Genomic DNA, 57671 nt, shown 5'->3' on the forward strand with positions numbered 1-57671 from the left:
CGGTGAAGGGCACGAGTATACCCGCGGCCGAATCCACACAAGGAGGATATCGCACAATGAACGTCTATCGCTGTCGAATCTGTGGTGACACCTACCTGGGCTCACAGGCCCCCTCGCACTGCCCCTTCTGCGGAGCGCATTGGGAACATATCGTCGAGCTTGCGCTGTACCCCGAAGACATCAATCGAGTCGCGACAACCGAAGCCGAGCGTGACGACCTAACTGTGGCCATCGAACTCGAGACAGGCAACGCAAGGTTCTACCTAGCGCTGGCTGCCCGCAAAGACCGTCCCGAACTCGCTAGTGCATACAAGCGACTCGCAAAGATCGAGATGGAGCACTGTGAACTTTTTGCCAAGTTGGCCGGAACCTCGATGCCGAGAGAAATCAAGGAAGCCGGAACCGCCGAGGGTGACTGGTGCGCTAGCATCGAAGAGTCGGAAGCCCGGGAGCTGACTGCGATGAACTTCTACGCGCAGGCAGCCTTACGAGCTACCAACGAGCGGATACGCGAGGTCTTCTCGGCAATCAGTGCGGTAGAAGCCGACCACATCGAGGTTGATCTGGTGTTGGCGAGGATCGCGGCTTGCCCGCCTGCCAAATGAACAGCCGACCGTGATGGTCGGCTGTCAGGTGACTCAGAGTCGAATGTGCTACTTGTAGCTCTCAGCCACTCTCTCGTAGGAAATGTCGCCTGATGCGATCTCAGACATAGCCGAGGAAAGAGGCTTCGTGCTTGTAAGAGCTGCGATTTGCGTCGGCGACATCGAGAGGATGGCGCGATCACGGACACCGTTGATCATGTCGTTGATTTGACGTGCCCTGCGGGCAGAGACGATGCATAGTGTGTATTTCGTATCGACCTTTGCAAGCAGGTCGTCGTATTCGGGCTCGATTACCATGTGTGATTCCGATCCTTTGCTTCTCTAGGGGACTCAGGCGTTCTTCGCCTCAGCCATGATTATACATGCCAAACGGTCGGTCGCACTATCGAGATCGTCGTTCATTACCTCATGATCATACGTGCCAGCAAGTTCCATCTCGCGGATTGCCGTGGCCATGCGGACATCTACCTCCTCCGGAGTCTCGCTACCCCTGGCCAATAGCCGATTCTTTAGCTCGTCCATGGAGGGGGCTTTGACGAAAATCAAGATCGAATCCGGCCTGACTCGTTTGACCTGTTGGGCGCCTTGCGGGTCAATCTCGAGAATCACCTGAACGTTCTGATCGATCTTCTCTTCGACGACCGACCTCAGGGTGCCGTATCGGTTTCCGTGAACCTCTGCCCACTCCAAGAATCCATCTTGGGCGATCTTGTCTTCAAAGGACTGCTCATCGAGGAAGAAGTAGTGGGTTCCCTCGATCTCCCCTGGCCGGGGCTTCCGGGTCGTTGCCGACACTGAAAGCCACAGCTCTGGCATTCTGGCCATCAAGGCGCGCACGAGTGTTCCCTTGCCAGCACCCGATGGACCCGAGACGATGAACAGGTTTCCTTTGGGGTCAATAGAAGCCTGCATCGGGGTATGGGACTCTTTACCGATGGCTCTTATTTGGCGAAGTGATTCATGAGTTGCTCACGCTGACGCGTGCCTAGCCCCTGAACACGACGATTCGCTGAGATGTCTAGCTCTTCCATGAGCTTAGTGGCCTTGGCCTTGCCGAACCCTGGTAGGCTCTCAAGAAGTGCCGAGACCTTCATCCGCGCAACGATGGGGTTGTCTGCGTCCGCCATGACCTTCGCGAACGATAGCTCGCCGCTCTTGATCTTCGTGCGGAGCTCTGCACGCTTCTGGCGGGCCTCAGCGGCCTTCACCAGTGCGGCCTTGCGGTCCGCGTCCGAAAGATTTGGAAGTGCCATAGTTCCTCCTCATCCACTATCAGGCAGGGCAAAATTTTTTGCACCGAAGCTGATTGTAGACATATTCACGTGTCGGTTACAACTAGAAAATATCCGGTCTGACGTGCGTGAATGTTCTACTTAGAAGAAATCCTACGGCTTCCTGGCGAGACAACGGGCTCTCCCTTGGCACACAAGACGCACGAATCCGGCTCCCAAGAGTCGATGTCAAGTTGAAGTATAGGGTACGAGGGTTCCCCGAACAGCTTCTCCCCGCCACGGTCGATCAGTGAAACCACGCCTACTGGCACGCCGTTGGCCTCGCGAACCAGATCGGATACCTCTTTGACGCTTCCACCTGTAGTGATGACGTCCTCCACGATAAGCACCCTAGACCCTTCCGGGACCGAGAAGCCACGCCGGAACGTCATCTTGCCAGCCTCGCGTTCACTGAATATGAAGTCGACGCCTAGGGTTTGCGCCACAGCGAAACCGAAGATGATACCTCCAACGGCAGGTGAAGCCACAAGGTCGACCTCGAGGCCGGAAAGACGCGCCGCAGCCACCTTGGCTAAACGTGTTGTGACTTCAGGATTTTCCAATATTCGGGCGCACTGGACGTAAGTGTCCGAGTGCCGACCACTAGTCAACACGAAATGTCCGTTGTGGATCGCACCCAACTCCTTGAGCGTGTGCAAGACATCCGAGTCACTCATCATCGCATCGTCCATCAAGTCGCCCTCTCTAATCTGTGAACAATCCATCGATTGCTGCAAGTGGGTCCTCGGCCATCGTGATCGGCCTACCGACCACGACATGCGACGCTCCGCTCTCCAAAGCTCGACTGGGAGTCGCCACCCGAACCTGGTCGTCCGATTCGCTTCCGCCCGATGGCCGGACCCCTGGGGTGACCACGAGCGCCTCGGGCCCGAGTATGGCTCTTGCTTGCGCGGCCTCCAGCGGGGAGCACACGATGCCCTGCACGCCGGCGCTCTTGGCGAGCTCGACCAGGAGTTCCACCTGCTGCCCAGAGCCTCTGGTGATCCCGGTCTGGGCCAAGGCTTCTTCCGAGAAACTCGTGAGGACTGACACCGCCAGAACATCTGGAGGGCTGTGACCAGCCTCTGCTGCTCCTTTCGCAGCTCCGCGCACAGCAGCCCGCATCATCTCGGCACCACCAGAGGCATGAACCGTGAACATCCTGACTCCGGTTCTAGCGATCTGGTAGGCAGCGCCTTCGACCTGATGGGGAATGTCGTAAAGCTTGAGGTCGAGAAACACCTCGTATCCCAAAGCATGAAGAGCGTCGACGATAGCGGGTCCTTCGGCGTAGTACAGCGTCATCCCGACCTTCACCCAGCGCGCCTTGGGGCGGATCGCCTCGGCGAGTCTCAGTGCCTCCATGGCGTCGGTGTCCAGGGCGACGATCAGCGAGTCCTGTGTGGATCTCATCTGCTCCCCTCTCCTTCATCACGCCTTGCGGCGGTGTCAGGCGTCCCCGGCATGAGCAGGCCGCCCGTCAGATCAGACACGCGCCCGATGCCCCGGGAAGCGCAGAAGTCTTCGAGTCCGTCGACGATGTGGACAGCCGTTTCCGGATCGACGAAGTTCGAGGTCCCTATCGCGACGGCGGTCGCACCCGCCAGCATGAACTCGACGGCATCCGTTGCCGAGGCGATGCCGCCCATCCCGATGACCGGTATCCCAACTGCCGAGGAAACCTGCCACACCATCCTAAGCGCAATCGGCTTGATGGCGGGACCGGAAAGTCCGCCGACCACGCGCGCGAGCTTGGGTTTGAAGGTACGCGTATCGATGGCCATGCCAAGCAAGGTGTTGATCAGTGAGACCGCATCCGCACCCTCGGCCTCGACCGAGCGCGCGATGGCAGCGACGTCGGTTACGTTGGGCGAGAGCTTCACGATAAGCGTCCGCGAGGTCGCCGCACGCACGGCGCGGGTCACCTCGGCAGCGGCTTCACACGTGGTCCCAAAAGCCATGCCTCCCGCATCAACGTTCGGGCATGAGATGTTGACCTCGTACGCCGAGATGCCCTCTTCCTCGTCAAGGCGACGTACCACGCTGACGTACTCGTCGATGGTGTGGCCGTTGACGTTTACCACAAGCGGCACCTGCGGGAAGCTGCGCCTGTGCCATGCGAGATCGTCGGCGATGAAGCGCTCCGCTCCGGGGTTTTGCAACCCGATGGAGTTGAGCATCCCGCTGGCTGTCTCGGCCATCCTCGGCGAGGGATTGCCCGACCACGGGGATGTCGAGACTCCCTTGGTGACTATGGCGCCGAGACGCGTCAAATCGATGAGGTCGGCGTACTCTTTGCCGCTTCCGAAGGTCCCGCTCGCCGTCATTACTGGGTTGGCCAGCACCAGGTCGCCAATCGCCACGGACATGTCGACTCGATCCATCAGCTCTCACCCCAGATCACATCTTCGGCGTTGAAGACCGGGCCATCCACGCACGCGCGGCGCTGACCTGCGGTCGTCGGCACGACGCACGAGAGGCACGCGCCGATCCCGCAAGCCATCAGACGCTCCAGTGACACCTGGCACCGCACGCCCGCATCGCGAGCCTGGGCCGCTACTGCGCGCTGCATGACCTCGGGGCCGCACGTGTACACGATGTCGACTTCGCCTTCGCCGAGAAGATCGCCCGAAGCCAGCGTCACGAGCCCTTGAGTACCTGCAGAACCGTCATCGGTGCACGACATCACCTGGCAACCGACCTCGCTGAAGAACTCGACGCCGGTCAGGCGCTCGGCGGTGGGCGCACCGTAAGCGAGGGCTACGGTCGACCCCGCGCGAGTCAGCGCTTCGGCAAGCATGCGCAAAGGTGCGACGCCGAGCCCGCCAGCGACAAGCAGTGCGCGCACTGGAGCCTCAGGGATCTCCCACCCTGTGCCGAGCGGCCCGATGATATCCATCCGGTCGCCAGGCTCGGCCAGCGAAAGCTCGCGCGTACCTCGGCCGACAAGTTGATAGATGATCTCGATGCGCTCCTCGTCGGCGGAGTAGACCGAGAGCGGGCGCCTGAGTATGAAGTCACGACCTGTGGCGATCTTGAGGTGGACGAACTGCCCCGGTGCTATCGCCGAAGCCACCTCGGGCGATTCGAAGGTCGCAAGCCACACATCGGCAGAGACGGCTTCGTTGCTCGTGACGACAGCCTCGCGCAGCATGGGCCGGGCCCGCCCGTCGAGTCGATGCTGCTCACACATCATGCATCCGATCGTTTCAAGTCCTGCAGGGCGATGACCGCGAGCCTATCCTGTGTGGCAGCTTCGATCGCGCCGACCAAAGCCTGGGCACCGGCGATCGTCGTGATATTGGTGACCCCGTGCTGGATCGCTGCGGTGCGGATATGGTATCCGTCCGAGCGGGTCTCCTGTCCGAAGGGGGTGTTCACGACTAGCTGGATCTCGTCGTTGACCAGCGCGTCGACTATGTTGGGCCGCCCTTCGTGCTTCTTGAGGACCTCGATCACGGGGACACCTGCAGCACGCAATGTCCGCGCGGTGCCTCGCGTCGACAGGATCTCGAAATCCAGCGCAGCCAGATGGCGGGCGATCGAGACGACCGCACGTTTGTCGCGGTCCGAGACGCTGATGAAGGCCTTGCCGGATGTGGGAAGCGAGTAGTCGAGCGCGAGTTGCGATTTGGCGTACGCCGAAGGGAAATCCTCGGCGATTCCCATGACTTCACCGGTGGACTTCATCTCAGGCCCCAAAACGCTGTCTGATCCGGGGAACCTGCCGAAGGGCATCACGGCTTCTTTGACGCAATAGCGGTCGAGGTCGTTGGCGTCGGCTGGTAGGTCGAGTTCTGAGAGTTTGCGACCGGCCATCACCTGAACGGCGATCTTGGCCAACGGCACGCACGTCGCCTTACTCACGAACGGCACTGTGCGACTGGCACGTGGGTTGACTTCCAGCACGAAGACCGCGGAGTCCTTCACAGCGAACTGTATGTTGATCAAACCTTTGACGCCAAGCGCCAAGGCGAGCGTCTTGGTGTGAACGCGGACCAGAGAGACGATCTCCTCGCTGAGCGAGAAAGGCGGTATACAGCATGCCGAGTCACCCGAGTGGATCCCCGCCTCCTCGATGTGCTCCATCACGCCGCCGATGAAGACGTCTTCGCCGTCACACACTGCATCGACGTCGACCTCGATCGCACCTTCAAGGAACTTGTCGAGGAGCACAGGGTGGTTTGGCGAGATGCTGGTGGCCTCATGCATGTACCGCTCCATGTAAGCCTCAGAGTATGCGATCACCATCCCTCGGCCACCCAACACGTAGCTCGGCCTGACGAGCAGCGGAAAGCCGATTGTGCGAGCGACTTCTAGGGCCTCTTCGTGAGTGCGAGCGGTGCCTGCCGCCGGATACGGGATGCCCAGCTCATCGAGTAGCTGCTGGAATCGCTTGCGGTCCTCAGCAAGATCGATGGCTTCTGGGCCCGTGCCGATCATCGGAACACCTGCTTCGGCGAGTGCGCCCGCCAGCTTCAATGGAGTCTGCCCACCGAAGGTCACGAGCACACCTGCAGGCCTTTCGACTTCGACGATGTCCATGACGTCCTCGAAGGTCAGCGGCTCAAAGTAGAGGCGGTCGCTGGTGTCGTAATCGGTGGAGACCGTCTCGGGGTTGCAGTTGACCATGATGGTCTCGTAGCCCTCCGCCGAAAAGGCGTAGGCAGCGTGGACGCAGCAGTAGTCGAACTCGATCCCCTGGCCGATGCGGTTGGGACCTGCGCCCAAAATCATTATCTTCGGGCGATCCGAAGTCTTCGGGGTCTCGTCCTCGGACTCGTACGTCTTGTAGAAGTACGGGGTGTATGCGGCGAACTCGGCTGCGCAGGTGTCGACCGCCTTGAATGTCGCCTTGACCCCAAGGTCGAGCCTGCGAGTCCTGACCTCAGCCTCAGGTTGGCCCGTAAGCCAACCAATCTGGGCATCACCGAGGCCGTGCTGCTTGGCTTTGCGCATCAGCGGCTCATCGATCACACTCACTCCACCTGCCGAGGCGACCTCACGCTCAACCTCTACCATAGCCTCGATCCTGCGCAAGAACCAAGGGTCGATCTTGGTCAGATGATGGACATCCTCGATCGTGCGGCCTCTTCGGAGTGCCTCTGCGACGTAGTAGATGCGGTCCTCGGTCGGCGTAGCGAGCATGTAGTCGAACTTGTGCTCATCGAAAGAGTCCTTCCCATCAGCACCCATGCCGTACCGGCCGTTCTCCAGAGAGCGCATAGCCTTTCCGAGGGCTTCTTCGAAGGTACGCCCTATAGCCATAGCCTCGCCAACCGACTTCATCTTCGAGGTAAGTCTGACGTCGGAACCTTCGAACTTCTCGAAGGCCCACCGTGGGACCTTCACCACCGTGTAGTCGATACTTGGCTCGAAGGATGCTGGCGTCTCCTTGGTGATGTCGTTGGATATCTCGTCGAGCGAGTATCCAACCGCAAGTTTCGCTGCGAACTTGGCAATCGGAAAACCTGTGGCCTTCGAGGCCAACGCGCTGGAGCGCGAAACCCTTGGATTCATCTCGATGACCACTAACTCGCCGTCTGCAGGGTTCACTGCGAACTGTACGTTGCTGCCTCCGGTCTCAACGCCGATCTCACGCATGATCGCTATCGAGGCATCGCGCATCGTCTGATATTCGCGATCGGTAAGCGTCTGAGCTGGAGCGACGGTGATGGAGTCGCCGGTGTGCACGCCCATCGCGTCGAAGTTCTCGATGCAGTTGCGCATCAGCGGCTCATCGATCACACTCACTCCACCTGCCGAGGCGACCTCACGCTCAACCTCTACCATAGCCTCGATCCTGCGCAAGAACCAAGGGTCGATCTTGGTCAGATGATGGACATCCTCGATCGTGCGGCCTCTTCGGAGTGCCTCTGCGACGTAGTAGATGCGGTCCTCGGTCGGCGTAGCGAGCATGTAGTCGAACTTGTGCTCATCGAAAGAGTCCTTCCCATCAGCACCCATGCCGTACCGGCCGTTCTCCAGAGAGCGCATAGCCTTTCCGAGGGCTTCTTCGAAGGTACGCCCTATAGCCATAGCCTCGCCAACCGACTTCATCTTCGAGGTAAGTCTGACGTCGGAACCTTCGAACTTCTCGAAGGCCCACCGTGGGACCTTCACCACCGTGTAGTCGATACTTGGCTCGAAGGATGCTGGCGTCTCCTTGGTGATGTCGTTGGATATCTCGTCGAGCGAGTATCCAACCGCAAGTTTCGCTGCGAACTTGGCAATCGGAAAACCTGTGGCCTTCGAGGCCAACGCGCTGGAGCGCGAAACCCTTGGATTCATCTCGATGACCACTAACTCGCCGTCTGCAGGGTTCACTGCGAACTGTACGTTGCTGCCTCCGGTCTCAACGCCGATCTCACGCATGATCGCTATCGAGGCATCGCGCATCGTCTGATATTCGCGATCGGTAAGCGTCTGAGCTGGAGCGACGGTGATGGAGTCGCCGGTGTGCACGCCCATCGCGTCGAAGTTCTCGATGCAGCAGACAATGACCACGTTATCGTTGCGATCCCTCATGACTTCCATCTCGAACTCTTTCCACCCCAACACGCTCTCCTCGACGAGCACCTCGCTCGCAGGCGACAGCGCGACGCCCCCGGCAACGATCTCGCGTAGCTCGTCGATGTTGTATGCGATCCCCCCGCCAGCACCTCCCATTGTGAACGATGGACGGATGACAACTGGCAGACCGATGTCGGTCACGATTCTCTCGGCATCGGCGATCGAGTAGGCGTAACCACTGCGAGGCACCTTCAAGCCGATCCGACGCATGGCCTCGGCGAAGAGCTTCCGGTCCTCGCCCTTCTTGATGGCGTCGAGCTTCGCGCCGATGAGCTCGACTCCGTACTTCTCGAGCACGCCGGATTCAGCAAGCGCGACAGCGCAGTTCAGGCCCGTCTGTCCACCGAGGGTCGGCAACAGGGCATCGGGGCGTTCACGTGCTATGACCTTCTCCACGAACTCGGGGGTAACCGGCTCAACGTAGGTCCGGTCGGCCAGTCCGGGGTCGGTCATAATCGTCGCCGGATTGCTGTTCACGAGGACGACCTCGAAACCTTCCTCCTTGAGCACCTTGCATGCCTGGGAGCCAGAGTAGTCGAACTCACACGCCTGACCGATAACGATCGGCCCGGCTCCGATCACGAGGATCTTGTTGATGTCTGTCCGGCGGGGCATCAGGCTCCTTCCATCATCTGCATGAACGAATCGAACAGGTAGCGGGAGTCATGCGGACCGGGCGCGGATTCGGGGTGGTATTGCACCGAGAACGCCGGGTAGTCCAGAAGACGGATCCCCTCCACAGTCATGTCGTTGAGATTGACGTGGGTAAGTTGCACGCGGCCGAACTCTTTGGACGCAACGACCGGTGCCACCCCGGAGGCCACCCAGGCACCGAGGTCCCCGGGATCGTGATCCAGACAGCCGCTGTCTTCGGCGAGCAGAGGTCCGATCGAAGAAAAGTCGACGCAAAAGCCGTGGTTCTGGCTTGTGATCTCAACCTTGCCTGTCAGAAGCTCCATGACAGGTTGATTCCCCCCTCGATGCCCGTACTTGAGCTTGTAGGTCTTGGCTCCCAGCGCCAACGAGAGCATCTGGTGCCCGAGACAGATCCCGAAGATCGGCACCTCACCGAGCAGCTCGCGCAATGTTGAGTACAGATAGTCGACCGCGGCCGGGTCACCGGGGCCATTGGCGAAGAACAGGCCTTCGGGGCCCAGCGCCATCACGTCGGAAGCCGACGTGTCCGGTGGGACAACCGTGACCTCGCATCCCACGGCCTCAAGCCTACGCAGGATGTTGTATTTGATGCCCGAGTCGAAGGCCACGACTCGCCGCCTTTGCCCGACAGGCGAACCCTCTAGCTGAACCTCACGGTCGATGTTATCCGGATGGGTTTCCCACGCAAAGGCCTTCCCTGCCGTCACCTCGGCGACAAGATCCCTGCCGACAAGCCCCGGCGACCCTTGGGCCTTTGCCACCAGAGACGCCGGATCGCTATCCAGCGTCGAAATCACCGAGCGCATCGCTCCGGCCTCGCGGATCCGCTTGGTGAGACTGCGGGTGTCGATGCCCTCCAGGGCAACGACCCCATGACGGATCAGGAAGTCGGGTAGGCTTTCCTGGGCGCGCCAGTTGCTCGGGATGTCGCACATCGAGCGGACCACAAAGCCGCTCGCGAAGACACCGCGCGACTCCATGTCCTCCGCGTTGACCCCGTAGTTGCCTATATGCGGGGAGGTCATCGTGACGATCTGACCAGCGTAGCTGGGGTCTGTCAGAACCTCCTGGTAGCCAGTGAGCGAGGTGTTGAACACAAGCTCGCCGAAAGCCTCGCCCGGTGCACCACACGAGATGCCGCGGAAGACCGTGCCATCCTCCAGCGCCAAAACAGCTTGCTCTCGACTCATAAGCTGACCACCTCTCCAGACCGCAATGCGAATCTTCCGCCGACGATGACTTCGGTGGCCCGCCCCTTCAGGGTCAGGCCGACGAACGGTGAGTTGACTGACTTGCTCTCGAACCTATCAGCCTCGACCTTGACTTCAGCCTCAGGATCGATGATGGTGATGTCCGCATCCGAGCCGGAGGCCATCTTGACTTCCACGAGGCCCAGCGCTGCCCGAGGTGCGATGGCAAGTGCGCGTGCAAACTGACTCCACGACATCTTCTCCGTGGCCACGAGGTTGGTCACCACAAGAGGCACCGCGGTCTCAAGACCTGTGATCCCGAAAGGTGCGAGCTCAAACTCGCGCTCCTTCTCGTGCAGGCCGTGCGGCGCATGGTCGGTGGCCACGCAATCGATCGTCCCATCCAGCAACGCGGCCACCAGCGCTTCTCGGTCGTTGGCAGTGCGTAGCGGCGGATTCATCTTCAGGTAGGTATCGTAGCGACCCGCAAATGCGTTCTCGTCGAGGAACAGGTGGTGCGGTGTGACCTCGGCGCTCACACGGATACCGCGAGCCTTGGCCTGCCTGACCAGCTCAGCGCTACCTGCCGAGGAAAGATGCGCAAGATGTAGCCGGCAGCCGGTGAGCTCGGCGAGCATGATGTCGCGAGCGACGATGACCTCCTCGGCGATCGCGGGCTGACCTGCGAGTCCCATCGAGGTGGAGACCGCACCCTCGTTGACGACGCCGGAGGCAGCCAGGGACTCGTCTTCGCAGTGCGAGATGATAGTCGTCTCGAAAGCCTTCGCGTAATCCATGACCCGGCGAGTCATCCCCGCGCTCTGCACTCCTCGGCCGTCATCGCTGAAAGCCACAGCGCCTTCCGCAAGCATGTCGCCGATCTCGGCGAGCGACTCCCCCTTCTGGCCGGTAGTGCACGCCCCGATCGGATGGACCCGCACGATCGCATCAGCGGCTGCGCGCTCCACGATGAAGCGGACCTTGGCCCCGGAATCGATCGGCGAGACGGTGTTGGGCATCGCGCAGACCGCCGAGAACCCGCCGCGGGCGGCCGCGCGGGCACCGGTGCGGATCGTCTCGAGGTCTTCTCGGCCGGGCTCACGCAGATGCACGTGTAGGTCAACCAGTCCGGGCACCACCACGCGGCCCGTGCAGTCGAGCACCTCGCACCCTGCGGTGTCGAGATCCACGCCGACTTCGGCGATGAGGCCATCCTTGATGAGCACGTCGGCGACCTGATCGAGCTCGACCTGAGGGTCTACCACACGTCCACCTTTAAGAAGCAGATTCAACATCTACACCTCCAAGCAGCAGATACATGACCGCCATTCGGACCGCCACACCGGCAGTGACCTGATCGAGGATCACAGCTCGCGGTGAATCCGCCACCGCCGAGGATATCTCGACACCTCGGTTGATTGGCCCGGGATGCATCACAATGGCCTCAGGTTTCATCGACGCAAGCCGTGCGGAGTTCAGCCCGTAGAATCTGGCGTACTCACGCAAGCTCGGGAATGGCATCCGATCGCTGCGCTCGCTTTGGATTCGCAACATGTACGCCACATCAAGGTCGGGCAGGACTTCATCCAGGGAGTACGAGACCTCTGCGCCGAGCACATCGGGGCGGGATGGCATCAGCGTCGGCGGCGCAACGACCACCACTGACGCTCCCATCAGCCTGAGCGCGGGTATGAGTGAGCCTGCGACCCGCGAGTGTGCGATATCCCCGATGATTCCGACCTTCAGCCCCGCAAGCCGCCCAAGATGGGTGCGCATCGTGAACAGGTCGAGCAGCGCCTGGGTCGGATGCTGATGCTTGCCGTCTCCGCCGTTGACCACGTGCGAATCCATGCACTCCGCAAGTATCTGGGCTGCCCCTGCGTACGCGTGCCTCACGACCACAAGGTCACACGCCATCGCCGAGAGGGTCTTGGCTGTGTCGCGTAGCGACTCACCTTTGACGGTCGCACTCGCAGAGCCTGTCATGTTGATCGCATCCGCGCTCAAGCGTTTCGCTGCGATCTCGAAACTGGTTCGCGTTCGAGTAGAAGGCTCGAGGAACAGATTGATAATCGTGCGACCCCGAAGCGTAGGTAACTTCTTGATCGTGCGCTCGGACACCTCGATGAATGACTCGGCTGTATCGAGGATCTTTGCGATATCCTCGGCAGTCATATCCTGGACCGTCGTGATGTGCTTGCAGCTTAGCAACTCACTGCCCTCCTTCGGCGAGTCCGAGAATCTCCACGGCATCACGTCCATCGACCTCTTCGAGGAACACCTTCACCTGCTCGAGGCTACTGGATGGGACGTTCTTGCCGACGAAATCCGCCCGAATGGGCAGCTCCCTGTGACCACGGTCCACCAACACGGCGAGCCTGATGGTTTTCGGGCGTCCGTAGTCCATGATTGCGTCCATGGCAGCCCGGATCGTCCTGCCGGTGAACAGCACATCGTCGACGAGGATGATGTCACGATCCTGGACCTGGAATGGAATCTCTGTGCGGTGGACCTCGGGGTTGAGGCGCACGCCCACATCGTCGCGGTAGAAGGAGATGTCCAGGGAACCTGTGGGCACCTTGACTCCCTCGATCTGCTCGATGCGCTCCGTCAACCTGGACGCCAGCCTCGCCCCGCGCGTCAGTATCCCCACCACACCGATGGTGCTTGCACCCTTGGTCGATTCGAGGATCTCGTGTGCAATGCGCGTAAGGGAACGGTCGATTGATTCGGAGTCGAGGACCACTGCCTTGGTCACATACTTCATAAAAACGCCTCCTTGCTCGACCGGCAAGAAGGCTCATAGTCCAAGGTCAACCCATCGGGTCGATCCACCGCTATTCTTCCCTTGCCGGCCTCACGGGACCGAACTTAAAGGTCTTTCGATAACCATAACAGCGAAGCACTTGATTGCCAATAGGCATTTGCGACGCCGCGGGATATCATCTAAAGCCGACCACCAAGAATCTGCGTCAGGAAGGCCGTGTCCGTGCAATCCACCCATTACCTTCGCAGAACAATCGCTGCGGGACTATGCCTTGCGCTGTGCTTCGGGGCGATCAACGCTGCTCCCTCGATTGGTCTGTCCGCTTCTGCGGTGCAGGAGCCACCCGGCATCATCGTAATCTACGCCGATGACCACATGTCCCTACAGGACTTCCAGGCACTCGCCGAAGACGGCATTCCCTCCGCATCAGTTGAGGTCCTCAACACCCGGCTGGCCACTGTCGAGCTACCACCTGACGCCAGGCCCAAAGAGGTAATGGAGGCCGTTCGCGACAACCCAGCAGTTCTCGAAGTGGCACGGGACCGATACGTACAGACGCTATCCTCCATGCCGAACGACCCTCGCTATCTCGCTCAACGACACTACCTCGGTCCTACGAATCTCTTCCAACACGCGATCGGAATGGAACGAGTCTGGAGCGCCACGCGAAATCCGGAGCTACCATTCTCCCTCAACCGATTCCGCGAGGGAGCGACCATGGCAGTCGTGGATACCGGAGTCTCACCCTGCTTGCTCGAAGATGCTGGCCGCTACGTTGCCGTACACAACTACATTACCGGAACCTCGGATACGACGGATGATTCACGGAACTCTCATGGCACAGCTGTGGCCAGCGTGATCTCCGCAAACACGAACAATGGATTCAATGTTGCAGGAGTCCTGCATGACTTGGATAGTAGGATCCTTGTGTACAAAGCCCTCAACGCACAAGACCAGGGCAAGGCATCCGACCTGATGGCGGCGATGATGGCAGCCAGTGATCGGGGTGCCCGAATCATCAACGCCTCCTTCGGACACCCAGCCACGATTCAGGATAGTCGCATGGCGACCGCACCTCCGGACCTTGAGATTCGAGAGATGTGGCAGCACGCTATCGACTACTGTACCGCCCGGGGAACGCTGGTAATCGCTGCTAGCGGCAACTACACGGCTCCAGACAGCCATGCCGTCTTTTATCCCGCCGCAGCCAACGGGGTCCTTGCAGTTGGATCCATCAATCCGATGATCGGCACTCGCTCCGGATTTTCCAGCTTTGGGCCAGAGGTAGACGTCGTGGCGCCGGGAGAAGCCGTCTGGGTGAGCCTGCCAAGCGGAGGGAACCGGACTGCACTAGGAACCTCATTTGCAACTCCGCTGGTTTCCGGAGCAGTGGCCTACTTATGGTCTTTGGTCCCGGGGCTCTCGGCAACACAGATGTACTCTCTGATCACGTCCAACGCAGTCGCAACGTACGGGCCGAACCCTGGCCAAGATCCAGAGACAGGGTATGGAAGATTCGATGCATACCGGATATACACCGCGATGCGCGAGACAATCGACGTCCAAGACCCCGTTACGATGGCGGTAGCCCCTGTCTCTGGTAGGCAGGTCCGCCTCACATGGAGTGCCGCCGAAGGCCGCGGGGTATTCTATCGCTTCGGCTACGAGGGTGGCTCGACCTACCAGACCACTAGCCGAGAGGGCCGTCTCGTCCTTCCCTCAGACGGCACCCACACTGTCTGGGTTCGCTCGTACGCTTCGGACCGCTGGGGAGCGGCGGCTCCGACCACCGCGACCGTGACAGTGACTTCAGGATCGCCCGCAGTCAGCGCAGCGCGATATGAAGGCAGAGATCGGTTCAGGACTGCACTCGCTATTAGCCGTGCGTCTCACCCGACGACCGCTTCGGCGATAGTCATCGCTTCAGGTGAGAACTGGCCTGATGGGCTGTCGGGAGGCGTCCTCGCTGCAGTAGCGGATGGTCCGCTTCTGCTCACTCGTTCCAACCGACTTTCTCTCGAAGTCAGAGACGAGATCCTGCGCCTCAATCCCTCCGCTGTCTATATCCTGGGGGGATCGGGAGCGGTCTCCCCCGCCGTCGCAGATGCGGTGCGCAGTCTACCCGGAACCAGAACGGTGACCCGTTTGCACGGCGTCGATCGTTATGAAACCGCCGCGCGGGTGGCTGCGCGAGTGGCTGCGTATAACTCAGGTCAACCACAATTACAGGTCATCCTCGCCTCCGGAGAGACCCACCCAGACGCACTATCTGGCTCCGCCCTAGCGGCAGCCACACGCTCCCCTATACTCTTGACCCGACGCGCGAGCCTGCCTGCTGCTACGGCATCTATCCTTTCGACCCTAAGCCCCACGCGCACCCTCGTCCTGGGCGGCACTGGAGCCATCTCCCGAGATGTGGAACTCCGACTCACCGGATCTTTCCGCCTTGCGGGGACCGATAGATACCACACCTCGCGCATAATCGCTGCGCATGGACTTGCCGGCGCACAGCCGGCCTTTCGGCAAGACGCTTTAGGCTTTAGCACCGGTCGAGCATTTCCAGACGCACTAGCCGCTGGACCTTTCATGGGCGCAAGGCGCACTCCGATACTCTTAGCCGACGGACTCACTGTCCCCCTGTCTGCCTGGTTGACGGGGAGGCCGCCCACGCCGATGAATGTCAGTTTCTTCGGAGGACCAGGGGCCTTCAGCTACTCGCTCGAGCTCGACGTTCGACAGACTCTTTCAAAGAGGTGAGCGTATCGAAGCCTAAGTGTCTTTGCGAACAATAGGCAGGTAGATCTCGAAGGTCGACCCCTTGCCTGGATTGCGAATGGCCTTGATTCTCCCGCCGTGCGCCGCGGTTAGCTCTCGGGCTATGAAGAGACCTAGACCCAAGCCTCCGACTTCGCGAGTGGATGACATATCCCCTTGCACGAAGGAATCGAACATCGATTCGAAATCGTTGGATGGTATACCCAGCCCTTCATCAGAGACCGCGATGACAGCCCATTCGCCGTCTTGACTCAGCGAGACCTCGACCTCGCTGCCGGCGGGAGAGTACTTCACGGCGTTTTCGAGAAGATTCAACAGTACGGTCTCGATCTGATCCGGATCGATGTCGATGCGCGATGGAAATACAGGAAGTGACAACTTCAGGCTATGTGTCGAGTCCTCAAAGTGACGCGTCGAAACCTCGCGGACCAATCGGACAAGATCGATGTTCCGAACTCGGATCTTCTCTTGGTCTACGCGGCGATGTACTGCCGAAAGCAGCTTGTCCACAAGTGCCTGCATCTCGGACGAATTCTGCTTCAGGGCAGCGATCGACTTTGCCCGAGAGCTTGCATCAAGTTCATCCCAGCGATCCAGCAGATCGACATAGCCAGATATCTTTGTGAGTGGGGTGCGCAATTCATGTGAGATCATTGCCGTAAAGTCGCTCTTGAGACGCTCAAAGCGCCGGGCCTCGCTGATATCGCCCTTTACTATGACTACATGTGATGCGGTGCCCGACTCGTCAAGCACTGGCGAGATAGTCACACTCTCTGGATACTCTCTTCCTTCGCGGGTGCGATTTAACACCTCTCCTTGCCATTTCCGACCTTTTCGCACCAACTCCCATGGGTCTCGAAACGCCGGTTCAGAGTACCCTCTCCCGCCAGCGAATATGTTGACCCCTACTGCATCTGCGATGTCAAATCCTGACATCTCTTCGAAAGCAGCGTTGGCCCAGGTTACAGTCCCTTGAGAATCCGTGATGACGATACCGCTGGCCGTTGCATTCAAGGCCGAGCCCTGGAGCAGCAGCATCTCCCGAATCTCGGTATAAGCCAGTGCAACCCCTAGTCGCTCTGCGACCATCTGGATACCCTGGGTAACGACAGGGCTGAAGCTTCCGCCCCGGATCGCGCATGTCACTAGGGCGCCCTTCAGGTGCTGGTCGATCACTATAGGGGCGATCATCACAACCCTGGCTTCAGGAGACAACGATGCGTCACCGTCCGGGTCGATCTCAACGATGCCGTCAGGTGAAAAGGTGACCCAGGTCGCCGAAGACATATCTGACTGATGTGCGAGATGCGCTGCCATCTCTCTCTCGAAATCACGAGCCCCCTTATTTCCAGCGGCTGCAACGATGTTGGCGGAGCCGTCTTCGATTGCAAAGACATAGGTACTAGCCAAGTCCAGCTCCGACACTGCCTGAATGCAGGCTATTCGGAGCATCTCGGGAGCCGGAAGGTTGGACAGTATCGAAAGATCGATGACCCCCATGATCCTCTCGGCTGCCAACATCTGGTTCTTGTCGGTGATGTCGACTCCGAAGCGGATGATTCCCTTGACCGCGCCTTCCTCGTCGAGCATGGGAGCAACTGAGGTTTCCAGCACCCTAATCTCGCCCGAACGCATGCGCCATCTGCTGTTGACGCGTGCGGGCTTTCCAGAGACAAACAATGCCATCTCGAAGGTTCTGGAGTTCACTTGTCTCTCATCGGGAACGAAGATATCGATAAAATCCTTGCCGATGAGTTCCTTCGACAGATAATCCGAAAGTCGCTCCGCCCCTGGGCTGAACAAGATTATGCGACCCTGTGCATCTGTTGCACAGATGAAGATCTCGGCGTTATCTAAGATGGTGTCTTTGAGATCCAAGACCCGCTGAAGCTCGATGGCCCTGTCCTCGCTCAAGCGGACCTCTGAATGCAAGCGGTCAATCAGGTGCTGTTTGGCGTCGATCTGCTCGCTAAGCTCGAGCATAGCGGTTTCAAGGACGGCATTGGATCGTTCAAGCTCTATCTGCTTGTGTTCGAGTTTCTGAACGATGCGTTCAGTGTAAGCTTTCAGCGTCTCGGAATCTTCTCTCTGGAGTGGCTCGCTAATCCGGCCAGCCTGAGCCTCAGAAATCACTGCTTCGACCAACTTCAGCAGATTCTCTGGATCCAGGGGCTTTGCGATGAATGCATCCGCTCCCATTTGGACGGCCAATCGTTCATCGGCAGGATCCAAGTACGATGCCGTTGTGAAAATAACCGGAATCATCGAGAGCGCAGGATCGCGCTTCCACTCCTGAGTCAAGCGAAATCCATCCATCCTGGGCATCAAGATGTCGGTGATGACAACATCGACGGAGTCTGAACGGGCTATGGCGAGCGCCTCAATGCCGTCCTTGGCCGAGACCGTCTGATAGCCGGCTGATTCCAAGATAGTGGCAATCAGTATCCGGCTGGGGGAATCGTCATCGACAACTAGGATCTTCATGCTTATCCTCGGCCAGGGATTCTATAAGAAGGCTTCGACTTGATTACAAAAATCTTCAACATCGATGGGCTTGGGGATATAGCCGTTGCATCCGACTTCAATGATCGACTCACGGTCACCCTTCATCGAATATGCAGTAAGAGCAACGATTGGCAGGTCGTCCCCATACTGCTCCCGGATCCTCTTGGTGGCAGTCCACCCATCCATTCTCGGCATCAGCATGTCCATGAGAATCAAGTCAGGTTGTTGGGCTGCCGCTTCGATAGCTTGGAGCCCATCAACTGCGGTAATCACCTCATAACCGTCCTGCTCAAGAAGGAATCTGGTCAAATACAGATTCTGAGCGTCATCCTCGACAACAAGGATCTTAGCCTTCACTGGATTCCTCTCCTTTGCACAGAGTGCCCCTGCCCCACATGCCAAGTTCGAATCTCATGCGCCGGGTGAACCGGCCTCGTCGCGATTAATCCTCGGAATAATCATACCACCCGATTCCGTTCTCCCCATGGATTCTTCGGCGATTCCCTCGAGTACATGGATCAGGTCTTGGGGTAGGGTGTCTTCCATGCGTATGGTTTCGGTTGTTCGAGGATGCTGAAGCTCGATACGCCAAGAATGCAGGAACTGGCGACGAAGTCCTCTGTCGGCCTTTTCCTTGCGCGAACCGTAAAGCTGGTCCCCGACCACGGGGTGATTGATGTGACTCATGTGAACACGGATCTGGTGGGTTCTTCCCGTGTAGAGCTTGCACTCCAGCAGGGTGTAACCGTCGTCGTAGTGTCCGGCCGAAAACCTCTCCAGCACTTTGAAGGTTGTGATCGCCTGTTTTGCCGACGTTGAGCCCGAGACCCCCATACGCAGCCTGTCCTTCGGGTCCCTGGCCAGTGGCGCATCGATAAGGCCGCTATCGGGTGCGATGAACCCGTGAACAAGTGCGATGTACCTTCTGTCCATGGCTCTGACCTTGATGCTCTCCGCAACTATGGCTTGAGCCGTGTCGTTCTTGGCTACTACCATCAGCCCCGTCGTGTCCTTGTCCAGGCGATGTACGATCCCCGGTCGGTCGGGGCCCTGAAGTGTTCCAAGTTCGTCGCAATGGGCCATGAGCGCATGAACCAGAGTTCCGGTCCAGTTGCCATGCGCAGGATGAACCACAAGGTCGGCTTGTTTGGAAAGGATGATGATATCGTCGTCCTCGTAACGAATGTCGAGCGGTATATCCTCGGGCTCGAGATGACACGGATCCCTCGGAGGAACGAAGACGTCAATGGTCTCTCCCTCCCTAACAAGATAGCGCTTAGAAACCACCTTGCCATCGACGGTGACGCTCCCGTCCTCAAGCAAGCGAACCGCCGCCGAGCGCGAGTATATGAACTCCATATCGCCGAGAAGGGAATCGATCCGCTGTCCGCTTTCATGGATGCGAACCACATGTGTGTAGGCGCTTCCCTTATCCGGGCTCATCCGAACCTCCATGGCCTTCAAGGGAGCTGGGTTTGGGAATGGGCATCTCGGCAGGTTCAGTCAGAATCCAGAAGAGTAGCATGGCGATGCCTGTGACGATCCCGACATCAGCAAAGTTGAAAATTGGCCAATCGATCACAGTGAAATCGATGAAATCGGTCACCTTGCCTAGCCACAGCCGATCGATGAAGTTCCCCAAAGCGCCGCTGGTGAAAAGGGCCATCGAGATAACTACCCACCTGGTGTTCGGCCTGACCTTGATCCAGTACACGATGGCTCCAACGATGACGATCAAAAAGGTGGCTATGAACAAAGGCCTAGCCCCGGGCATCAGTCCAAAAGCTGCCCCAGGGTTCCTGACATGGGTGAGATGAAGCACTCCTTCGATCAGGGGAATCGAGTCGGACGCCTGTAGATAGGCGCGAATAATCCATTTTGAGACCTGGTCTAGTGCAAGCACAGCGCAGGCGATGATGATGAACACGACGCCAGGCCTTGGCGTCGTAATCAGCGAGATTCTTCGTCTGATTTGCACTGTAGGCACAATGACGCGGTCGGGATCGCTTCAAGGCGCTCGGTGGGAATGTCGTTTCCGCAGAGTTCGCATTTGCCGTAAGTGCCCTTCGCGATTCGTTCTAGGGCGCCCTGGACTTCGAGGAGTGCGGCTCTCTGGTTGTCGTCCAACGACATGTCCAGCTCGCGGGCGAAGGCGGCAGAGCCTTGGTCGGCCATGTGGTCTCGGTAGTTGTTCTCCCCGCTCGCCTCCGACAGGGTCTCGTAACCTTCGCGGTTTATGCGCTCTACTTCGGCATCGAGGCGAACCCGCTCGATTTCCAGACGCTCTTTGAGCGCAGTCTTCAGTCTGTGGTCCATAGGGTGGATCCTGTTCGTGTGAATGTGTGCTCCCGGCTGAGTCGCATCGAAATCTCCTGATGCAAGTATATCACCTGGATATCAGCCCACCAGCGATGTCGAATGTCACGACGTCCACGGATTACCTTACTCAGCGGCGTCGATCGCCGTAAGAACGTCGGAGCATCTGGCGCAAAGCATCGCATCTCGCTCGTCGCCTGCCGGCTGACGAACATTCCAGCAGCGCGGACACTTGGTACCATCAGCAGCACTGACGGTGACGCTGGCCGTCTCGCCCGGGTGCAGGCGAACCGCAGAAACTATGAACATCTCAGCGAGTGCACTCTCGCCGCGGGCTTTCAGCACCTCGAGAACGACGGGCGTAGCGGTAACATCTATCGCCGCTTCCTGGCTCTTCCCGATGACCTTGAGCTCGCGTGCCTCCTCAAGCGATTTGGTGACGATATCGCGGATCTCGAAAACAGCCGAGTAGGCATTGCGCAAACTTGTCGCCTCTGTCGAGTGGTCCGTCTCGATTGAGTCGAGCGGCCACCCAGCAAGTTGCACGCTGACGACATCACCCCGGAGCGCGACCGGCATGAACTGCCAGACCTCCTCGGCGGTGAAGGTCAGGACCGGAGCCACCATTCTGACAAGGTCGCGAAGCATCGTGTAAAGAACCGTTTGCACGCTCCTGCGAGAGAGTGAGTCTGCAGCGTCTGAGTAGAGTCGGTCTTTGACCACGTCGAGATAGAACGAGCTTAGGTCGGTGACACAGTAGTTGAATACTGTGTGATAGACCTGGTGGAACTTCCAGTCGTCGTAAGCACGGGTTACCTTGCTCACGACATCCGAATGACGCACCAGCGCGTACCTGTCGATCTCTGGCATCGAATCCCAGGCAACGGATTCGCTGGGGTCGAAGTCCTCAAGATTCGACAGCATGAACCTGAAGGTGTTTCTGATCCTTCGATATGCGTCCGATGTGCGCGCGAGGATGTCATCGGAGATCGACACGTCTTGGCTGTAATCCGCCGAAGCAGCCCACAAGCGGATGATGTCAGCACCAGACTTCTCGATGACATCGAGCGGCGAGATCACGTTCCCGAGCGATTTACTCATCTTGCGACCCTCGCCGTCGACGATGAAGCCGTGAGTGAGCACCGCCTTGTACGGCGGGACACCATCGGCCCCCACACTGGTCAGCAAGCCCGACTGGAACCAACCCCGATGCTGATCGGTACCCTCGAGATACATCTCGGCAGGCCGACGAAGCTCAGGGCGTGCATCGAGCACGCTGGTGTGAGAGACCCCGGACTCGAACCACACATCCAGGATGTCATCCTCTGGGACGATCTCACTGGACTCACAGCGTTCGCACCTTACGGTCTCGGGTAGATACTCGGAGGGCTTTTTCGTGAACCAGGCATCGGCGCCTTCTGTTTCGAACAGCTCGATAACCGCCGAGAAGGACTCATCTGTAGCAACGGTCGAGTTGCACTGCGCACACTTGAAGACCGGGATCGGCACCCCCCATGCCCGCTGTCGAGAGATGCACCAGTCCGGACGGTCGGCGACCATGGAGCGAATGCGATTGACCGACCACCGAGGTATCCACTCCACCTCGTCGATCGCTGCCAGTGCACCATCCCTCAAGGGACGGATGCCATCGGCGGCGGCAGACATGGACACGAACCACTGCTCGGTGGCGCGGAAGATGACCGGCTTCTTGCAGCGCCAGCAGTGCGGATAGCTATGCAGCGTGTTGGCGCGATGCAGCAGCGCCCCTTCGGACTGCAGCCACTCGATGATGGCAGGGTTGGCCTTGTAGATCGTCATGCCCTCGAATCGTCCGCCACCTGGGCCGAAAACACCGTGGTCATCGACGGGCATGACTGTCTCAAGCCCATATCGCTGCCCGATCAGCCAATCCTCTTCGCCGTGACCAGGTGCTGTGTGTACGGCACCTGTCCCGACCGAAAGATCGACATGATCACCGATGATGACCACTCCGCTGCGGTCAGGATGGATGGGGTGGGCATAAGAGAGACCCTCGAGGTCGCTGCCCTTGACGGTGATGACCTGTCCATCGGGCGCCTTGACTAGATCGCTCAAGTCGAGCGCAAGGTCGTTGGAGAGTCGCTCGATCGAGTCGAGCGCAAGGATTATGACCTCGCCTTCGACCCTGACTCCAGCGTACAGAGCGTCCTGGGCAAGGGTGGCCGCCACATTAGCGGGCAGTGTCCACGGCGTGGTGGTCCAAATCAACAATGAGACCTTCTCGGCAGGTGCAGCGATCGCCGAAGGCGGATCCTGCAAGCGCAACTTGACGTATATCGAATGGCTCGTCACGTCGGAATACTCGATCTCAGCCTCAGCCAGAGCCGTGGTACAGCGAACACACCAGTGAATAGGCTTGGCCCCTTTGTAGATCATCCCGCGGTCATACATCCGCTGGAAGACCCGGACGTTGCCCGCCTCGTATGCCTTGTTCAGCGTCAAGTACGGGTCGTCGAAATCACCTTGGACTCCCAGGCGTTGGAACTCCTCCGACTGGATACCGACGTACTTCATCGCCCACTTTCGACACTCAGCCCGAAGCTCAGCCTGACTGATTGTGCTCATCCGCTCAGGCCCCAGATCCTTCTCGACCTGGTGCTCAATCGGCTGGCCGTGACAATCCCAGCCCGGAACATAGGGTGAGTAGTATCCACGCATCGACTTGTACTTCACGATCATATCTTTGAGGACCTTGTTGAATGCGGTCCCCATATGGATGTGACCGTTGGCATAAGGCGGGCCATCGTGCAGGATGAAGGTATCCGAAGGCATGTTGTCGGATACCCTTTTGCGGTAGACATCGTTCTCGCGCCAGAACTCGAGCCACTGCCCTTCGCGCTGCGCAAGATTGGCCCGCATCGGAAAATCGGTGTGTGGCAGGTTCATTGTGTCTTTGTAGTCTGGCTTCTTGCCCATGATCTCCCTAGTCCCAAGATCGAGTGTGTCATGTGGAAGTGGCTACATCGGTAGCCCATCTATCGTCACAGGAGTGCAATCCGTCGCAAAGTACGGATTAGTCGATCTCCTCGATGTCATCATCGTCATCCGACTCTCCGAACATCTGCAAGGAGCCTGATCCAAACTCCTTGGGCTCTTCGAAGACCGGAATCTCTGCCTCAAGGTCTGTCGATGCCAGCTCACCAAGGGCTATCGCTTGAACGAAGCCGGACGCAGGCGGCTCGGTGGAGACTGGAGCCACTGCTGCTGGCTTCTCTGCCACTGGTGCAGCGGACGCGCTCGTCTCTTTCCTGGGAGCTGAGGGTTCGGGTGTGGGGTCGGCGGCCTTCGGGCCTGGAGCCTCTGCGGCTCCAACCTTGACGTCTCCCACCACCCCCTCCTCGGTCCGTCCGAGCAGGACGGTGACATCATCCGCAAGTGGCACAACAGTCAGCGCCTTGAGGTGGGACTGGAGCATCTGCGAAAAAGTGCTGCGGAAGTCTTCTTCGGCCTTCTTGATTACCACCAGCTCGGAGGCGACTTTCTGCTTCTGCGTCAAGGCGTCATGGATGATCTCCTTTGCCTTGACCTCCGCATCCTTGAGTATAGAGCTTGCATCGTTCTGTGCGCGGGCGGCGATATCTTCGGCTGAGCGCTGGGCGGCGACAAGTGTGTTGTGCAGGGTCTCCTTCTGGGCCTCGAAGCCCCTGATCTGCTCCCGCGCTGCCTCCAGTCGTTCAGACAGGTCGATATTCTCTTTGAACAGGCGCTCAAACTCATCAGCGACATCATCGAGGAACTTGTCGACCTCATCGATGGCGTACCCGCGAAGCGAGTTCCTGAACTCTTTGTGGTGTATGTCGAGCGGAGTGAGTTTCATCGCAAAAAGCCTTTCTTCCCTACCTACCTATAGACCGATTGCCACTAGGGCCGTGACCAAGAGCGGGCGAATCAACCATGACAGTACGAGTATTGCCACGATTGGCGAAATATCTATCATTCCTAGCGACGGAACGATCTTTCGAAAGATGCCGATGTATGGCTCGACTACAGTCCCCAAGATTCTGCGGATCTCCCAGATCACCCCTGACGCGGGCAACCATGAGAGTAACACGTAAGCGATGATCAATATCTGGTAAAAGTCGATGGCCCTGGCCACAACTGAGGACACGTCGATCACGGGTTCAGCTCCTTCGCCCGAGTGACTGCGGCATTCACTGCCTTGGCGAATGCGCTCCTAAGCCCACTCTCTTCGAGAGCCGCTATCGCAGCGGCGGTAGCGCCGCCGGGGCTAGCGACATCGTCAGCAAGTTGGGCAGGGTGGGCTCCCGTGGTTTCCAGCAGATCCGCTGTCCCACGCATCGTCTGAACGACTAGGGCCTGGGCTGCCTCTCTTGAAAGTCCATGCTGCACGCCGGCCCGCGTCAAAGCATCGATGACGATGGCCATGTATGCCGGCCCGCACCCTGAGATGGCCGTTGCGGCATCGAGGTGCTGCTCGGCAAGAATGATCGTCTCGCCGACAGAGCCGAAGAGAGCCTGTGCTAACGCGATCTGCTCATCAGACACCTCGGCGCCGGGACAGATCACGCTCATCCCCTGCCCCGCCATCACAGGAGTGTTAGGCATCACGCGCACGACAGCAGTCGCTTGCGGTAGGACCGACTCCAGCCGAGTAGTGGTCACACCCGCGGCAATCGAGATTACCAGCGCTGAGCCGACAATGGGAGCGAGTTTCGGCAACACAGACGGCAGGGCCTGCGGCTTGACCGCCAGCAAAGCCACATCGAACCCGGTCTCAATCTCTTGTGGAGTGGGGAAACAGAGGACACCGTATGTGTCGGTCAAAACCGAGCGGCGACCAGGCGAAGGCTCGACAACGGTGATGCTCGAGGACTCTAGGGCTCCGCTGGACACCAGTCCAGCAATGATGGCTTCGCCCATCCTGCCACCGCCGATGACGGCAAGGCGGGTCTCCCGCGCGAGCGCCAATCCAGCGCTGGACGTCATAGGTCGACTCCGCCGAACAGCCCTCGGTCCTTCATGCGCCTGACATCCCCGTCGGAAACGTCGACGTTAGTCGGAGTCAGCATGAACACCTTATCCGACACTCTTTGCAAGCCGCCATCGAGTCCGTAGGTCAGCCCGCTGGCGAAGTCGATGAATCGCTTAGCTAGCTCCGGAGACGTGCTTGTCATGTTGATGATGACCGGAGTGCCTTGTTTGAACTTGTCTGCGATGCTCTGTGCCTCGTTGAAGCCCTTGGGCTCCACTATATGCATCTTGAGCTGCGGAGATATGCTGCTGACCTCAGAAGCCGATGGGACAGCACGCAGTCTCTGGGGCTCCCTTGACCAATCGCGCGAATAGTCGGCCTCGGGCTGCCGCTCGATTCGGCGGACCGAACTCGAGCGCTCGGTGGCCCGTGAGCTCCACTGCTCTTCAGGTTCCGCATCGTCCTCGTCGCGGATTCCGTCGTCATCTTCGTCGTCATAATCGTCGTAGTAGTCGTAATCACCGAAACCAAGACGCGCCTTGATTCTATTCCAAAGACCCACGATCACTCCTCCGCCTGGGAGCCTTCGGCTATCTGCCGAAGATGGCCCGACCGATACGAACAATGGTAGACCCTTCTTCGACCGCAACACGATAGTCGTTGGTCATACCCATTGAAAGTTCATCTAACTCTACCCCATTGTGGGGCTTGACGCACAGGTTATCCCGCACTTCTCGCAACTCCTGGAAGACCCAGCGCTGATCCTCGGGGGAGCCGAACGGGGCCATCGTCATCAAGCCCTTCACCACGATGTTGTCCATCTTGTCGGCTTCGAGCAAAACATCTGCGAGGTCGCACGGCGCAAATCCATGCTTCGTGGCCTCGCCGGCGACGTTGACCTGCAACAGGACCGGCTGCCTGACGTCGACATCCGCAGCCCTCGAATCGATGGTTTCGAGTAGCCTGAGTGAATCGACCGAGTGAATCAGGTGCGCCTTCCCGACCACATGCTTGGCCTTGTTCGTCTGCAAAGTGCCGATGAAATGCCACCTGGCTTCCGGGAACATCGCCTGCTTTCCCGAGAATTCCTGGACCCTGTTCTCTCCCAGATCTAGGATGCCGGCTGCCAGAGCTTGCTGAATCTCCGGTACGCCGACGTTCTTGGTTACGGCGACCACGGTGATGTCACAGGCATCCCGGCCGACATGGTCAGCGGCTTCGGCAACCTGTCTGCAAATCCACTCGTATCGCTCAGCAATCGCGCCCAAAGAAGGTTCTATTGCTCCTCGTTCGGCGTGCAGGAACCATCGAACTCACCAGTGACCAGGTATGCGATTCGCTCTCCGATGTCGACTGCATTGTCAGCGATGCGCTCAAGATAGCGTGCCGCCAAGACCATCGAAGATGCCCACTCGATATCCTCGTCCTCGTCCAATCTGCCAAGCTCTCTGAAGAACTGCTTGTAGAGATGGTCAATCGGCTCGTCGAGGTCTTCCAGTTTTCTGGCAAGCTCCAGGTCGCTGTTTTTCAGGGCCTCGCTCATCGCTTCGAGTACGCGATAAACGAGATTACCCTGTGCCTGGATCAGGTCGTAGAGAGTCTGGGGCCCACGACGTCCAGCAGTTCGCTTGGTGGCACGAGCGATGTTGACCGACAGGTCCGCCATGCGCTCAAGATGCAGCGAGATGTAGGTCAGCGAATACAGCAACCTGAGATCCCGGGCCACCGGGAACTGGGTCGCTATGATCTCGATAGCGTGCTCCTCGACCCCGAGGCATCGGCGATCGAAGTCAGAGTCGCCATCGATTACAAGCTGGGCTGCATCGACATCACCGTCGACGAGGGAACGTACGGCGAGTCTGGTAACCTCCGTGACGTCGTGGGATATCTCGACGACCTCTGCCCTTAGGTCTCTCAGTTCATTCCTGAATTCTTCGCGCATATTCGCGCACTCCTTAATATGACGAATACGATTGAGTCTACGCCTGATTATAACAGCAGATTGATCGATTCCGAGACCACCATCAGCCATTACTCGAACCGATTAGTTATGGCGAACCGGTGTCAACAGAGTGTAAAAAATCGATTCACTCGATTGAGGCCAGCGCTCCATGGCGACCAGTGGTTCCCTCCGAACGATACGAAAAGAAGCGATCTGTGTTGTGTGCGGTGCATATCTGCAGACTGGCGATGCGCCCGACAAGAAGCCCCGCGCGGAGCAAGCTGATCTCAACAGCAGCGTGAAGGTCGATGTTCGGGCCAGCCACAACGGATTGCCCGAACTTGGCAGCGAAGGCCGACGAAAGCTCTTCGGCGACTCGAAAACAGCAACTCCCGATATGTGCGCCGATGTAGGCGGAGATACCTTGAGGGGAGCATCCGGCTCGATTTATCAACTCAACTGCTGCCCGCTCTGGAAGCGAGCTCATTATCCCTCTCCAGCCGGCATGGACCACGCAGACCGAGGGGATCGGACCCTCGGCGACCAAGATGATTGGAACGCAATCGGCATACAGCATTAGCAGGGGGACATGGCGCTCGTGGGTCAGCAGTGCATCGCTGGCCGCCGCGATGAATGGATCGGCGTACCCGGACGCCCTGCAGCACAACGCTCCCCGATCGATGATCGCTATCGAATCGCCATGAACTTGCTCGGCGACTACGAGATCGACTACCTCCGGATCGATGCGAGCCGCCGAAAGAAACCTGGCTCTATTCGCAGCCACGTGTGCCGCATCATCCCCGACGTGAGTGGCGAGATTCAGTGATCGCCAGGATGATCGACTGACTCCCCCTGTGCGCTCGGAGAACGCAACTTGAATCCGGGAGCGATCGTACAGGCTTTGATCGGTATGGATCACCACCCCGTCGGATTGCTCGCGTCTGTCGAGCCGAGGTATCGGAAGCGTCATTTGTCAATCCTCCGATTTCCGCTTGAATTCATTCTGGCCTCTACGCATGATACCGGAGCCTCGGAGACTTTCATGATTAGAGAGTCCTGGTTAGGGATAGAATCGTATAGGATTGAGTTTGCGATGGCGGGATTGAAGGTTTGGGAAGGGGACGCAATGAATCTTTCAAGAGCCCTGTCGGCACCCTTTGAGGATCGAGAGTGGTTGGTCAAGGTAGGGCTGGGGGGCCTGTGGGGGCTACTGCTCCCACTGATACCAGCGCAATTGGGGGCCATGCTCGCATACATCCGCTCCGTGGCAGAGGGCAATGAGGAGCTTCCCTCGTGGAACGATTTCGGGCAGAAGTGGATTCAAGGCTTGCTGGTGATGATAGGTATGTTCATCTACAACCTACCCGCAGTGATACTTCTGGGGATACAGGCAGTCATAGCAGCCGGAGCCGGGATGGTCGGAGATCCTGCAGCATTGGGCGCGAGCTTCGCTACCATCTGCCTGCTAAGCGTCCTGTCTTTCACATGGATGATATTGGTTTCAGTGATTTATGGAGCAGGGATGGTAAACTTCGCCATGACCGGACGCTTTGGATCGATGTTTGCCTTTGGCGAGATCATCGGTCGCATTCGGTCAGGGACCGGGTATTTCAAAGCCTGGGGTCTCTCTCTACTGATCTATGTCATCGCCGGCGTCCTGATGGGTATCCTATGGATGGTCATCGTAGGATATGTCTTGATGTTCTGGATTTATTTCCTGTCCTATATTTTTGCTGGACACGTTTTTGGTCAGTGGGCCCGCTCTGCGTACGGTGTGACCCCGGCAGTACAGGGAACTTCAACCGGGTTCACTCCCGGCGCACCTGCACCTCCTGCACCTCCCGCTCCCCCCGCACCCCCGGCACCTCCCGCTCCCCCGGCTCCTCCTGCGCCTCCCGCTGCTCCTGAGCCCGCGAAAACACCTTAGAACGCCGAAGCCGGGTCCAGCGAGGATCTACCTCGATGAACCCGGCTTCAAACTTTCACGCTCCGCGCTTAGGAGCCGTGGTACTCAGTAAGTGCGCTTCTTCAAGAAGGCTGGGATGTCTAGCTCGTCCTCGGCTGGGGTCATCGGCTCGTAAGTAGGAAGAGACGGAACGACCTCATCTGAGGAGAACTGCATCGCCTCCTGCCTTCTGCGCCCTTCGAATCCGGTTGCTATAACGGTCACGCGGATCTGATCCATCATGGAGTCATCGATCATGGCGCCGAAGATGATGTTGGCGTCAGGGTGAGCCGCCTGTGCGACGGCCTCGGCTGCCTCGTTCACCTCGAAAAGCCCAAGGTCGCTACCGCCAGCTATGGACAACAGAACACCTTGCGCACCCTCGATGCTGCTCTCCAGCAGCGGGCTCGATATGGCGGCCTTCGCGGCATCGTGAGCCCTGTTGTCGCCTGCTGATATGCCGATTCCCATCAGAGCACTGCCCGCATCCTGCATAATGGTGCGAACATCTGCGAAGTCTAGGTTGATGAGACCCGGAACCGTGATGAGGTCTGTGATCCCCTGGGTTCCCTGGCGAAGTATGTCATCAGCAACCCTGAATGCATCTAGAATCGAAGTCTTCTTCTCGGCGACCTGGAGCAACCGGTCGTTAGGGATGACAATCAGAGTATCAACGACCTCACTCAATCGCTTGATTCCTTCTTCGGCCTGGAGTGCGCGCTTGCGACCCTCAAAGGCGAAGGGCCGAGTGACGACCCCGACAGTGAGCGCCCCGATCTCTTCTTTGGCGATCTGAGCGATTATGGGGGCAGCTCCGGTGCCGGTTCCACCGCCCTGGCCTGCTGTAATGAAGACCATGTCTGCACCCTGAAGTGCTTCTTTGATCTCGGCACGATTCTCTTCTGCGGCCTGATACCCGACATCAGGCTCGGCCCCGGCGCCGAGCCCCTTAGTGAGCCCGACACCGATGTGAACCTTATAGTCTGCGTCGGACATCAGCAGAGCCTGAGCGTCGGTGTTGATGGCGATGAACTCAACGCCCTTCACACCTGCCTCGACCATGCGGTTCACCGCGTTGGTGCCGCCACCGCCGATTCCGGCGACTTTGATGACGGCTAGATAATTGGCACCAGTGTCAATCATTTCCCCTCCAAACCACTTCGTTCGGATAGAGTTTCGGTTAGTGTAAACGTCAACTTGAAGGTTATACTACTGACATAACAGTCTATCTTTGCATAAAGGTTATGCAACATGCAACACCTTGTCAAATCTTTGTTAGCTGGCGCCAATCACATTCTTGATGGCATGTGGAGAAAAAGCGGGTCTGAGCTGGGGTTGGGCTCCTATTCAAGGGCTCGCCAGGTAGGACGCTCTATCGACCTTACATTTATATATACGACCTTCCCCGCTCTCTCCTGAAGTATCGCGAATGCAATCTGCTGCTTCTCAAGCATGTTCTCGGCAGCACCAACGAATATCTCCACCCCATCCTCGGTGATGATTGCGGTCTCTTCCACAGTGGGGGCCGAAATAGCGCGGGTAATGGCAAGCATCTCCTGATTGAGAGCCCCGTAAACTCGTAGCGCATTCTCCAGCGCATCGCTGTCCGGACGACCGCCCACTACAGGCTCGATATCCTGGATGTCACGAATCACCAAGGCTGCGGGCGCAGCTGTTGTCAACTGTTGCTCGAGTACGTTTCCAAGGCGATCGATGGCGTAGAGCTCCTGGCCCACATCAAGAATAGCTGCAGGCACTCTTTCAGTGATGTTTATCCTCAACGTCGTCGGAATCCGCCGGGAAACATCTGCCGAGGCAACCCATGGATCCCTTTCCACCCGTCGCTCGATGTCAGTAACGGCAACCCTGAGCAGCGTCTCATTCTCGGGAAGCTTGGCCAGATCGATCACCTCTTGATCCGTGAGTCGGTTGTTCCCAACAACATCGACCGATTGGATCTTGAATATGTCTGACCGAACGATCGCTATTACCGAAAAGGCTACTATCGCTAAGGCAGCGGCAACGGCACATACGACCAGTATTTGGCGTCGGGCGCGAGCATGCTGTCTCTGCTCTCTGACGATCCGCTTGCGTGCGGATAAGGTCGATCGGCTGTTACCCCTGCCTCGGTTGGGGGGAACGAGTCGGCCCACACGTGATGACTCACCCTTGGCTTTAGGCTGAGCTTTAGAGGCTGCCCCCTTGCGCGGGATCTGACTGGATATGAGTTTTCTGCGTCGCTTCATTGGAATGATCCCAGGAACTTGATCTCCGGCTTGAGTTCGACGCCATGGAGATCCAATACGGTGTCCCGTGCGTCGTGCAACAAGCGCAGTACGTCCTTGGCTGTTGCTCCTCCATGATTGACGATGAAATTGGCGTGAACTTCAGAGATGCTCGCCGCCCCTGATCTGGCCCCCTTGAGTCCAACACTTTCGATGAGTCGACCCGCGGAATCCCCCTCCGGGTTCCTAAATACACTGCCGGCGCACGGCAGGCCTATCGGTTGCGTCCGCTTCCTGCGTGCAAGTGCGCTATCCATCCTTCGGCGGATTGAGACCACGTCCCCCTCCGCAACCCTTAGGCTACACTCGACGGTGATGCCTCTGATCGGGACCGCAGAGGCACGATAACCCCAAGCGATCTCGTGGCCTCTAACTCCAACGAGCTCCCCGCCCGGTTGAAGTAGCGTGACCGAACTCACCACCGATCCTATCCAGTCATCACCGGTGCCTGCATTCATCGCTAGGGCTCCCCCGACAGTTCCTGGGATTCCAACGGCGAACTCGAGTCCAGACAGCCCTGCTGCGTATGCGTCTTGAACAACATGTGCCAAAATTGCACCGGCCCCGGCGATCAATTGCCCGTCACGGACCCAATGCTTTCGAAAATCCCGGCCAAGTATGATCACCGCCCCGCGATATCCGGCGTCAGCGGCCAATATGTTGCTGCCTTTGCCAAGTACCGTCCACTCAATCTGGAATTCTTCGAGGATCCTGGTGGCCGCTCTCAGGTCGGCAAGTGTGTCAGCGATGATCAATATATCCGCCGGTCCACCAATCCGGTACGTGGTATACCTGGCAAGCGGTTCATTGAGCCTCACCACGCCGGTGAGCGCTGCACTCAGCTGCGAAAACGCACTCGCTATCGACACTGGAGAGATCCTTGCTCTTCAAGCAGCCTTAGTACATCTACGCCGATACCTGAGACGTCGCCCGCACCCATAGTCATCAGAACATCGCCAGGGCGTAGTTTTTTCGCAAGGTAGACCGATACATCGGTCCGGTGGGGCAAGTAAGTGACTCTATGTCTGGGATAGGCTTCCAGCACAGAATCCACAAGCGTCTTACCTGATACTCCTGGGATCGGAGGTTCTCCAGCGCTGTAAACATCCATAAGGATCAGGTGGTCCGCGTCGCCAAAAGCATCCCCGAACTCCTGGGCGAATGCCTCAGTTCGAGTGTAGCGGTGGGGCTGGAAGACAGCGCATATCCGACTGAATCCGCAATCCCGTGCGGCCTTGAGCGTCGCTTTGACCTCGGTTGGGTGGTGGGCGTAATCATCGTAGATCGTGATGTCGTTAGCCTGACCAATCCGATCGAAACGACGTTTGACCCCTCTGTATGTTTCAACAGCTCTGGCCGCAGCTTCTATGTCAATGGCGAGGTGATAGGCAACTGCAAGTGCCCCGGTGGCGTTCTGCACCATGTGCTCGCCGGGTACAGGAAGGAATATCTCCTGTCGGCTGCCATCCGGGAAGTCGATGATGAACTCAAAGCCCATCCCTTTGGGGGTCAGTGAGTGACAGCGAACTGCAGCATTGGGGGCGAACCCGTAAGAAAGGATCTTGGCATCTGCTCCGCTTGCCAGCTCCAGCAACCGAGAATCATCTGCGCAAGCGATTATGACACCCGAAGCCGGGACGCGCGACAGAAAATCGACGAAAGTCCTCTCGACCGCTTCGAGCGATCCGTAGTGATCGAGATGATCGGCCTCGACGTTGGTCACGAGGGCCACAGATGGGGTGAGGTGCATGAACGATCCGTCTGATTCATCTGCCTCGACGACATAGTGGGGTCCCGCACCATTCATCGCATTCCTGCCGAACTTCACAACCTCGCCACCGACAACGAACGTCGGATTCGCACCTGCGCCTTCTAGCATGGTTGCCACCATGGCGCTGGTCGAGGTCTTTCCATGTGTCCCAGCAACAGCGACGGTTGTCGAGTCGCCAGCGAGCCAGGCGAGCATCTTCGCGCGTTGCCAGATCTCGATGCCTCGTGCTTTGGCCTCGATCAACTCCGGGTTACGTTCACTTACCGCTGTCGACACCACAACCACCCGGGCATCACCTATGCAAGCTGCGTCATGCCCGATTGTTACGGGAACTCCCGCTTCGGAGAGCACTCTGGTGAACCGTGACTCCTTTAGATCGGAGCCAGTCACCTGATGTCCTCTTTCATGCATGATGCAAGCGATTCCGCTCATTCCTGAGCCTCCGATGCCGATAAAATGTGCGCTCAGTGGGGTTGATGTCGAGTTCAATCGATCTCCGTCTCTCAAGTCCATGGATTGGACTTCCTATCGGTCTAAGTGTACGTGCCGAGTCAGTTCGGCGAGTCGCTCAGCAGCATCATGGATCGCCAATCCAGAAAGTGCGGCGGCTATGTTATCACGCTGAGCCCTGTCGAGAAGCAAAGCCGTCACCGTCTCGATGAAAACTGGTGCCGAAAGTCGATCATCCGAAATGACTACCGCAGCACCTGCTTGCGCGAGTGAGGCTGCGTTCTTGGTCTGATGATCATCAGTGGCGTGTGGGTACGGCACGTAGACCGCAGGTTTTTGGAGAACACTGATCTCTGCGATCGATGTCGCTCCAGCGCGCGCTACGACCAAGTCAGCGGCCGCAAGTGCTCCGCCCATGTCATCGATGTATTCAAGTAGATGATACCGCTCGGGAACGGAACCGGCGCCGGCTATGGCTGCGAGGACACATGGGTATTCGTGCCTGCCGGCGATGTGGACGATGTGTAGGTCCTCGATCTCTAGAAGTTTGGTGTGTGCGTCTACCAATGTCTGATTGATTCGGCGTGCACCACGCGATCCGCCGAATACCAACAAGACCAAGGCATCGGGGGGAATGCCGAATGCCCTCCTTCCCGCAACGGGATCGGCATCCCTGACCGCTGGGCGGACCGGATTGCCCGTCACTACAACCTTCTTGGCTCCACCGAACCCTACTGCGGACTCCGGGTACGTGAGCGCAACGAGATGCGCCCATCGCCCAAGAATACGATTCGCAAGTCCGGCAACTGAATTCTGCTCATGGATGATGAGCGGCACCCTAGCGAGAATAGCTGCGATGCCCACGGGGATGCACACATACCCCCCGAAGACCACGACGACATCGGGTCGTTGGCGCAACATCATCGATAGTGCCCGGACGGCAGATGCCGTCAACACCAACATGGCCGAGATGAGCGTCCAGGGTTTGTTGCGAACAAATCCTCTGGCAGGTAAAGCTAAGAAAGGGATTCCCGCCCTGGTGACCAAATCCGCCTCGGGTCCTCGGCTGGTTCCGAAGTACTTGACCTCGTCATGCTCGCTTTCTAACAGCAGCTGCGCGAGTGCCAATGCGGGGTAGATGTGACCCGCTGTTCCTCCGCCGCTCATCCAGACTCGCACGTGTTGGCTCCTTGATAAGTGGACGTTTCGCGCTCAAACGCTGACTCTTTGCGCCGAACGAAGACACTGACAGAATCACACCGATAGATAGGAGGGTCAAGGTGATGGCAGTCCCTCCGTAGCTGACCAGAGGCAATGGCTTGCCGGTGATTGGCATCAGGCCGATGACCATCGACATATTCACAATAGCCTGCAACACGATTGTTGCGGTCATGCCTCCGGCTACCAGCCGACCGAAAGAGTCCTTGCATGCGAAGGCGATCTTGAGTCCCGCATAGGTGAACACACCGAAAGCCAAGACCACCGACAGAGATCCGAGCAAGCCCAGCTCCTCGCCGACGATCGAGAACACGAAGTCGGTGTGGGCCGCGGGCAGGAACGAAAACTTCTGACGCGACATACCCACGCCCATACCCGTTATCCCACCCGATCCAAAAGCCAGCATCGACTGGATGGCCTGGTATCCGTCGCCAAGTGGATCGGCCCAGGGATCCAGAAACGCCAGGACACGGTCTTCTCGGTAGGAAGCAACGAACATGAGCAGGCCAGCCGCCCCTATCCCGAGCGCTGTGCCCGCAGCCAAGAGGGAAGCTTTGACCCTCCCGAGTACCAGCACAAAGTAGAGAGTGGAGACGATCATGACGGTGGTGCCCATGTCGGGCTGGAAGAGCACGAGTGACGAAACCGCAGCAAAGGCCCCGCCGAGGCGTATGGTCAGCTGACGGGCGGTGATCACCCTCGCACGCCACTGTGAGAGGGACAGCGCGGCAACGAGCAGGCATGCCAATTTGGCGTACTCGGACGGCTGCACTGTGATGAACCCGAGGTCCAGCCAGCGTGTTGCGCCCCAGCGCATCGAACCGATCGCCAAGACCGCTACGAGTGCTGCGATGCAAACGCCGAGAAAAGGCCACGCAGCTTTGCGAAGAAAGCGATAGTCAACCTTGGACGCGGCGTACATCATGAGCAGACCAATCCCGACAAAGAGGATATGCCGCTTCAGGTGATAGAAGCTGTCTTCGAAGCGTAGGTAGTCCGCAACCGACGACGCTGAGTAGACCATCAGGGTTCCCAGCACAAGGAGGTAGAACGTCGAGCCAAGCAGGAGATATCTTGCACGGCTACCGCCGCAGAATCCCTCACGGGCGCTCACGAAGGACCCCCTATCCCGCAAACAAGCTGCACAAAGACCTCGCCTCGGTGTGCGAATCCATCGAACTCATCGAAGGAGGCGCAGCCCGGTGATAGCAAGACTACATCGCCGGCGATTGCGATCCGGACTGCAGCATCAACAGCATCGGCTAGACCGGCAACGACAGTGCAGGGAACATCTGCGGCGCGCATCTGTTGCGCGATCTCCTCGGCAGCTTCACCGAAGGCGATGACGGAGGCTCCAACTGCCGAAAGGGTGGACGCGAGAGCACCGAACTCGGAGCCCTTATTCCTCCCGCCCAGCAGGAGCACGACACGGCTGTTTGGGAACGCATGGACGGCAACCATCACAGAAGCCGGGTTGGTGGCTTTGGAGTCGTTGACATACTCGACGCCGTCTATGGTTAGGACCGACTGTAGCCTGTGGGGAACCGGAGCAAAGCTCCTGAGTCCGCTTCGGATTGCCTCTAGGTCGACGCCAAGCACCGACGCAGCAGCGGCGGCGGCGAGAGCGTTGCTGACGTTGTGGGCTCCTTTGATGCCCAGGTCACTGCTCGAAAGCAGTGCATGGGTCTCGCCTTGTCCGGCAATCGCCAGCATCGAATCGGGAGTGAGGCCCGCTCCCCCTTCAGGGACACCTCGTCTCGAAACCCGGATCACGCGTACCCCAGTAGTTTCGACAGCGTCGGCATAGACAGCCGAACCCGGATCATCGATGTCGATGATCGCGACGTCGTCGTCTGCAAGATTGGCGAACAACTTGGCTTTGTCGCGTGCATAAGCTTCGAGGGAACCGTGCCAATCGAGGTGGTCCTCGGTGATATTGAGAAGAACCGCAACCTTCGGGCGGAAGTTCTCAGTGGATGCCAGCTGGAATGAGGAGACCTCGGCGACGAGGATGGTCTCGCTTCCCACCCGATCGACCACGGAGATTGCAGGGACTCCGATGTTCCCGACCGCTTCGGCGGTAAGCCCGCCCGCCTGGAGAAGGTGCGCGATGAGACTCGTGACGGTGGTCTTCCCGTTGGTTCCGGTGACCCCGACCCATGTCGCGGTGGAACGCTCGAATGCGAACTCGATCTCGCTTATGACCCGCGACGATTTCTCGAGGGCCGAGCGGAACAGCGGTGATGCTGGCGGAATGCCGGGACTGGCGATGCATAGGTCGACGGGCGCGACAAGTGCATCCGCTCCCGCATGCAAGGCAACGGAGACCCGCCGAAGATCCTCGCCTGCCTGCGCGAGCTTCTCGGGGCCTGCGGAATCGTAGAGGGCGATGTGGGCAGGATGCCCCTCAGTGCGGTGTCTGACCAGGTGATCGACGACCGCGAGCCCTGATGTTCCGGCCCCTAGAATGGCTACGCTCTGCGGCAGTGGCTGCATTGCTATCCCTTGACCGAGCCAACGAAGTACAGCGCGAACCCTGCGCCTGCCAGGATTCCCGTGACGACCCAGAATCGCACCATGACCTTGGTTTCGGACCAGCCCAACATCTCGAAGTGATGGTGTATCGGGGCCATCTTGAAGATTCGTTTGCCGGTCAGTTTGAACGACGCCACCTGGAGGATGACCGATAGTCCTTGAATGACGTAAATCCCACCGATCAACACCAGCAACAGCTCGGTCTTTGTGATTACCGCCAACGCCGCGATGCCTGCGCCGATCCCTAGGGAGCCGGTATCACCCATGAATATGTCTGCAGGATGGCTGTTGTACCACAGGAAGCCGACGCAAGCCCCTGCCACAGCTGCTGCGAGCAGTGCGATGTCTAAGCGATCCTGCCGAAACGCGATCCCGGCATATGCCATCATCACTATCGTTATCGTCCCGGCAGCAAGCCCATCGAGGCCATCGGTAAGGTTCACGGTATTGCTCGTCGCTATCATCATCAAGAAGACTAGCCCGATGTATAGCCATGGGACGATGATCCCGAATCCCCCGACCTCGAACACAGACGTGTATACGCCCAGATCAACAGAGGCATCAAGCAGCGGCAAAGCTACCCGCGAAGAAATGTCGCCCCAGTTCACCGCTGCCAACGCGAACAGCAGTGCGATGAGCGCCTGACCAGTGATTTTAGCGCGGGGAGAGAGCCCCAATGAGCGTTCCTTGGCCACCTTCGCCCAATCATCGAAAAAGCCAAGCAAGCCGCATCCAATCATCGCAGCAAGGGCCAGGAAAGAAAGCCTGCCGAAATCGCCCATCGCCACATATACAGCGAAGACTACGATGATGATCAGCACCCCGCCCATCGTTGGCGTTCCCTGCTTGACTAGATGTCCCTGTGGACCGTCTGCGCGGATCTGCTGTCCGATGTTGCGGTAGCGCAGCACCTTTATCCAAAGCGGAAAGACGACGACGCAGATCACCAGGGCCATCACAACTGCGATAAGGACTTGGTAAGTAGGATATTGGGCTATGTTGATCATTCCGGGCTCACAATCGCATCGACGATCCTCTCCAGCCCGATCACCCGTGAGGCCTTCACCAGGACTGCGTCACCCGGCGCAACACATTCAAGTACCTTCGCCGTGGCCCCAGCGATCTCATCGAATGCGAAGACCGCCGAAGGGTCCATGCCTGTAGCTCTTGCCCCATCGGCGATCCGTACTGCTCGTGGCCCAACGGTGATCAACAAGTCGATCTCCAGCTCCTTGATGGCCTCACCAATCCTGAAATGGGCAAGCTCAGTGAGCGAACCGAGCTCCGCCATGTCGCCAAGTACGGCTATGCGCCTTGTCGCTGCCCTCATCGCCGAGAGAGTCTCTATCGCAGCACGCATCGATGATGGGTTGGCATTGTAGGCGTCGTTGATGACGTGGATCCCGCCAGCTGTCATGAAAGCCTGCATCCGCATCTCTGTGATGGTCGCGCTCTGCAGTCCTGTGACGATGTCGACAGCGGGAATGCTCATGTATCCCCCGACTGCCGCGGCAGCCAACGCGTTGTAAACATTGTGGCGCCCTGGCAGTCCTAGAGTGACGTTCTCACGGGCATCGGGTGTGACCAGGTCGAAGGTCGGGCGGCTCTCTTCGTCGAGTACGATGTTCTCCGCCCGCACCTCGTTGGAGACACCCAAGCCATAGCGGATCACAGAGGCGCAGGTCCCCGAAGCAATCAGGTCGGCGTATGCGTCGTCCCCGTTCACGAAGACCGTACCCTCGCATCCGATTGAGGCCACAAGCTCAGCTTTGGCACTCGCAATCGCATCTTGACTACCAAGTATCTCGATGTGCGACGTCCCGATGTTCGTTATCAAACCGGCAGTGGGTCTGGCGATCGAAGCCAGCGTGGCTATCTGTCCTTCGCCCCTCATCGCCATCTCCAAGACGATGGCATCGGTGTCCGCCCCGGCCTCGAACAAGGTGAGCGGAACGCCCAGCTCGTTGTTGCGGTTTCCTTTGGTCGCCACCACTTTGGCGCGCTGCGATATCACGCTGTAGATGAAGTCCTTGGTTGTGGTCTTGCCCGAAGATCCGGTCACGCCAATCACCGGGCAGAACAGCCTCGCTCGATGGTGGCGAGCAAGACTCTGGACAGCACCCAGGGCATCGGCGACCTTCACGACCGTGATTCCCCGCAAACGTGCGACCTCCATCGCCGAACCAAGCTGCTCAGGCGCTTCAGTGACTAGCAGCACTCGCGCACCTGCCGAAATCGCTTCCTCGAGAAAGTCGTGGCCGTCGACTCGTTCTCCAGCGAATGCAACAAAGAGGTTGCCCGGCTCCACCTGCCGAGAATCGATCTGCAGGCCGTTGGCCATCACATCAGGATTGCCGAGGAGAATCTCCCCTGCAGTTACCTCGGCAATTAGTCCTGCAGAAAGCGTCAGCATCGGGCGCTCAGCTCCTCGAAGGCCACCTCGCGGTCGTCGAAGTGCACTGTCTTGTCGGCGAATATCTGGTAGTCCTCGTGTCCCTTGCCGGCAATCAGTACCGAGTCATTGGGGCCTGCCGTGGCCAGCGCTGACGCGATGGCCCGACGCCTGTCGACCTCGACCTGATAGGTTGCACCGCCAACAGACATGCCAGGCAGTATCTGTGCGATTATGGCATTGGGATCCTCGGTCCTCGGGTTGTCGCTTGTGATTATCGCGTGGTCCGCAACAGCCGAAGCGGCCTCCCCCATCAGCGGGCGTTTCGCGGGGTCGCGGTCTCCTCCGCATCCGAAGACGGCGATCACCCGGCCCGGAGTAACGCGCTTGATCGCCTCAAGTACCTGCCTGAGGCTATCCGGGGTGTGTGCGTAATCGACGAATACCGAGAAGGGCTGTCCAGCCGAAACCCTCTCCAAGCGACCAGGAACCTGCGTCGCATGCGCAAGCCCGGCGGCGATGTCAGCAAGCGGGATTCCAAGTGCATACGCACATCCGGCGGCAACAAGAGCGTTGCTCACGTTGTACGCGCCGGCGATGGGCAGAGTGACTGTGGCCTGTCCCGAAGGGGTTGAAAGTACGAACCGCGATGCGTCGGGCATGAGTTCGACCTCGGTGGCACGGATTACCGCATCCGCCGAAGTGCCGACGGTCAGCGGATCATCTACCGCTGCAGCAAAAGATACCCCCACCGGGTCGTCAATGTTTATGACCCGCTTTGCCACCTCCAGCTCCGTGAAAAGACGCAGCTTGACAGCCCCGTAAGCCTCCATCGAGCCGTGATAGTCGAGGTGATCCTGAGTCAGATTGGTGAATGCAGCCACTGCGAAGCTGACTGCATCGACGCGACCTAGGTCGATAGCGTGCGATGAGACCTCCATCGCAACGGCCTCGACCCCTTCGGCGGACATCTGGGCCAACAGCCTCTGAAGGTCTAGCGACTCCGGCGTGGTCCGCTCGGCGGGTATGGCGTTCTCGCGAATCCGGGTCTCTACGGTGCCGATCAGTCCTGTCGCCAGCCCGGAGTGCCGAAGGATCGAGTCCACGAGGTACGTGGTAGTGGTCTTGCCGTTTGTGCCAGTGACGCCGACAATCGAGAGCCCGCGACTAGGCGAGCCGTAGAACACAGCGGCGGCGACCGCGAGCGCCTTCCTCGCATCCGCTACCAGGATTTGCGGGACGTGTGCGAATTCGGCCAGTCGGCGAGTCACCACCAGCGCAGCTGCGCCGCGCGACACCGCCTCTCGGGCAAAATCATGTCCGTCGGACTGAAGTCCCGGTATGCAGAAGAATGCGTCTTTCGGACCCACCTTGCGCGAGTCATAAGCCAATCCCTCGACCTGGACGGCTTCGCCTGCGAGGACCTCCGCAGCGGACAAAAGGCTCATTAGATCGAAAAGCGGCATCTTCTCTCACATTCGAATCGGCAACCGTCAAATGTTAGCACTTGGAGCACTCCATTTCAGCGGTCCGCGGGGATTGTAGCCGTACCGTCATCCGACCTCGTTGCACTTGGCGGTATCCGCAGATGGGACACCGCAAAGCTGGCGATCTGTGCAAAAGTGGGGGCAGCCACAGTACCGCCGAAGATCGCTCCCGATGGTTCATCGATATTGACGAGAATCACTAGCCGAGGATCATCGACTGGCAGGAATCCGCCGAAGGAGGCGATGTACTTGCCCTCCTCGTACCCTCTACCATCGACTTTGACTTTCTGAGCGGTTCCGGTCTTTCCGGCGACCTCATATCCCTGAACTGCCGCCGATAGTCCTGTACCCGAGGTCACCACAGATGCCATAACCTCGCGCATCGTGACTGCGGTCTGTTCGCTGATAGCAACCTGTCGAGTTGCGCTGGCACTCTTGGCATCGACCCTGAAGTGCGGATTCGGGAGTCTGCCATCACTGGCGATCGCCGAGAATGCACGCGCAATCTGCAGCGGCGTCACCGAGATGCCTTGACCGAACGACACTGTTCCAAGTGTTGATGCCGACCAGTCGCTCACGCGCGGCAAGAAACCCACCGCTTCACCAGAGAAATCGATGCCGGTGGACTGGGTCAAGCCGAAGGACTGCATGGACTCGTATAGTGCATCCGAACCGAGCTCCGTACCCATCATGACAGTCCCAACGTTGCTGGACCTGGCATGAATCTCTGTAAGGCTGGCCCGCATGAATCCCCTTGGTCTCGCCTCGCCGATGGTTCGCCCGCCGACTTGGATCGTTGGAGGCAGGTCGAACATGCTTTCTGGATCGAATATCCCGGCCTCTAGGACCGCAGCAGTTGTAAGCGATTTCAGTGTTGACCCTGGCTCATAGGCATCGGTGATCGCACGATTCCTAAAGGCAGCCTGATCAGCCGATGCAAACAGGTTGGGGTCGAAGAATGGGTATGATGCCATCGCCAGGATCGCCCCCGTGTCAGGATCCATCACGATCACGTTGCCGCCCTTCGCATCCCATCTGTCGACGGCCTGCGCAAGTGCCAGCTGCGCCTGGTGCTGAATGTCCCTGTCGATCGTGAGTGTTATGTCCTCTCCGTCAACGGGTTCCTCGGCAGAGATCACAGCACCCGGTATCGGTCGGCCACCGGGATCCCTCTCGGCGATTAGCCTGCCAGGGGTACCCGCGAGTAGGTCGTCATAGTATTTCTCAAGGCCCGCCAATCCGACGTCGTCGACTCCGACGAATCCGAGTACCTGACAGGCGACTTCGGCGTGAGGATACACCCTGCGCGAGTCTCGATGGAATCCCACGCCTGCCAGCTCGAGTTCGCGTAGAGCCTCAGCTCGCTCGACATCGACCTTCCTGGCGATGTAGACGAAACCGCCCTCCCTTTGCATCCTCTCCGCATACACCGCTGGATCGCCGCCAAGAACCCGGGCTATCGCCTGCGCGGTCGATGAGGCATCTTCCACTGCGCGTGGGTCTGCGAAAACACTGAAGGCCTGAACACTTACGGCCAGGGGCTCGCCCTCCCGATCGAATATCGCACCCCGTTGCGCAGGAAGGGGGATGTCACGCGTCCGTTGCTCGGTTGCAAGTTGGGCGTAGACCGCTGCGTCAACCACTTGTAGTTGCACAAGCCGGCCCGAAATGATCAACAAAGCGATCACTATCACGCACCACAGAAACACAAACCGGCCACTATCGGCCGATTTCCTCTTTCGCTTCTGTCCCAAGATGCCTCCCGGCTTCAGATCAGATTTCGGTTCAACGCATCGACACCAGCCCGACATCACCTAAGAGCAGAGCATGCGCCTCGCCTGCTGCAAGCTCCATGACCGAACCAAGCACCCGCGCTCCGACGCCTTGCCTCTCAGCAACGTCAACGGAATCACCCGTGGCTACACCTGCTCCAACAGCGGCTCCCCCACCTTCGCTAGAATCAGCGACACTTTCGAGGCTGGCGAGGTACGTGGGGCAATCCGGAAGCGGCATTGCAAAGAAGCTGACTTCTTCGGCGCGGATCATGTTCATTGAGCCGACGGCTATCGACTCGATCCTCGATGGTGATACAAGGCTCGATCTTAGCAACTCGAGTGCCTCGGTCTCTATCTGCTCCTCACGGATCGCTGCCGAAAGGCGTGCAGTCTCAAACGTCACCTCGGCGGCCTTTGCCATTATTGTAATCCGCCCAACACCGAGTATCGCCACAATCACCATGAATGCCGAGACGATGATGAACAGGTCACGATTTCGCCTGTCGGCTTCGCGGCGTGCCGCTACGGTGCGTCGAGTCGATCGGTCACTGGGAACAACGCGCAAGCGAGGCTTCGGCGATGCTTTGGGCCGGTCATTCGCTAGTTGTCTTGCCGCCAGTCCCATCGTCTCCGGTCTCTCTCGCTTAAAGGCTTCCCTATCGGCTATCGCCGCCTGTAGGGTCCGCCAACTTCTGGGCCACCCGCATCCGCGCTGAGCGCGCACGCGGGTTCGATTCAATCTCATCTCGGCCGGGTACTATCGGCCGCTTGGTCAAGACTCGGAGTATCGGCAACTTCTGACACGCGCAGATGGGGAGCCCTTGCGGGCACTCACATGCGCTTTCTCCCTCGTTGAACAGTTGTTTCACTATCCTGTCCTCAAGCGAGTGGTAGCTGATCACCGCGATCCTTCCGTTGGGTGAGAGCCACTTCACTGCGGCTGATAAGGCGGTTTCGAGCACCTTGAGCTCGGAGTTCACTTCGATGCGAAGCGCCTGGAAGGTCCGTTTAGCGGGGTGACCTCCTGCTCTACGCGCCGAAGCTGGTATCGCCGCCTTGATCACGTCCACCAACTCTCCGGTCGTCGTCACGGGGCGGCGGGCTCGCGCGGCTACTATGAATGCTGCGATTCGCAAAGCCCACCTTTCTTCCCCGTAGTCCCGGATAATGCGGGCCAACTGTGATTCGGAGTACGTATTGACTATCTCCGCTGCTGTGACAGGCCCGCAATGATCCATCCGCATATCCAGTGGAGCATCCTCTTGATAAGTGAATCCGCGCTCAACGATGTCGAGTTGCGGTGAGGATACTCCGAGGTCGAAGAGGAATCCGTCGACCCAGGGGATCTGTGCTTCGACGAGCAAACGATCGAGTTCGCCGAAGTTCCCCTTGAGTAAAACTACCTGCTGGCCGAGGCAGAGTACGTCTGCTGCTGCTTTTAGTGCTGCCTCGTCCTGGTCTATGCCCACGAGAATCCCTGTGGGAGCTATCAACTCTGCTATCCGCTTCGCGTGTCCTGCCCCGCCTAGGGTGCAATCGACTACGATCGAACCGGGTTGCAACGATAACTGCTGCGTGACCTCGGCCAGCAAAACTGGGGTGTGCCGATATTCCATTGTCAAGTCCTCAGAGCAAGCCTGCGTCGGCGAGCTCCTGGGCGAGATCCTCGATGTTCTCGCCGCCTTCGCTGTACTGACTCCAGACCTCGGAGTCCCAAAGTTCGATCCTGTTGCCGTTCCCAGTGACTGCGACGTCCTTGGAAAGGCCCGCCCATGCCCGCAGGTTCGCAGGCAATCCGATGCGTCCTGCCGAATCGAGTTCCACCTCGACAGCTCCGGCGGTGAAGAACCTCCTCACCTTGCGCACCCTGGGCTCGAAATCCTCCTTCGCGATGAGATCTGATACGAAGCGCACATACTCATCGGCTGGATAGACGTACAGGCATTTGTCCAGACCCTTCGCAACGACGAGCTTGCCTGTCATTGCAATCCGGAAACGCGCGGGCAGGGAAACGCGTCCTTTGGAGTCCAGCGTATGCTGGTGATCACCTAAGAACATGCCGCCTTGCACCTCTTCCGCCTTGTACTTCCCTGCCGAGGATCGCCTCGGCTGATTCCATGCACTGAACTGTATACCACTGAATCCCACTTTGCAACACCTAGATGGGAAATCATCCCACCAAGCCGCTACCGAATCCCACGGGTAGCCACTTGCGCACACCGCAAGGATCCCGGGGTTCTGGAATTCCCAACTGCGAAGAACTCGATGGCGGATTGGTGCGTCATAGAGGCAGCAGGAAAGCGAGGCCACCTTGACAGCGACATACTCTGAATAAGATGGCTGGGCATATTGCCGCCGTCGAGACGTGAGAGTACAATCGGGATGGATGACAACCCATGCGTGGAGGTGACGTCTAAATGATAGCTGCTCTTTTTGGAGCGAACATCCCGGGGACCATGTGGATCACCATGTGGTGGGCTTACTTCATCGTTGTTGCTATGGGCATCGCCCTCGCCGTATACGCGGCCATCGAGATGAAGAAGCACGAAGACAGGTCTGAGTAACTCTCACAACAGATTTCGCTGCTAAGTGTCCGACGCCCTCTCTCCTGCCATGCCGGGTAGAGGGCGTTAGCATTGAGAAGCGTACTTTTGTCCCGCGAAGAGAGGAGACGACCATGGTGCGCATCCGATCGTCACTTACTGGATCTTGGGCTGCCAAGGCCCTGGTGCTCATATTGTTGTTGTCGCTAGCACTATCGGTAGCAGGGTGTGCCGCCACCCAAACCTACGACATGGCGAAAGAGGATCCATACAGCGGCGGCGCATCGGCGCCCATGGTTGAGCCCCAACCTCCTGTAGACGGAAGCACCGCGCTACAGGGTGAGATGGCGGCCCCTGGCGTCACTGAGGATCGCGCTGCTATCGGCATCGTGCCACCGCCGGGTGCCGGACCTGACGCCACGGGCATCCCACCTGAGGATCGCCTGATCGTCAGGCGTGTCGACATGCGCCTCGGGGTCGAATCGATTGAGGACGCTGTCGATTCGATCCGAGCAGCGGTCGAGAAGCAAAAAGGTGTGGTAATCGACCTCAACGTCAGCACCGATGAGGATCAGCCCGTTTGGCGTTACTCGGAGATGATGGCGCTCGAGCAGATTCCGTTGTCCGGATACGTCACGGTTCGCATTCCGGCCGACGGTCTCGAGGCTTTCCTCACAGAGATGGCCGCGGTCGGCAATGTACTGCGCGAAGTCGAGAGTCAATCGGATGTCACCCAGGAACACGTGGACCTCAGTGCCCGCCTAAAGAACCTGCAGGCCACCGAAGCTCAGCTACGTGAATTCATGACCAAGGCCAAGAATGTCACCGAGATGCTCGCTGTCGAGAAGGAGCTGTCGCGGGTTCGTGGTGAGATCGAGTCTATGCAGGCGCAGATCGCTTACCTCGAGCGCCAGGCCGCACACTCGACAGTAACCATTGAGCTTACCGGTCCCAAGCCAGTCGTACGTCCGGTCGGCCAGGATTGGGGCTTCGTTACAGCCCTTACCGAGTCAGTCAGAGCTTTCGTCGGCACCATCAACATGATTATTGTTGGAATCGGCGCAGTTGGCCCAATCGTCGTCATCATGCTGCTAGCCTGGCTGATTGCGCGACCGATCATCAACCGCAGGCGCGCGAAGCGATCCGCCGATGACGCCGAGGTGGATGCCTCTTGAGTCTGCTTAGGCCCAGGCTGAAGCTACCTATATGGGCGGCGATTGTCATACCGATCGTCGCCTATACGCTCCGCTCGATTGATAGAGGGTTCGATTTCTCGCTCGACCTACCTGATGACCTGATCGCCATCGCGGTGTGGGTCATTGGCGTCAGTCTCGTGTGGGTGATGCGGCGCACTTCCTCGGCGCCTGAAGAGGTGACGGACTCCATGGATCGCCATGACCAGGGCGAAAACTCCGCCCCCGGCGATACCCGGCAAAAGTAGAACGTCGTCGACCAGATTGAGTGCTTCTACCCCGGGTGCGCCTGCACCGGAGATCACCGTCAGCCACCCGCCGACGGCCACTCCACACGCGAACCCGAATCCCCATGTAATCGCGGAAAACAGCGCTTGCCGAAGGGGCCCTGCGCCGCTCGCCCTCATGCTCCCGCCCCCCTCGGCGACGAAGACGGCTCGCGGCGCAAAAGTCGGGCTCGCGGATGCGTCGAGAGGTACTCCTCACGGATGTGTCTCCTGTCGACATGCGTGTAGACCTGGGTCGTCGTGATGTCCACATGCCCGAGTAGCTCCTGCAGGACTCTCAAGTCCGCGCCGCCTCCAAGCATGTGCGTTGCGTAGGAGTGCCGAAGTGTGTGCGGGTGCAGGTTGTCCAACCCTATGGCCCTACCGTACCGCTTCACGATCGCGAATACTGACTGCCGAGAAATCCGTCCGCCTCGGAAGTTGAGGAACGCCGCATCAGTGGTCCGCAGCGAGCCAGCCTTCCCCGACAGCAGGAGGCGCCCGTGGGACAGATACTCCTCGAGCGCCCGAGCAGCCGCACCGCCGAGAGGGACATCCCGCTCCTTGGAGTTCTTGCCGAAGACCCGCATGAATCCTTCGGTCAAGTCGATCGCGGACATGTCCAGGCCGACAAGCTCGCTGACGCGGATTCCGCAGCCGTAAAGGACCTCAAGGATGGCGCGGTCTCGTCGACCGCGAGCATCAAGCGGGAATGGCTGCGAGAGTAGCTGCTCCGCCTGTTCGATGCTGATGACATCGGGCAACTTCTGAGGGACCTTGGGCAACGGGATCGCCTCGGTAGGGCAGTTCTTGGTGATGCCCTCGCGCACGAGGAACCTGTGGAAGCTCTTGATCGCCGCCATCTGGCGCTCGATGGTGCTGGGCGCATACCCGCAAGCTCGGAGCTCACGAAGATACGCAAGCGTGTCGTCGGCGGTCACCGCATCGACCTCAGGAGCTGAGCGCGCGCTGAGAAACTCAAGGTAGCGGGCGACATCTCGGCGATATGCATCCAAGGTATGCCGAGACGCGCCGCGCTCTACCGCAAGATATGCGATGAACTCATCAGCTTGCTGTTGCACTCCCGACCATCTCCGAAAGAGGGGTGAACTCCAGTCCATGCGCCTGGGCAACTGGCTCGTAGGTCACGGCGCCGTCGATGATGTTGACGCCCTTGGCGAGCGACGCGTCATCGAGCACGGCCTGTTTCCATCCCTTGTTGGCGATCGCAAGACCCTGACGCAGCGTGGCGTTGGTCAGGCCGAGCGTGGAGGTGTGAGGCACTGCGCCGGGCATGTTGGCAACGCCGTAGTGCAGGACGCCGTCGACCACGAAGGTGGGGTCGGCGTGTGTGGTGGGCTTGGTAGTCTCGATGCATCCACCCTGATCGACCGAGACATCGACGATGACGGCTCCGGTCCGCATGGTCGAGAGCATGTCGCGCGTCACGAGGAACGGCGTCTTGGCACCGACCAACAAGACCGCGCCAATCACGAGGTCGGCCTCGCCTATGACCTGCGATACGTTGAGCTTGCTCGAGAACATCGTCCGGACACGGTTGCCCCAGATCTCATCGAGATAGCGAAGGCGATCTAGGTTGACGTCCATGATGGTGACATCGGCGCCCATTCCCATCGCGACATAAGCTGCGTTCGTTCCCACAACACCGCCACCAAGCACGACCACCTTGGCGGGCAGCACACCGGGGATGCCTCCCATTAGTACTCCCCTGCCACCATTGGGCTTCTGGAGGTACGCTGCTCCGACTTGCGCAGCCATGCGTCCTGCGACCTCTGACATCGGGGCGAGAAGCGGCAGCGAGCGATTGGGGAGCTCGACTGTCTCGTACGCTATGCACACGGCCTTGGATTTGATCAGTCCTGCGGTCTGAGGAAGATCCGGAGCTAGGTGCAGGAAGGTATAGAGTATCTGACCCGGCCGAAGCTTCTCGATCTCCTCGGCTTGGGGCTCTTTGACCTTGACGATCATGTCGGCGCGAGCAAAGACCTCGTCGGCCGATGGGACCATCTGCGCCCCGGCTGCGGAGTACTCAGTGTCGCCGAAAGTCGATCCGACGCCTGCGCCCGCCTCAACCAGCACACTATGCCCGTGCGCCACGAATTCGGCTACGGCGCCGGGGGTCAGTCCGACCCTGAACTCGTTGTTTTTGATCTCCTTGGGGACTCCAACTATCACTTCCGTGCCTCCCTGTCCTTATGCGGATGCGCGCCGACCTCAAGCAAACGTTGTGGCATCGACACCCTTGCCAATCACAAAATCAGCGCACGCAGCTCCAGCTGCGAACGCTGCTAAGAAGAACGTTGGGTCGTCCTCGATTCCGCGACCCATCGACCTGACTTCCACGCCATGCATCGGAACTTCTGCAGATCCTCGTGCATCGTACCTTACATGCCTGTCCCACACACCCGCTCGCACGAGCGCATCCTCGACACGCGCACTCTCGTCCTCGGGAAGCGCCGGAACCGGCACGACCGCTCGGGCCAGTGCGACCGCCGAGAGCGCAGTGAGCGTATGGTGGCTCACGCCACGGTGACGCTCGCGCTTATCTGCAAAAGATAGCCGCAGGACGGCGACCGGTCGGCCTTTGAGCACAGCAACGGCATTGATGGCCTCACCCTGGGCGACACCTCCGTGCCCGAACGGGGTGGCGGTTCCCACAACTCCGGGCCCGATGCCGACAATCGCGATATCAGCGCTGCACACGTGCCGAGCGGCAAGCAGGGCCGAGTACAGGTTGACCGACTCGACACCGCCGCCGAATGCTTGCCCGCAGGTCACGGTCGCATCGATCAAACCTGCCGAGACGGAAGCGTCCATCACCTTGGATAGCGCTAGGGGCAAGGCCGCCTGGTCGGTCATCACGTAGCAGATCCGCAGTGTAGGGTCCGCTGCTTTGATCGCAGCAGCCACTAGCGGGACCTGACTGTGGAGGCCACAGCAAGCGACCGGCATCCCACCCACATCGGTCGCGGACGCCATGATCGGATGATGAGGGCTCGCTGGCTCCTCGGCGGCAAGTACATCGTGCTGTAGCGGGGTATATCGCAGCTTGATGATGTGTCCGCCCGAATCGTCGGCATGAGCGACGCCTGTGGTCGTAGAGCCGCGCGCCACGACGAAGTGGTCGCCGGCGGTACCGAGTTCGAGATCCTCGGCGATGGTGTTGAGCAGCACTCTCTCCCCTGCCTCGCAACCGCCCGTCAGGCGCGGATAGCAGATTGCCCGACCCGTCGCGCCTGAGTCCAGCTCCACGCCCAGCCGCTCAATCGACGCCGAGCTGCTCCTGACGTCTGTGACTCGACCCCACTCAAGGCGCATAACAGCCTAACCCTTCGCCATGCGCGCGATGACTGCCGAGACAATTTCCGCCACGCCATCGATGTCTTTGATCGCGATGTGCTCGTCAATCGAGTGCGCATCTTGCATCCCGCAGCCCAGAACGAAGGTGGGCACGCCTGCGGCCGCAAAGATATTGCCGTCGCTGCCGCCACCGGTCATGAAGGTCGTGGGCGTGAATCCTGCGTCCCGGCAAGCATCGCTCACTAGCTTGAGCTCGGCGGAATCATCGGCGACAACAAATCCGTCGTACTCCAGTGACCATTCGATCTCAACGATGCCGCCGAAGGCCTCGGCTGCCTCGCGCATCGCGCGATCCATTGCAGCCCTGACCTCCTCGGCTCTGGTCCTGACAAGCGACCTGCACTCACCGGTAACGGTAGCCAGCGCGGGGACGACGTTGGTAGCGGTTCCGCCTTCGATTGTGCCGATGTTAGCTGTGGTGTGCTCATCGATGCGCCCGAGCTGCATCACCGACACGGCCTGTGCGGCCATCTCCAGCGCCGAGCGTCCCTTCTCGGGGGCGATCCCTGCGTGTGAGGCAACACCAACGAAGCGGGCCGCAAAGGTGTGATGGGTCGGAGCTCCCACGACAATGGACCCCGGATCGCCAGCTGCGTCCAGGACCAAACATACGTCGCCATCGAAGGCGTGCGGCGGTAGCGCTTTGGCGCCAGCGAGACCCGACTCCTCGGCGGTTGTGAGGACCACTTTGAGGTTCGGTCGCTGGCCCGTTTGCCTGACAGCTCTAGCCGCAGCGACGAGGATCGCGGTGATCCCGGCTTTGTCGTCGGCACCGAGCACGGTGGATCCTTCGGAGCGGACAATGCCATCTTCGACCACCGGGATGACGCCTGTGCAAGGGTCGACGCAATCGAGATGCGCCGAGAGGATCAGTGTCGCGTCGCACTCCACTCCGGGCAGAGTCGCAATGAGGTTGCCGGTATCCGAGCCGGTTACGCTAGCGCTGTCATCGATCTCGACAGTGAACCCAAGCTCGGCAAGAGCCGCGGCGCACCAGGCGCAGACTTGCGACTCGCGGCGGGTCGGACTATCGATGCGCACGAGGTCGAGGAAGATGTCGAGCGAGTCACCCTTCACTCGCTGACGGCCTTGCGTTGCTCGCGGAAGCGCTTGGCGGCCCCGACGAAATCGCGGAAAACCGGCGATGGCGAAAGCGGACGACTCTTGAACTCGGGGTGTCCCTGGATGCCGAGGAACCACGGGTGATCGGCAAGCTCTACGATCTCGACCAGGCGGTCGTCGGGAGAGACCCCGCTGATTACCAGGCCTTTTGTAGTCAAAGCCTCACGATAGGAGTTGTTGAACTCATATCGATGCCTGTGGCGCTCGTATACCAGCAGCTCACCCCCGTAGGCGGCGGCGGCTTTTGATCCTGGCTTGAGCTTGCACGGATAGGTGCCAAGTCGCATCGTTCCGCCAGCATCGGTAACGCCGTGCTGGTCGAGCATCAGGTCGATCACGGGGTGCTCCGTCACAGGGTCGAACTCGCTGGAGTTAGCGGAAGCCAGTCCGGCAACGTTGCGTGCGAACTCGGCAACTGCCACCTGCATTCCCAGACAGATGCCCAGATAGGGCACCTCTTTGGTGCGTGCGAAGCGAGCTGCTCGAATCTTGCCTTCGATCCCGCGGATGCCGAAGCCACCGGGGACCAGGATGGCGTCAAAGTCAGCCAGCGCCGCTTCGACTTCCTCGGGAGTGAGTGACTCGGCGTCGATCCAATGCACCCGGATCTTGCTTTGATGGAAGTTCCCGGCATGATCAAGGGCCTCTGTCACCGAAAGATACGCATCGGGGAGCGAGACGTACTTGCCAACCAGCGCTATGGATACTTCGGAGTCGCAGGTCCTGGAGCGCTCCACGTAGCCGGTCCAGTCGGCGAGGTCCAGCTCCCCGCACTGAAGGCCGAGGCGATCGATAACCATCTCATCGAGCTTCTCCGCCGAGAGATTCAGGGGGACTTCATAGATACTGCCCGCATCGAGTGCTTCGACGACGGCCTCGGGATCCACGTCACAGAAGAGCGCGATCTTCCGGCGGGTCGACTCGTCGAGTGAGCGGTTCGACCGACACACGATGAGGTCCGGCTGGATACCGATACTTCGAAGCTGCTGCACTGAGTGCTGGGTGGGCTTGGTTTTGAGTTCCTGGCTCGCATCGATCCAGGGAATTAGGGTCACATGGATGAAGCAAACGTTCGCTCTTCCCAGATCGCGTCGGAACTGGCGGATGGCTTCAAGGAACGGCAGGGATTCGATATCGCCCACGGTTCCACCGACCTCGGTGATTACGACATCGGGTGCAGTGTCTCCGGTGATTCTGAGGATGCGGTCCTTGATCTCATTGGTGACGTGCGGGATGACCTGCACTGTGGCTCCCAAAAAGTCACCTCGGCGTTCACGGTCGATGATCGACTGATAGATGCGGCCAGCGGTGACGCTGCAATCGCGCGTAAGCGACTCGTCGATGAACCGCTCGTAGTGACCAAGATCGAGGTCGGTCTCGCCGCCATCTTCAGTTACGAAGACCTCGCCGTGCTGAAATGGACTCATGGTCCCGGGATCGACGTTTAGGTAGGGGTCGAACTTTTGGATCGTGACCTTGAGTCCCCTCGACTTGAGTAGTCGCCCCAAAGAGGCCGCCGTGATCCCCTTTCCAAGAGAAGATACGACTCCGCCCGTCACGAAAACATGCTTTGCCATGGGTTCCTCTCTGCCTTGTGTGGATGTGGATTCTATAGGCTCACTATACCGCTAATGGCCGTCATTTTCGTCCCCAGGAATCAACTCGTGACAAAATCGTGTTCGCTTCAATGAGCCTCGTGTACGAGACCTTCTCGGAAAGAGCGTTGGCGGCGACCAGAAGGATCGCGGCAACCCCCAGCGTCGGCAAGGACGACCCGAGCGCGAGCATCAAACCAACCAGTGCGCCTGCGGCATTGGCGCCTGCGTCACCGAGCATTCCCTCCTCGGCCAGGTCGTAGCGCGCCACGGCAACCGCGGGGCCGAGCAACCAGAGCAATGCCGAAGCCGCAGAAGCCAGCGTCGCTGCGATGCCGCCGAACACGGGAAGCGCGATAGCGAGCACTCCCAAGCAGCTCATCAGCGCGTAGCCCTTGAGCGCCCGGCCCGGACGGAGGTCCAGCAGATTGAGAAGATTGGCCGAAAGTGCAATCACGATGGTCGACAGTAGAGCCACGCCAAAGTATTCGATTCCGGCAAAGCCCCTCAGGTCTGCGATCGCGAAGCCCGCCAGCAGCGAGACGAAGCCGATCCCGAGCGCCTTCAGCGCACCAGTGGTCAACCTGCCTTTCGCAAGTGTCCTGAAGTGACCCTTGAAGCCCTTCGCCGAAGACGACCCAAAAACATCGTCGATTAAGCCGAAGAGGAACGCCCCGACGACCACCGCTACCGCTATCATCGCTGGATGCGCATCTTGGCCGCCAAACGGTGCGATCGCGATCTCGATACCCGAGAGACGCTGGAGGGCCACAGCCAGGGAGAGCGCGGTCGCCCAGAACACCCATACGACTCCCAGCCCGACGAACACCTCGGTTTTTCGGTAGTTCTCGGCCTTCATGCGCGAGTCACGCAGCGCAGGCAACAGCAGTCGCATGCCTGCATGCGACGCACCCCAGCCGCCCGCAAGCGCAAATGCGAGAGCAAGTGCGATGCTCGGGGCGTCCGTCACTTCTCGGCCGCTGGTTCTGGCTCAACGGAATCGCCAACCATCGCCGACCGAGCGATCATCAGCTGGAGTATCCCTAGACCCACGTACACCGTCATCAGGGCCGGGATGACGATCCCCGAGTCCTCGGTGAAGTAGGCTACACCGCCAGCGATGAGCACCGCAGCCAGCGCCGCTGAGAAGGCCGGGTTGCGAGCTAGGGTGTCCGAGAAGTCCCCTTGGGGGCGCCATCTCATGTATCCCAGGAAGAGCAGCACGCCAGCAAGCACGAACGACCAGTTGGTGGTTGTGAGCACTCGGATGTTGGTGGCGATCTTGCGCTCGGCGATCGTGACGAGCTCCTGGATGCCACCTTCGCGTGCGCTCTCGACTGCCCGTCCGAGATGGGTCTGCGCTCCATCCTGTGTGCCCAGGTCGATGACGATGAATGCACCCAGCATGATAGCGGTCACCAAGATAATCCCGACGACCATTCGCCAGTCCACTCGGATATTGTTCGCCAGCGCCCAGAAGACGACTGCGCCGACCAATCCCCACAGTGCCACGGCGACGTTGGCCCCGAATATCGGGGCCGCAGCTGTGAGTACAGCAACGACGCCGATAGGCAGAATCGCCCATTTGCGAACGATCGCGGCGACCTTGTTGGTGCGGAACTCATCTAAGATGAGGCCCAGTCCGACTAGTAGCGAGCCCATCATGATTGCAGCGCCTTCGTTGCCCATGCCGTAGTAGCGGGCAGCCACAAGCGGCGAGAAGTTCAATATCCCTGTGAAGGACCATGGACCCCCCATCCACTGGTCGACTAAAAGAAGCGTCGCGGTCGAAAGAGATACTATGCCGAGCGGCAGTCGGAAGGATCTCCCTAGCGACAGAATCGCCGCTAGCGCCCAGATCGCCAGTGTGGCTCCAACAAAGTACTGCGTCGCAGCGGCTTCCGATCCTGGGGTAAGCCCCACCGCGAACATCGCCGTTGACGCCAGCGGAACGGCTGCCACAAACAGCAATCCAGGGTGCGTGATCTTCACCATCAACTGCCGAAGGGCCGTCGGCCACCTCCCCATCCTGAACAAGACGAGCACGCTCGCAGCAAAGATCAGCATCGTGATTACGATGAACGTATTGATCGTCGACGGTCTGGCTGCTTCGATCGATACAGCAATCGCATTCTGCTCGGTTAGCGCCGGAATCCTCTCCGCTGTCGCTATCGCATCTGAAGCCACCATAGGATTGCCGAGGAACGAGACCGGCTTGTCCAATGCAAGCCAGTCCACCGTTGTGGCGGCGATATCCAAGTTCGTGACCAACCCGTCCTGCCTGGTGGAGGATGAGCTCAGTGTGCCCGAAAGCGTGGGGTCGCCGGGCGAGTAGGCCACGATCGGCGTGAACGGTGCGGGGCCCTCCAGCGGAGCCTTCGCAGAGGTTCCAATGACCATGAGTCTTGCACCCTCGGGCATCTCCTCGGCGGTCAGACGTACGATGGAGTCCAGCGAGGCCAGAGCCTTATCGCGATGGGATGCCGCTACCATCGGAGCGAAATCACGCGCGGATACCTCTGCCCGGGCAAGGTCGCCGGGGTCGATGACCAAAAGCGATGGGCCGCCGACGCGCTGAAGTGCGAGGATCGCGTCAGTGATCGTGCCGGTGTAGCGATCCAGGTCCGCAGTCACTCCCAGCGGAGCTGCTAAGTCTGCCTTCAGGAGACGCTGCGAGACATCACCGAATCTGACTCTGCCCTGCGAGTCCATGGCCACAAGCGCGGCCGGTCTCATCAGGTCAGCGGGCTCAGGGCCGGGGCCTAAATCGGAGTTACCCACCGCAGCGGTGCTGCCACCCGCCCTGACCACAGCATCACCAAGCGCACCGATCCGTATGTCCAGGGTCGGGACCAAGTCATTGAGCCACTGGGTCCTTGGCAGTCCGAGAAAGACGACAGACGCCGTGTCCGGAGCCGATCCCATGACCCTCTCGTAGACTTCACCAGCCACCCCGGCGGGGGTGATCTCGTCGGTGCTGTGTGCTCTGGTCGCACGAAAATCCGAATCCGCCCAGCTGCCCGACGAGTAAGTGAGTGCGGCTTGATCCAAGTCATCCCGCCGAAGCGCCAGCCTGTTGCGGCTAGCCGTGTTCATGTTAGCGACCGCACCACGATCGCGGATCTCGCGAAGGAATGGGGCCTGATCGCTCTCGAAGTCATCCCACGTCAAGTGAGGGGCCAGCACCAGCACCACCATCGGGTCGGCGGGTCGGGCTTCCTCAGCAGTCAGCGGAAGTGGCGCGGAGCCGAACAGCAGAAGCGCCGAAAGGGCTACCAGGAGCACCCTGAAGTGCGTCTTGCGACCACGGCGAAATTTCGATGTGGGGCTCTGCATGCGAAAAATGTCCTGTCGGAACTGGGTGTCTGGCCATCGGGCGGATTTTCCCGCCTGATGCAGTATATCGTGATTGCGGGTCGATTTCAGCGCCGAGGGCGGGGGTCGGGTCGACCGGACCGCAGTCCTCAATCGCCTCGCAGGTCCAACTCTCTCAACAGCACCTTGTACGTGAGCGCACTTCTCGTCTTGAATATCCTCAGACCACGACTCTCGTAAAGGCGCTGAGCGGACTCCTCGGAAGGTACGTTCGACGTCAGAAGACGCAGATAAAGTACGTCGCGCGCCTTGGCCTGCGATATCACGTAGTCGAGCAGTCGGGCGCCGGCGCCAGCTCCCCTGGCCTGCGGAGCCACACAGAAATACCAGACCCACAACGCCTCTTCGTGATCCTTCTTCCTTCGGTAAAGCCCGATAGTACCAATGATTTCCTGAGTTGAGTCATCCAGGGCCACCCATACATCTGGGCGCTCAGACAAGCGAAGCAACCGCTTCCACAGCCGACCCAGCACTGGAAGCGGTTGCGATTCGGCAACGTACAGGCATGAGTTCCACCAGCCTTCGGCTCCGAAGACCTCGATCACCAGAGCCTTGACCTTGGGCGCCATCGAAGCGTCCATTCGCTCAATCCTCACTTATGCTCCTTACGACGTGATGCTGGGCTACAATGGACGACGTCCGTACGCCCCTTAGTATACAGTACCCTGGGAGGTTGCAATCTCAACGCCCACCGTCGCTCGGTCTACAGCGATCATGACCGTCTCAACCGCTTTATCCCGAGTCACCGGATTCATCCGTGTGTGG

General features: G+C 59.2%; 54 protein-coding genes (1 of these 54 running past the window's edge). 6 read left to right on the forward strand and 48 right to left on the reverse strand.

Annotated elements, in window-relative coordinates:
- Nucleotides 1–605, forward strand: a 605-nt coding sequence (locus M1617_03035) for a hypothetical protein (GenBank protein MCL5887262.1), incomplete at its 5' end; no start/stop codon positions are given.
- A gap of 48 nt (nucleotides 606–653) precedes the next feature.
- On the opposite strand, the gene rpoZ is transcribed toward M1617_03035, so the two are convergent.
- From rpoZ to pyrR, 12 genes are all read right to left on the reverse strand, one after another.
- Nucleotides 654–902, reverse strand: coding sequence for a DNA-directed RNA polymerase subunit omega (gene rpoZ, locus M1617_03040; GenBank protein MCL5887263.1), 249 nt, complete (start codon nucleotides 900–902; stop codon nucleotides 654–656).
- 33 nt (nucleotides 903–935) lie between these two features.
- The gene (gene gmk, locus M1617_03045; protein MCL5887264.1) at nucleotides 936–1517 is read right to left on the reverse strand and encodes a guanylate kinase; all 582 of its coding nucleotides are present in this window, start codon (nucleotides 1515–1517) and stop codon (nucleotides 936–938) included.
- Between the two features lie 29 nt (nucleotides 1518–1546).
- Nucleotides 1547–1858, reverse strand: a complete 312-nt coding sequence (locus M1617_03050) for an integration host factor (GenBank protein MCL5887265.1) — start codon at nucleotides 1856–1858, stop codon at nucleotides 1547–1549.
- A 116-nt stretch (nucleotides 1859–1974) separates the two neighbouring features.
- Nucleotides 1975–2553, reverse strand: coding sequence for an orotate phosphoribosyltransferase (gene pyrE / locus M1617_03055; protein ID MCL5887266.1), 579 nt, complete (start codon nucleotides 2551–2553; stop codon nucleotides 1975–1977).
- Between the two features lie 28 nt (nucleotides 2554–2581).
- A complete protein-coding gene (gene pyrF, locus M1617_03060) occupies nucleotides 2582–3289 on the reverse strand; it encodes an orotidine-5'-phosphate decarboxylase (GenBank protein ID MCL5887267.1) in 708 nt (235 codons plus the stop codon).
- Nucleotides 3286–4260: a dihydroorotate dehydrogenase gene (locus M1617_03065; GenBank protein MCL5887268.1), complete on the reverse strand. Its 975-nt coding sequence runs from the start codon at nucleotides 4258–4260 to the stop codon at nucleotides 3286–3288. The genes pyrF and M1617_03065 overlap by 4 nt, the downstream gene beginning before the upstream one ends.
- The gene (locus M1617_03070) at nucleotides 4260–5072 is read right to left on the reverse strand and encodes a dihydroorotate dehydrogenase electron transfer subunit (protein MCL5887269.1); all 813 of its coding nucleotides are present in this window, start codon (nucleotides 5070–5072) and stop codon (nucleotides 4260–4262) included. Before M1617_03070 ends, M1617_03065 begins: the two co-directional genes overlap by 1 nt.
- A complete protein-coding gene (carB, locus tag M1617_03075; GenBank protein MCL5887270.1) occupies nucleotides 5069–9064 on the reverse strand; it encodes a carbamoyl-phosphate synthase large subunit in 3996 nt (1331 codons plus the stop codon). Before carB ends, M1617_03070 begins: the two co-directional genes overlap by 4 nt.
- Entirely contained in the window at nucleotides 9064–10296 is a 1233-nt protein-coding gene (gene carA, locus M1617_03080; GenBank protein MCL5887271.1) for a glutamine-hydrolyzing carbamoyl-phosphate synthase small subunit, read from the reverse strand. The genes carB and carA overlap by 1 nt, the downstream gene beginning before the upstream one ends.
- Nucleotides 10293–11588: a dihydroorotase gene (locus M1617_03085; protein MCL5887272.1), complete on the reverse strand. Its 1296-nt coding sequence runs from the start codon at nucleotides 11586–11588 to the stop codon at nucleotides 10293–10295. Before M1617_03085 ends, carA begins: the two co-directional genes overlap by 4 nt.
- The gene (locus tag M1617_03090) at nucleotides 11572–12471 is read right to left on the reverse strand and encodes an aspartate carbamoyltransferase catalytic subunit (GenBank protein ID MCL5887273.1); all 900 of its coding nucleotides are present in this window, start codon (nucleotides 12469–12471) and stop codon (nucleotides 11572–11574) included. Before M1617_03090 ends, M1617_03085 begins: the two co-directional genes overlap by 17 nt.
- Nucleotides 12472–12508: 37 nt before the next feature.
- The gene (pyrR, locus tag M1617_03095; GenBank protein MCL5887274.1) at nucleotides 12509–13063 is read right to left on the reverse strand and encodes a bifunctional pyr operon transcriptional regulator/uracil phosphoribosyltransferase PyrR; all 555 of its coding nucleotides are present in this window, start codon (nucleotides 13061–13063) and stop codon (nucleotides 12509–12511) included.
- Between the two features lie 222 nt (nucleotides 13064–13285).
- Between pyrR and M1617_03100 the strand changes: the two genes are divergently transcribed.
- Nucleotides 13286–15820: a cell wall-binding repeat-containing protein gene (locus M1617_03100; protein ID MCL5887275.1), complete on the forward strand. Its 2535-nt coding sequence runs from the start codon at nucleotides 13286–13288 to the stop codon at nucleotides 15818–15820.
- A 12-nt stretch (nucleotides 15821–15832) separates the two neighbouring features.
- Here M1617_03100 and M1617_03105 read toward each other — a convergent pair whose 3' ends face one another.
- The 13 genes from M1617_03105 to M1617_03165 all read right to left on the reverse strand — a co-directional run bounded on the left by M1617_03105 (nucleotide 15833) and on the right by M1617_03165 (nucleotide 28543).
- The gene (locus M1617_03105) at nucleotides 15833–18322 is read right to left on the reverse strand and encodes a PAS domain S-box protein (GenBank protein MCL5887276.1); all 2490 of its coding nucleotides are present in this window, start codon (nucleotides 18320–18322) and stop codon (nucleotides 15833–15835) included.
- A gap of 21 nt (nucleotides 18323–18343) precedes the next feature.
- On the reverse strand, nucleotides 18344–18700 hold the full coding sequence (locus M1617_03110; GenBank protein MCL5887277.1) for a response regulator: 357 nt from the start codon (nucleotides 18698–18700) through the stop codon (nucleotides 18344–18346).
- A 54-nt stretch (nucleotides 18701–18754) separates the two neighbouring features.
- The gene (locus tag M1617_03115; protein MCL5887278.1) at nucleotides 18755–19786 is read right to left on the reverse strand and encodes an RluA family pseudouridine synthase; all 1032 of its coding nucleotides are present in this window, start codon (nucleotides 19784–19786) and stop codon (nucleotides 18755–18757) included.
- Entirely contained in the window at nucleotides 19773–20270 is a 498-nt protein-coding gene (gene lspA, locus M1617_03120; GenBank protein ID MCL5887279.1) for a signal peptidase II, read from the reverse strand. Before lspA ends, M1617_03115 begins: the two co-directional genes overlap by 14 nt.
- A gap of 23 nt (nucleotides 20271–20293) precedes the next feature.
- On the reverse strand, nucleotides 20294–20659 hold the full coding sequence (locus M1617_03125; protein MCL5887280.1) for a TraR/DksA C4-type zinc finger protein: 366 nt from the start codon (nucleotides 20657–20659) through the stop codon (nucleotides 20294–20296).
- A gap of 126 nt (nucleotides 20660–20785) precedes the next feature.
- Nucleotides 20786–23614, reverse strand: coding sequence for an isoleucine--tRNA ligase (gene ileS, locus M1617_03130; GenBank protein MCL5887281.1), 2829 nt, complete (start codon nucleotides 23612–23614; stop codon nucleotides 20786–20788).
- 97 nt (nucleotides 23615–23711) lie between these two features.
- A complete protein-coding gene (locus tag M1617_03135; GenBank protein MCL5887282.1) occupies nucleotides 23712–24515 on the reverse strand; it encodes a DivIVA domain-containing protein in 804 nt (267 codons plus the stop codon).
- Nucleotides 24516–24542: 27 nt separating this feature from the next.
- On the reverse strand, nucleotides 24543–24815 hold the full coding sequence (locus M1617_03140; GenBank protein MCL5887283.1) for a YggT family protein: 273 nt from the start codon (nucleotides 24813–24815) through the stop codon (nucleotides 24543–24545).
- Nucleotides 24812–25645 (reverse strand): pyrroline-5-carboxylate reductase, encoded by an 834-nt coding sequence (gene proC, locus M1617_03145; GenBank protein MCL5887284.1) that lies wholly within the window; start codon nucleotides 25643–25645, stop codon nucleotides 24812–24814. The genes M1617_03140 and proC overlap by 4 nt, the downstream gene beginning before the upstream one ends.
- Nucleotides 25642–26193 (reverse strand): cell division protein SepF, encoded by a 552-nt coding sequence (locus M1617_03150; GenBank protein MCL5887285.1) that lies wholly within the window; start codon nucleotides 26191–26193, stop codon nucleotides 25642–25644. Before M1617_03150 ends, proC begins: the two co-directional genes overlap by 4 nt.
- Nucleotides 26194–26221: 28 nt before the next feature.
- Nucleotides 26222–26899, reverse strand: a complete 678-nt coding sequence (locus tag M1617_03155; protein MCL5887286.1) for a YggS family pyridoxal phosphate-dependent enzyme — start codon at nucleotides 26897–26899, stop codon at nucleotides 26222–26224.
- A gap of 8 nt (nucleotides 26900–26907) precedes the next feature.
- The gene (gene phoU / locus M1617_03160; protein ID MCL5887287.1) at nucleotides 26908–27573 is read right to left on the reverse strand and encodes a phosphate signaling complex protein PhoU; all 666 of its coding nucleotides are present in this window, start codon (nucleotides 27571–27573) and stop codon (nucleotides 26908–26910) included.
- A gap of 145 nt (nucleotides 27574–27718) precedes the next feature.
- The gene (locus tag M1617_03165) at nucleotides 27719–28543 is read right to left on the reverse strand and encodes a polyphenol oxidase family protein (GenBank protein MCL5887288.1); all 825 of its coding nucleotides are present in this window, start codon (nucleotides 28541–28543) and stop codon (nucleotides 27719–27721) included.
- A 156-nt stretch (nucleotides 28544–28699) separates the two neighbouring features.
- Here M1617_03165 and M1617_03170 point away from each other — a divergent pair, with 156 nt between their 5' ends.
- Nucleotides 28700–29500, forward strand: coding sequence for a DUF4013 domain-containing protein (locus M1617_03170; protein ID MCL5887289.1), 801 nt, complete (start codon nucleotides 28700–28702; stop codon nucleotides 29498–29500).
- An 84-nt stretch (nucleotides 29501–29584) separates the two neighbouring features.
- Here the strand turns inward: M1617_03170 and ftsZ are convergent, their stop codons facing one another.
- From ftsZ to mraZ, 14 genes are all read right to left on the reverse strand, one after another.
- Nucleotides 29585–30661, reverse strand: coding sequence for a cell division protein FtsZ (gene ftsZ / locus M1617_03175; protein MCL5887290.1), 1077 nt, complete (start codon nucleotides 30659–30661; stop codon nucleotides 29585–29587).
- A 200-nt stretch (nucleotides 30662–30861) separates the two neighbouring features.
- A complete protein-coding gene (locus tag M1617_03180; protein ID MCL5887291.1) occupies nucleotides 30862–31764 on the reverse strand; it encodes an FtsQ-type POTRA domain-containing protein in 903 nt (300 codons plus the stop codon).
- Nucleotides 31761–32672: a UDP-N-acetylmuramate dehydrogenase gene (gene murB, locus M1617_03185; GenBank protein MCL5887292.1), complete on the reverse strand. Its 912-nt coding sequence runs from the start codon at nucleotides 32670–32672 to the stop codon at nucleotides 31761–31763. Before murB ends, M1617_03180 begins: the two co-directional genes overlap by 4 nt.
- On the reverse strand, nucleotides 32663–34087 hold the full coding sequence (murC, locus tag M1617_03190) for a UDP-N-acetylmuramate--L-alanine ligase (GenBank protein ID MCL5887293.1): 1425 nt from the start codon (nucleotides 34085–34087) through the stop codon (nucleotides 32663–32665). The genes murB and murC overlap by 10 nt, the downstream gene beginning before the upstream one ends.
- A 12-nt stretch (nucleotides 34088–34099) precedes the next feature.
- A complete protein-coding gene (gene murG, locus M1617_03195) occupies nucleotides 34100–35203 on the reverse strand; it encodes an undecaprenyldiphospho-muramoylpentapeptide beta-N-acetylglucosaminyltransferase (protein MCL5887294.1) in 1104 nt (367 codons plus the stop codon).
- A complete protein-coding gene (ftsW, locus tag M1617_03200) occupies nucleotides 35115–36356 on the reverse strand; it encodes a putative lipid II flippase FtsW (GenBank protein MCL5887295.1) in 1242 nt (413 codons plus the stop codon). The genes murG and ftsW overlap by 89 nt, the downstream gene beginning before the upstream one ends.
- On the reverse strand, nucleotides 36353–37738 hold the full coding sequence (gene murD, locus M1617_03205; GenBank protein MCL5887296.1) for a UDP-N-acetylmuramoyl-L-alanine--D-glutamate ligase: 1386 nt from the start codon (nucleotides 37736–37738) through the stop codon (nucleotides 36353–36355). The genes ftsW and murD overlap by 4 nt, the downstream gene beginning before the upstream one ends.
- A gap of 2 nt (nucleotides 37739–37740) precedes the next feature.
- Nucleotides 37741–38784, reverse strand: coding sequence for a phospho-N-acetylmuramoyl-pentapeptide-transferase (mraY, locus tag M1617_03210; protein MCL5887297.1), 1044 nt, complete (start codon nucleotides 38782–38784; stop codon nucleotides 37741–37743).
- Nucleotides 38781–40190: a UDP-N-acetylmuramoyl-tripeptide--D-alanyl-D-alanine ligase gene (locus M1617_03215; GenBank protein MCL5887298.1), complete on the reverse strand. Its 1410-nt coding sequence runs from the start codon at nucleotides 40188–40190 to the stop codon at nucleotides 38781–38783. Before M1617_03215 ends, mraY begins: the two co-directional genes overlap by 4 nt.
- A complete protein-coding gene (locus tag M1617_03220) occupies nucleotides 40184–41635 on the reverse strand; it encodes a UDP-N-acetylmuramoyl-L-alanyl-D-glutamate--2,6-diaminopimelate ligase (GenBank protein MCL5887299.1) in 1452 nt (483 codons plus the stop codon). The genes M1617_03215 and M1617_03220 overlap by 7 nt, the downstream gene beginning before the upstream one ends.
- Before the next feature lie 56 nt (nucleotides 41636–41691).
- On the reverse strand, nucleotides 41692–43299 hold the full coding sequence (locus M1617_03225) for a penicillin-binding protein 2 (protein MCL5887300.1): 1608 nt from the start codon (nucleotides 43297–43299) through the stop codon (nucleotides 41692–41694).
- A 142-nt stretch (nucleotides 43300–43441) separates the two neighbouring features.
- Complete coding sequence (locus tag M1617_03230) at nucleotides 43442–43996, reverse strand: hypothetical protein (GenBank protein ID MCL5887301.1); 555 nt, start codon at nucleotides 43994–43996, stop codon at nucleotides 43442–43444.
- 91 nt (nucleotides 43997–44087) lie between these two features.
- Nucleotides 44088–45047: a 16S rRNA (cytosine(1402)-N(4))-methyltransferase RsmH gene (gene rsmH, locus M1617_03235; protein ID MCL5887302.1), complete on the reverse strand. Its 960-nt coding sequence runs from the start codon at nucleotides 45045–45047 to the stop codon at nucleotides 44088–44090.
- Between the two features lie 10 nt (nucleotides 45048–45057).
- Entirely contained in the window at nucleotides 45058–45489 is a 432-nt protein-coding gene (mraZ, locus tag M1617_03240) for a division/cell wall cluster transcriptional repressor MraZ (protein ID MCL5887303.1), read from the reverse strand.
- A 359-nt stretch (nucleotides 45490–45848) separates the two neighbouring features.
- Between mraZ and M1617_03245 the strand changes: the two genes are divergently transcribed.
- Together M1617_03245 and M1617_03250 are read left to right on the forward strand one after the other, a co-directional pair.
- The gene (locus tag M1617_03245; protein ID MCL5887304.1) at nucleotides 45849–45995 is read left to right on the forward strand and encodes a hypothetical protein; all 147 of its coding nucleotides are present in this window, start codon (nucleotides 45849–45851) and stop codon (nucleotides 45993–45995) included.
- A 113-nt stretch (nucleotides 45996–46108) separates the two neighbouring features.
- Nucleotides 46109–47149 (forward strand): DUF4349 domain-containing protein, encoded by a 1041-nt coding sequence (locus M1617_03250; protein ID MCL5887305.1) that lies wholly within the window; start codon nucleotides 46109–46111, stop codon nucleotides 47147–47149.
- A 107-nt stretch (nucleotides 47150–47256) separates the two neighbouring features.
- Here the strand turns inward: M1617_03250 and M1617_03255 are convergent, their stop codons facing one another.
- The 9 genes from M1617_03255 to M1617_03295 form a co-directional block, all read right to left on the reverse strand.
- Nucleotides 47257–47574, reverse strand: a complete 318-nt coding sequence (locus M1617_03255; GenBank protein ID MCL5887306.1) for a hypothetical protein — start codon at nucleotides 47572–47574, stop codon at nucleotides 47257–47259.
- On the reverse strand, nucleotides 47571–48515 hold the full coding sequence (locus M1617_03260) for a tyrosine recombinase XerD (GenBank protein ID MCL5887307.1): 945 nt from the start codon (nucleotides 48513–48515) through the stop codon (nucleotides 47571–47573). The genes M1617_03255 and M1617_03260 overlap by 4 nt, the downstream gene beginning before the upstream one ends.
- Nucleotides 48499–49629, reverse strand: a complete 1131-nt coding sequence (ald, locus tag M1617_03265; protein ID MCL5887308.1) for an alanine dehydrogenase — start codon at nucleotides 49627–49629, stop codon at nucleotides 48499–48501. The genes M1617_03260 and ald overlap by 17 nt, the downstream gene beginning before the upstream one ends.
- A 39-nt stretch (nucleotides 49630–49668) precedes the next feature.
- A complete protein-coding gene (locus M1617_03270) occupies nucleotides 49669–50772 on the reverse strand; it encodes a DUF3866 family protein (GenBank protein ID MCL5887309.1) in 1104 nt (367 codons plus the stop codon).
- A 6-nt stretch (nucleotides 50773–50778) separates the two neighbouring features.
- Nucleotides 50779–51891, reverse strand: coding sequence for a M20/M25/M40 family metallo-hydrolase (locus M1617_03275; GenBank protein ID MCL5887310.1), 1113 nt, complete (start codon nucleotides 51889–51891; stop codon nucleotides 50779–50781).
- A complete protein-coding gene (locus M1617_03280; GenBank protein MCL5887311.1) occupies nucleotides 51888–53513 on the reverse strand; it encodes a CTP synthase in 1626 nt (541 codons plus the stop codon). The genes M1617_03275 and M1617_03280 overlap by 4 nt, the downstream gene beginning before the upstream one ends.
- Nucleotides 53514–53574: 61 nt before the next feature.
- On the reverse strand, nucleotides 53575–54501 hold the full coding sequence (locus tag M1617_03285; GenBank protein ID MCL5887312.1) for a hypothetical protein: 927 nt from the start codon (nucleotides 54499–54501) through the stop codon (nucleotides 53575–53577).
- On the reverse strand, nucleotides 54498–56867 hold the full coding sequence (locus tag M1617_03290) for a hypothetical protein (GenBank protein ID MCL5887313.1): 2370 nt from the start codon (nucleotides 56865–56867) through the stop codon (nucleotides 54498–54500). Before M1617_03290 ends, M1617_03285 begins: the two co-directional genes overlap by 4 nt.
- A 128-nt stretch (nucleotides 56868–56995) precedes the next feature.
- Nucleotides 56996–57502 (reverse strand): GNAT family N-acetyltransferase, encoded by a 507-nt coding sequence (locus M1617_03295; protein ID MCL5887314.1) that lies wholly within the window; start codon nucleotides 57500–57502, stop codon nucleotides 56996–56998.
- 118 nt (nucleotides 57503–57620) lie between these two features.
- Here M1617_03295 and murJ point away from each other — a divergent pair, with 118 nt between their 5' ends.
- On the forward strand, nucleotides 57621–57671 hold the beginning of the coding sequence (gene murJ / locus M1617_03300; GenBank protein ID MCL5887315.1) for a murein biosynthesis integral membrane protein MurJ. 1521 nt of this gene lie beyond the right edge of the window; 51 of the gene's 1572 nt are visible here — the first part of the coding sequence; the start codon lies at nucleotides 57621–57623; its stop codon lies off the right edge, out of view.

It is taken from the genome of Actinomycetota bacterium, assembly GCA_023488435.1.
In the GTDB taxonomy this organism is placed as follows: Bacteria; Actinomycetota; Coriobacteriia; order Anaerosomatales; family UBA912; genus UBA912.

Bases quoted from the DNA above. Each gene is read 5' to 3' on its own strand.
- rpoZ (MCL5887263.1), bottom strand. From the start codon at position 902: ATGGTAATCGAGCCCGAATACGACGACCTGCTTGCAAAGGTCGATACG.
- gmk (MCL5887264.1), bottom strand. From the start codon at position 1,517: ATGCAGGCTTCTATTGACCCCAAAGGAAACCTGTTCATCGTCTCGGGT.
- M1617_03050 (MCL5887265.1), bottom strand. From the start codon at position 1,858: ATGGCACTTCCAAATCTTTCGGACGCGGACCGCAAGGCCGCACTGGTG.
- pyrE (MCL5887266.1), bottom strand. From the start codon at position 2,553: ATGAGTGACTCGGATGTCTTGCACACGCTCAAGGAGTTGGGTGCGATC.
- pyrF (MCL5887267.1), bottom strand. From the start codon at position 3,289: ATGAGATCCACACAGGACTCGCTGATCGTCGCCCTGGACACCGACGCC.
- M1617_03065 (MCL5887268.1), bottom strand. From the start codon at position 4,260: ATGGATCGAGTCGACATGTCCGTGGCGATTGGCGACCTGGTGCTGGCC.
- M1617_03070 (MCL5887269.1), bottom strand. From the start codon at position 5,072: ATGATGTGTGAGCAGCATCGACTCGACGGGCGGGCCCGGCCCATGCTG.
- carB (MCL5887270.1), bottom strand. From the start codon at position 9,064: ATGCCCCGCCGGACAGACATCAACAAGATCCTCGTGATCGGAGCCGGG.
- carA (MCL5887271.1), bottom strand. From the start codon at position 10,296: ATGAGTCGAGAGCAAGCTGTTTTGGCGCTGGAGGATGGCACGGTCTTC.
- M1617_03090 (MCL5887273.1), bottom strand. From the start codon at position 12,471: ATGACTGCCGAGGATATCGCAAAGATCCTCGATACAGCCGAGTCATTC.
- pyrR (MCL5887274.1), bottom strand. From the start codon at position 13,063: ATGAAGTATGTGACCAAGGCAGTGGTCCTCGACTCCGAATCAATCGAC.
- M1617_03105 (MCL5887276.1), bottom strand. From the start codon at position 18,322: ATGAAGATCCTAGTTGTCGATGACGATTCCCCCAGCCGGATACTGATT.
- M1617_03115 (MCL5887278.1), bottom strand. From the start codon at position 19,786: ATGAGCCCGGATAAGGGAAGCGCCTACACACATGTGGTTCGCATCCAT.
- M1617_03125 (MCL5887280.1), bottom strand. From the start codon at position 20,659: ATGGACCACAGACTGAAGACTGCGCTCAAAGAGCGTCTGGAAATCGAG.
- ileS (MCL5887281.1), bottom strand. From the start codon at position 23,614: ATGGGCAAGAAGCCAGACTACAAAGACACAATGAACCTGCCACACACC.
- M1617_03135 (MCL5887282.1), bottom strand. From the start codon at position 24,515: ATGAAACTCACTCCGCTCGACATACACCACAAAGAGTTCAGGAACTCG.
- proC (MCL5887284.1), bottom strand. From the start codon at position 25,645: ATGACGTCCAGCGCTGGATTGGCGCTCGCGCGGGAGACCCGCCTTGCC.
- phoU (MCL5887287.1), bottom strand. From the start codon at position 27,573: ATGCGCGAAGAATTCAGGAATGAACTGAGAGACCTAAGGGCAGAGGTC.
- M1617_03165 (MCL5887288.1), bottom strand. From the start codon at position 28,543: ATGACGCTTCCGATACCTCGGCTCGACAGACGCGAGCAATCCGACGGG.
- M1617_03170 (MCL5887289.1), top strand. From the start codon at position 28,700: ATGAATCTTTCAAGAGCCCTGTCGGCACCCTTTGAGGATCGAGAGTGG.
- ftsZ (MCL5887290.1), bottom strand. From the start codon at position 30,661: ATGATTGACACTGGTGCCAATTATCTAGCCGTCATCAAAGTCGCCGGA.
- M1617_03180 (MCL5887291.1), bottom strand. From the start codon at position 31,764: ATGAAGCGACGCAGAAAACTCATATCCAGTCAGATCCCGCGCAAGGGG.
- murC (MCL5887293.1), bottom strand. From the start codon at position 34,087: ATGGACTTGAGAGACGGAGATCGATTGAACTCGACATCAACCCCACTG.
- murD (MCL5887296.1), bottom strand. From the start codon at position 37,738: ATGCAGCCACTGCCGCAGAGCGTAGCCATTCTAGGGGCCGGAACATCA.
- mraY (MCL5887297.1), bottom strand. From the start codon at position 38,784: ATGATCAACATAGCCCAATATCCTACTTACCAAGTCCTTATCGCAGTT.
- M1617_03215 (MCL5887298.1), bottom strand. From the start codon at position 40,190: ATGCTGACGCTTTCTGCAGGACTAATTGCCGAGGTAACTGCAGGGGAG.
- M1617_03220 (MCL5887299.1), bottom strand. From the start codon at position 41,635: ATGCCGCTTTTCGATCTAATGAGCCTTTTGTCCGCTGCGGAGGTCCTC.
- rsmH (MCL5887302.1), bottom strand. From the start codon at position 45,047: ATGGAATATCGGCACACCCCAGTTTTGCTGGCCGAGGTCACGCAGCAG.
- mraZ (MCL5887303.1), bottom strand. From the start codon at position 45,489: ATGTTCTTAGGTGATCACCAGCATACGCTGGACTCCAAAGGACGCGTT.
- M1617_03245 (MCL5887304.1), top strand. From the start codon at position 45,849: ATGATAGCTGCTCTTTTTGGAGCGAACATCCCGGGGACCATGTGGATC.
- M1617_03250 (MCL5887305.1), top strand. From the start codon at position 46,109: ATGGTGCGCATCCGATCGTCACTTACTGGATCTTGGGCTGCCAAGGCC.
- M1617_03255 (MCL5887306.1), bottom strand. From the start codon at position 47,574: ATGAGGGCGAGCGGCGCAGGGCCCCTTCGGCAAGCGCTGTTTTCCGCG.
- M1617_03270 (MCL5887309.1), bottom strand. From the start codon at position 50,772: ATGCGCCTTGAGTGGGGTCGAGTCACAGACGTCAGGAGCAGCTCGGCG.
- M1617_03280 (MCL5887311.1), bottom strand. From the start codon at position 53,513: ATGGCAAAGCATGTTTTCGTGACGGGCGGAGTCGTATCTTCTCTTGGA.
- M1617_03290 (MCL5887313.1), bottom strand. From the start codon at position 56,867: ATGCAGAGCCCCACATCGAAATTTCGCCGTGGTCGCAAGACGCACTTC.